Source organism: Paenactinomyces guangxiensis (assembly GCF_016055185.1).
GTDB lineage: Bacteria > Bacillota > Bacilli > Thermoactinomycetales > Thermoactinomycetaceae > Paenactinomyces > Paenactinomyces guangxiensis.
In genome coordinates this window covers 1-57,671 of the sequence record NZ_JAECVR010000012.1, presented here as the reverse complement: position 1 = coordinate 57,671, position 57,671 = coordinate 1, and the positions used below count along the sequence as shown (strand labels likewise).

Genomic DNA, 57,671 nt, shown 5'->3' with positions numbered 1-57,671 from the left:
CCATGAGATGATTGATGGCGACCGCTCCATTTCCCTTTAGCCACTCTTCAATGTATTGAATCCCCACTCGGACATTTGTGCGTAACCCTTCTTCGGTGATCGTACCGGTTGGCACTTCCAGCAGATCTTCAGCTGTCACACGGACATCGTTCCGCTGCAATTGCACCTGGTTCTGACCCGGCATCTTCTCATCAAAGACAGACATAGCAACCGGAACCAGTCCCGGGTGTGCTACCCAAGTGCCATCATGCCCGTCAGTAACCTCCCGCTCTTTGTCAGCCCTCACCTTCCTTAGAGCTTCTTCGTTGGCTGCCGGGTCGTTTTTGATGGGAATCTGTGCAGCCATGCCCCCGATAGCATGAGCTCCTCTCTTATGACACGTTTGGATGGTGAGCAAGGTATATGCGCGCATCATCGGTACAGTCATGGTCACCTGTTGCCGGTCGGGCAGGATAGTGCCGGGTTGGTTACGGAACACTTTTAGATAACTGAAAATATAATCCCATCGTCCACAATTAAGACCTGCGGAGTGACGGCGAAGTTCATACAGAATTTCATCCATTTCAAAGGCGGCGAGAATCGTCTCAATCAACACGGTGGCTTTGATCGTCCCCTGGGGGATATGCAGAGTATCTTGTGCGTAGACGAAAACATCGTTCCAGAGTCTTGCCTCCAGGTGACTTTCTAACTTCGGCAAGTAGAAGTATGGGCCGGAGCCTTTTTCCAGCAAAGTTTGAGCGTTGTGGAAAAAGTAGAGACCAAAGTCAAACAACCCAGCGGGAACCGGTTTGCCGTCTACTTTCATATGCTTTTCTTCAAGGTGCCAGCCACGGGGACGAACAACCAGAGTGGCAACCTTATCCTTTAACACATACCGTTTGCCTTCAGGAGTGGTGAAATCGATCTTGCGTCGAATAGCATCCCGCAGGTTTACCTGGCCTCCAACCGAGTTTTCCCAGGTGGGAGAGTTGGCGTCTTCAAAATCAGCCATGAATACTTTAGCACCGGAGTTGAGGGCGTTGACGACCATCTTGCGGTTACCTGCAGGTCCTGTGATCTCAACCCTCCGATCCTGCAGATTTTCGGGGACCGGATCAATTTTCCAATCCCCTTGGCGGATCGACTCCGTTTCCGGCAAAAATCCGGGCAGGTTTCCGGCGTCGATATCTCGTTGACGCTCGGAGCGTTTTTTCAATAAAGATTCACGGGTACGGGAGAATTTGCGAGACAGCCGGGCAACAAAGCCCAGCGCTTCCGGGGTCAGAATTTCAGCAAACTCTGCAGGAACAGATGCGGTCAGTTCAATTCCTTTCAAATCAACTTTGTTTTCCATAGTATGGTAACTCCTTTCGGTTACATAAAATCCATGCCTTAGTTAATCGTAAGGCAGGTTGCCATTACTTGGAGACTTGTTTGATATGCCTTTTCACTTCGGCACAACGAGCCGGAGAGGGGAACATTTTGCCGGGATTACATAGACCCCCGGGATTGAAAATATCACGGACGGCCATTTGGACAGCAATTTCTTCATCAGTAAAGAGGTAATACATCTCGTCACGCTTTTCCAATCCGACTCCGTGCTCACCGGTGATGCTTCCGCCTGCGTCGGCACACACTTTAAGAATGGCAGATCCCGCCAGAACAGCCCGTTCCTCCTCCCCCGGAACACGGGAATCAAACATGATCAGCGGATGCAGATTTCCATCTCCGGCGTGAAATACATTAGCGATACGCACCCTTTGCTGCCGGCTGATTTCAGCCACACGGGCAAGCACCTCCGGCAGACGGCTGCGCGGAATAACTCCGTCTTGAACCAGGTAATCAGGGGAGAGGGTTCCCACCGCGCCGAATGCAGTTTTTCGGTTGGCCCACCATCTTTTCCGCTCTTCTTCGGAGTCTGCCAGGCGGACTTCACGAACCCGGTGCTTCCGGCAAACATCGACAATCTGTTTAATCTGGTCATCTAGTCCCGCTTCCACACCATCTACTTCTACCAGTAATACAGCACCAATATCCTCCGGATAACCGACGGGAAACGTTCCTTTTTCCACCGCTTTAATCGCCAGCGTATCCATCATTTCCAAAGCAGCAGGCAAAATCCCGGCGGCAATGATATCTGATACGGCTTCGCTGGCATCGGCCGCCTCATCAAACAGTGCAAGCACCGTACGGACACTTTCGGGCTGTTTCATCAGACGGACCGTAATTTCGGTAACGATTCCCAACGTTCCCTCTGAACCGATGATTAATCCGACCAGGTCATATCCCGGCGTATCTGTTAACCCGCCCAGTTCCACAATTTCTCCGTTGGGCAACACCAACTTGACTCCAATCACATGGTTAGTGGTTACCCCATACTTCAGGCAATGGGCTCCACCGGCATTTTCCCCCACGTTTCCGCCAATCGTACAAGCCTGTTGACTTGAAGGATCAGGAGCATAGTAATATCCTTGATCCGCAACAGCCTGTGTCAAATGCAAGTTAATATACCCCGGTTGCACAACGGCCCGCCGATTCGGCAAATCGACCTGCAAAAGCTGGTTCATCCGCACCAGACTGATCACCACCTCCCCGCCAGTTGGTGTGGCTCCTCCACTCAAGCCAGTACCCGACCCGCGCGGAATAAAAGGAATCTTCCGTTCATTCAGCAAACGGACGACCCGGGCCACTTCTTCAGTGTTTTTCGGAAAAACCACCGCACGGGGAATCGCTTTTTGCAACGTATATGCGTCACACTCGTATGATACTAACTCCTCATAACGGTGTAATACCGAATTTTCACCGACGCAGCGCACCAGTTGGCGAATCAATTCGCTGTCGGTATCTACTTGTGTCCCTCCTATCCGTTTCTGATCATCTCCCCTGCGATAAGCCTCGTCCAACAACTGAACCGTATGGACAACTTGTTCGTGACCGTTGTGTTGATACACACCCATCGATATTTGCAGCATGCAGCCGGGATTGCCCATGGCGATCCAGTCAACACCTCTGGGAACATCATTCATTTTCCGTTCCAGCAGGCGCCCGGCCATATCAGGGTAAACTAAATTGTATACTCCTGCACTGCCGCAACAGCGGTCTGCACCGGGCATCTCCACTAACGTTAGCCCAGGGATACTTTTCAATAATTCACGGGGCTGAATTTGAACTTTTTGACCATGGACCAGATGACAGGCATCATGGTAACTTACCTTGCCTTCCAGTCTCCCCTTGGGTACTTCCCAGCCAATCTCCGACAGAAATGCCGTGACATCTTGCACCCGGCTGACAAACTCGGCCGCTTTTTCCCGGTAATCCGGATCATTTTTCAAGAGTTCGTCGTATTCTTTCATCGCAGAGCCACACCCGGCTGCATTCACAATAATCCGGTCCGCTCCTGCATTCATAAAGGCATCGATATTACACCGCGCTAATTTTTTTGCTGTTTCACGATCACCTGCATGGACTTGGAGAGCACCGCAGCAGCGTTGATCCTTTGGTACCACCACTTCGCATCCATTACGGGCCAACACGCGAACGGTCGCTTCGTTGATTTCAGGGTAGATTACATCCATCACACAGCCGGTCAATACGGCAACACGATAGTGTTTCGTGCTCTGGGATTGCGTTACCCCGGGGATCCTTTTAAGAGAGGGATACATTGGGATCTCGGGCAAAACTGCCTCCATGCTGCGCAAGTGAATGGGCATCCATTTAAGTACCCCTGTTTTTTTCAGGAGCAAACGCAGGCCTGACCGTTGATAAATGCGGATCAACTTTCCAAGGGCATGCAGACGTTTGGGGTAGGGAAACAGATGACGCAAAAAGAGATGACTAACCATCCCTTTCCAGCCTTTTGACGGCATCGCCTGGTATAGCTGACCACGCGCTTCCTCAATCAGGGATCCAACCTGCACACCGGACGGACAAGCTGTTTCACATGCCCGGCAATCCAGGCATTGGAATACCGGATCATACAATCCTTGACCCAGTTCAATACGCCCTTCACCTGCTGCTTGGATCAGATGGACCCGGCCTCGCGGTGAATGGTGCTCCAGCCCCTCTTCCTGGTAAGTGGGACAGGCATCCAAACACATCCCGCAATGAATGCACATTGACCACTTGTCCTGATCAGGCGGATCCGGAAACGGATAACCTTTGGACGGGTTTGTTTTAAAGGAGCCAGCCATGTTATATCCCTCCTACAAATCGTCCGGGATTTAGCAGATCACCAGGGTCCAGACGCTCCTTCAACTGACGCATCAAATTCAGTCCTCCCGGGGGCCGTCCCCAGACAGAGATGCGCTCTTTAAATGATAAAGGGGCATGTTCAACCACCAAGTGGCCAGACCGTTCCTCAACCCAGGACCTTATTCGGCTCGCGGAATCACACACCGCCTGTAGCCGCTCTGCCGGGGCATACATGATCACGCGGATGATTCCCGTCCCGATCCCCCCGTGCACAATCGCCTCAATCCCTTGTTGCTCCGCCAATCGGCCAGCCACTTGGATGCTCTCTGCAACCTGCTCGGGAAGAATCACTCCTTTCAAAGAAACTTCAATACGGGAGTCATCCATATCTAAAACATTCGGGGTCAATCTGCGTAGTCGCTCCCAAACTTGTGCTGCCCGGTCCTTCTCCAGGGCGGTGCAAATGGAGAGCCCCTCTTCCTTTGCCCATTTGGCAACCAAACTTTGCTCTGCACTTACCGCTTTTGCCTCATCCTCAAACCCGATCACCAACCCGCAGCCCGAATCGCTACTTCCAAGAAGAGCCTTCATGGCGAAGGTGTTAACCATCTCCAGCGCAGTCGGTTCCAGTGAGGAATTAAATACGCGATAACAAAAGCCTCGAATAACATCCGTGTTGGGGGCTTCTAGTATCAAAGCTGCCTCAGCAGGAGGAACAGGGCGTAATTTAAATGTGCACTCAGTAATGATCCCCAGCGTTCCCATCGACCCGACAAATAATTTATTCATGTCATATCCCGCCACATTTTTGACCACTTTTCCACCGGTACGGATCGTTCGTCCATCTGCCAGGACCATTCTCATCCCGATTACCCAGTCACGCGGAAGCCCGTATTTCAGCCGTTTAGGCCCCGTAAATCCTGTTGCCACAATACCTCCCACAGTGGCATGTTCAGGCCAACCGGGATCCAATGGAAGCATTTGTCTTTTTTCTTTCAGGTGTTTTTGCAAAGATGCCAGTTCGGTGCCGGGTTGAACAGTCACCGTCAGGTCACCGGCGGAATGTTCGACAATCCCGTTCATACGTATGAGCGATATAATAATCGACCGTCGGAAAACCGGATTTCCATATGTAGCCCATGCTCCTTTTCCCTGGGGAATGACTGCTACACCTTCTGTGGAAGCCCAGCGCATAACGGTGCGAATTTGGTCTTCCGTCTCAACATAGACGGTTGCTTCAGCCTGCAACTCATAATCCGATTTTTTGCAGCGAGATAATTCCACCCTGCCGGGGCCCAACTGTTCAATTAGTCTGCCTATTCCGCTCTTCGTCAAATCGGTTTCGCTCACAGGCATACTCCTCTCCCCATTTATCAGTGGCTGGCTGAAATTTTAGGATCAGAGACACTTAGTCATAAGCCGGAATGTAAAAGTCAATTTTTAGTCTGATTTTCCGTAAAGGTGGATAAAAGACTGTTTTTGTTTCTCCAAATGTTGCGCCATTTCTTTTTCCGCTGTTCCGTTTTTTAGTCCGTCAATAATCTGTTGATGTTCAGCAATAACTTCCTCTCTTCTCGATTCACGATGTAAAACACGCATACCGATTCGGCAAATAATGTCAGAAGTTTGTTCAAAAACAGCGATCAATTTTTGATTATTGGTTAACTTAAACAGCACATGATGAAAATCTTTATCTAATAACATGAATTCGTAATCACCTTGCTGTAAATGATTTGTGTTCATTGATTTGGTGATCACTTCTAGTTGATTCAAGCTTTCTTGACTCATATTTGATTGAATTTTCTTGACTACGGAAGTTTCCAGCATTAATCGCAGTTCAAAGATATCATGAATATCCTTAATGGTAATCGGGTTGATAAAAGTTCCTTTATAAGGAATACTGGTAACCCATCCTTTAGCTTCAAGGCTTTGAACGGCCTCACGAAACGGCGTTCTACTAATATGAAATTGTTCAAGGGCACGCCGTTCTGTAATCATTTCACCGTCGTGTAAAATGCCCCGAATAATCGCCTCCTTTAAAATGCTAAAAGCCTGGTCCTTGAGTGTTTTTGTGTTTGGTAGCAAAAGATCCACCGTTAACCTCCTTTCTTGCAAATATTTTATACAAGTGTGATAAATCATATATAATATATTATACATAATATTACGTTATTTTAAAGAAACAACTGAGACTTTTACCTTGATTCTGTATAGATCGCTCCTTTTAGAATCAAACTATTTTATATGATTACAAAAGGAGGCGTATCTATGAACCGTATTGCGGTTGAACCAAACCTTTCACCCATCCGGGAATTCTTATCTCAGCAAGGGTACCAAGTTGAACCTTTGGATGCTTCCAACATACAAAATGCGCAAAACAATTACTCTGCCATTGTCATTTCAGGAATGGATGTGAATCTGATGGGAATGCAGGATATTGTTCAAAATTGCCCTGTCATTAATGCCCATGGTCTGACTCCGGAGCAGGTTCATGAACGTTTGCAACAACTGCCTCAATAAATAGGACATCAATCTCTACAAATGTGAAACCGTAAAACAAAAACCCATCACCTGAATCCTTAACAGGCGATGGGTTTTTGATATGAAAGAATCAGCTTTGTTTCACAAACCGTTCAATCCGGTCCAGAGCTTTTTCCAATTGTTCCATCGAGGTGGCATAGGAAATGCGGATGTGATCATTGGAACCAAATCCTGAACCGGGGACAACGGCAACAAGTTCTTTTTCCAGCAACGCTTCAGCCCATTCATCAGGAGTTTTATATTTCCCATTTAAGGCTCCGCGAATGTTAACAAATGCGTAGAAGGCACCCGGCGGGATTTGGCAATGAAATCCCGGGATAGCATTCACGCGCTTGATCACATAATCGCGGCGCTTCTTAAACGCTTCTTTCATTTTCCCTACAGGTTCCTGTGTTCCTGTGAGAGCTGCAATTGCAGCATATTGGGCAACCGATGTCGGGTTGGAGGTACTATGGCTGGATAAGTCTGTCATGGCTTTGATGATTTCCGCCGGCCCGGCCGCAAATCCAATGCGCCAGCCCGTCATAGAGTAGGTTTTGGAAACTCCGTTAATAACCACGGTTCTCTTATAAAACTCGGGTCCCAAACTGGCGATGCTGACATGCTCCTCACCGCCATAGATCAGATGCTCATAAATTTCATCAGAGATGATCAGAAGATCTTTTTGAATACAGATCTCTCCCAGGGCACGTAATTCCTCCCTATTGTACAACATTCCGGTCGGATTGGAAGGGCTGTTGATCAAGATCGCTTTGGTCCGTTCAGTAATGGCATCTTTTAACTGGGCAGGCGTGATTTTAAACTGCTGTTCCTCTTTCCCGTCAATAACCACAGGCACACCGCCGGCTAATTTTACTTGTTCAATATAACTGACCCAATAAGGTGCGGGGATAATCACTTCATCCCCTTCATCGAGCAAAACCTGGAACAGATTATATAAACCGTGTTTGGCACCAACGGTAACAATAATCTGGCCGGGTTGATAACTCAGTCCGTTGTCACGTTCCAACTTTTGGATAATCGCTTGTTTTAACTCGGGAATCCCGCCGGAAGCCGTATACTTCGTATGACCTTCATCCATCGCTTCCCTTGCCGCATGCAAAATATGTTCAGGCGTATTAAAGTCTGGTTCTCCGGCACCTAACCCGATCACATCCTGACCTTTTTGCCTTAATGCTTTCGCTTTAGCTGTAATCGCCAGGGTTGGTGATGGAGATAACTGCTGCACTCGTTTCGATAACTTCAATATTCGCCCCTCCCCCATCGGATATGGATATTTTCTCTCATCTTAACACTGTCATCAAGATTCGACCAGAGATTTTGTTTCCCTGGCAATCATTAATTCCTCGTTGGTGGGGATAACTAAGACTTCAATTTTGGATTTCGCTGTGCTGATTCGCCGCTCCTCTTTACTTCGTTCAGCATTGATCTCCTCATCCAGTTCAACCCCAAAGAACGTCAGTCCCTCGCAAACCCGCTGGCGAATGAGGGATGCATTTTCTCCGACACCGGCAGTAAAAATGATTACGTCCGCTCCGTTCATGGCAGCGATATACGAGCCAATCATTTTTCTCAATTTATACACATACATATCAACCGCCAGCTTAGCTGCTGGATTGCCGTCAAACATCGCTTCGGTCACTTCACGCATATCCCCGGAGAGCCCGGAAACTCCTAATAAACCGCTATGTTTATTCATCATGGACTTTACTTCACCCAGGGTTAACTCTTCTTTGGCGATGACAAAGGGGACGATGGCCGGGTCGATATCCCCGCAGCGGGTTCCCATCATTAAACCTTCCAACGGTGTCATTCCCATACTGGTATCGATGGACTTTCCATTTTGGACAGCGGCAATACTAGCTCCGTTTCCAATATGACAGGAAACCATTTTTAGTGTTTCCAACGGCTTTTGCAAAAACTCTGCCGCCCGGATCGTCACATATTTATGAGAGGTACCGTGAAATCCATAGCGGCGGATTTTATGCTTATGGTACAAAACACGGGGCAGCGGATACATATAAGCGTGTTCCGGCATGGTCTGGTGGAAAGCTGTATCAAACACAGCTACATGTGCGGCATGAGGAAGCTGGTGTTGCGCTGCGTCGATACCGAGTAAATTCGGCGGGTTATGTAGAGGGGCCAGGTCAATCGTCTTGCGGATTGCCTGACGCACCTCGCTGGTGATGATTGCAGAGCTGGAAAAATACTCCCCGCCGTGAACCACACGATGTCCCACTGCTTCAACCTCTTCCGCGCTCCGGATGACACCGTCTTCTTTGCTCATCAATAAAGAGAGCACACGATTCAGACCAGCACGGTGATCTAAAATCTCACCTGTTACCACTTTTTCATCTTTGCCCGGTATCTCGTGTTTAATAATCGCACTTTCCGTTCCAATCTTCTCAACCAGTCCTGAAGCCAAAACGGACTCATCAGCCATTTCAAATAATTGATATTTAATTGAAGAGCTCCCGCAATTAATCACTAAAATTTTCATGAGCGACCCACCTCGTTGTCAATCCTGTCTCCGTCTTCATCATAACGGAAAAATCCTTCCCCTGTTTTGACACCTAAATGACCGGCTCGTACCATTTTCTTTAACAGCGATGCAGGTCTGAATTTCGTATCGCCAAACTCCCGGAACAGGCGTTCAGATGCCGCCAGGACTGAATCCAGCCCAAAGCGGTCTGCCATCTCCAATGGCCCTGCATGGAATTGATAACCAATTTTCATCGCCCGGTCAATGTCTTCGGCACTGGCGACACCTTCCATCAGCGTGTAGAGAGCTTCATTGATCAAAAGGATTATAAGCCGGGTCGTTACAAAACCCGGTGATTCATAAACTTCGACACCTTCCAGCTCAAGTTCAGAAAGCAGGCTGATCACGGTATCAACTGTCTGCTGGGAAGTTTTTAACCCTCGGACAACTTCTACCAAAGGAATTCGGGGTACCGGATGGACAAAGTGGAGACCAATGACTTTATCCGGCCGTCGGGTAGTTGCCGCTATTTCCGTTAAACTGAGGGTAGAGGTGTTGCTCGCCAATACCACTTCCTGACGGCACAGTTGGTCGCATAAATCAAAAATCTGCTTTTTTGCTTCAAGATCTTCATAGACTGATTCGATCACAAAATCTGCATCTCGAAGAACCTCTCTGTCAATGGTCGCGTGAAGGCGGGACAGAGTCGACTTTTTTTCGGCAGCCGTAATTCCCCACTTGGACAGCTTTTTATCTAAGCTCATTTCAATATGATGATATGCTTGCTGGGCGAGTTCATTTGTTTGTTCGAGTAAGGTGGTTTCTAACCCTTTGGAAGAGAGCAGTTCTGCAATTCCCTGCCCCATGGTTCCCCCACCTATGACTACGATATGTTGAATATTTGCCACTGGTTGGTACTCCTTTCGCTCAATTAACCCTGTCTATTTTAGCAGTTTCATGAGCATATTGCTTTAACAAATTTCGGAACTCATCGCCGGACAATACTTCTTCTTTTAAAAGAATGTGCAAGCAGTTCTGGAATAAAGTGTGGAATTGACGTATATGCTGAAAGGTCCGTTCAAAACATTGCCGGATAATTTTGGTTGTTTCCTCATGCATTTTTTCTTTGCTGATCAGTTCCGGGTCAATAATTCCCAATTGAGACAAACCTGCTTCAATGAGTATTCGTGCATATCTGTTGGCCTGCTCATAATCGTTGCGGGCCCCGGTGCTTTTGTTTCTGTATATATACTGTTCAGCAGCAGCACCAGCCAAACAGACCTTGATCTGATCTTCCAAATTTTGTCTTGTGTAAAGATAGCGATCCTGTTCAGGATGATGGCGGACATACCCCAATGCTTGTCCCCGGGGAGCCAGAGACACTTGCGATACCGATCCGGGCCTAACCAATTCCGAGATAATCGCATGACCCAGTTCATGGATCGCCACTCGCTCTTTCTCCTCCTGAGTGGCCTCACGGTCAGTTTTCTCGCCCATCATTATTTTATCGATGGCAAGGGAGAGATGTTTTTGCTGAATCTGTTCCTGTTTTTCCCGCATTGCATAAATTGCGGCTTCATTGGTTAAGCTTTCTAATTGAGCACCGGAAAAACCAAAGGTCTCACTGGCAACCTGTTCCAAATCAACATCGGGACACAAAGGCTTATTGCGTGTGTGCAAATTTAGAATTTGCAGACGTGCTTTTTTGTCAGGGAGATCCACCGTGATATGCCTGTCAAATCGTCCCGGCCGGAGCAAAGCAGCATCCAGCATATCTTTGCGATTGGTAGCAGCTATAACCAGGATGCGAATATCCTGGTTACTTATAATCCCGTCCATTTCCGTCAACAGTTGATTCAGCGTTTGGTCATACTCCCGATGTTGCGATCCTTCCCTTTTTCCGCCGATGACATCAATCTCATCAATAAAAATAATTGCGCTAGTCTTGCGTTTTTTCCTGGCAAGAGTCCGTGCATCCCGGAACAGATCCCGGATGCGTTGAGCACCTACCCCCACATACATTTCCACAAATTCACTGCCGGAAGAACTCACAAACACAGAATTTGTATAGTGGGCAGCAGCCTTGGCCATCAGAGTTTTCCCTGTCCCCGGCGGACCAGATAACAAAATTCCTTTAATAGGCCGAATTCCGTACGTAACTATCTGATCATGAAAGATTAAGAAGTCCAGTGCCTCCATTAATTCCTTTTTTGCCCGCTCTTGCCCCCCGATATCATCAAAGGCGACGGTAGGGATTGAGTCTTTGCGGCTGTTTCTTTTTTTATTGGCACCAAAACCCCGCTGATTTACACCGGTTCCGGACACGAAGACGAGAGCAGCTATAATTCCGGCAAAAATCAAAAGAGGCAATGGATTAACCCCCAGGTAAATCAAAAAAACAACAATCCCCAAACCTGTTCCAATCGCAATCGCTTTAACCATTAGTCTTCACCCCTCCTTCGATTTTATGCAAAGGGAGTACCTGGTACATAAAACGATCTTTCTTATACAGTTCAATATAAATAAAATCATCATCCATTTTAGTTTTGTATCCAATTTGTCTATCCTTAGCCACTTTAGCGACTGTTTGGGGTATTTTTGTATACTGTTTTCCCGCGATTCCTTCCTCTACTCCAAATACCATCTCGTTCCAGGCGTTTTTCAGTTCCGGACCCGGATCATCCATCACCTGCAATTCAAGGTTTCGGTTACCGCTGATCTGCTTTAATTTTTTCCTGAGCGGATCGTAATCAGAAACAAGCTTAAACTCCGGGTCTGCCTTTAAAACAATTTTTACTTCTGCTGGTTGAACCTTCATCTGTTTCAGAGTCACATGAGGGGAAGACTTAATCACAGATTCTAATGGTTTTTTGACAAACCACCATTGGTATCCGAAAAAACTTCCAAACAAAACAAACAGCGTGACAAACAGACTGATTACTGTAACATTTGCTTGAGCTTTCACTGATGTCACGCCTCCTTTCTTACCTGTATAATAAAAAATACATAAAAAGTATATCATAATATATATACGTTAATTGAAAGGAAAGATTGGAAATCACATAGCAGGCAACACGACTGATACTATTGCATAAAAAAAGCCATGTTCGGCTACATGGCTTCCATTTGGAAAGGTTTAAATAATTACGCAAAGGTCAGCTTGATGAAGCAAAATCATACGTAATTTCCTGATATTGCAGAGAATCTGGAGAGTTAATTTTCACACGCAATCTCAGTAACTCTTTCGAGGCGGGTATATAGGAAAGCAGGTAAATCACTTTGACTTTATTGGAAATACCCGAGAATGCATTAAGTTCATGCGGTGACGAAATACGACCCTTCAATCGCTGAGCCAGTTTTTCTTCATTTATCTTCACTTCCGCAAGTACGGCTTTTTTGCCATGAACCCTAATCGCAGAAAGCTCGCGAATATTTTGAGCCATATCTCTGATCAAAATCAAATGATCTCTTGGTGACACAAGACCCGCCTGAGTTAATGATAACGTCTCTTTTTGATTGGAATAATAAATAAACACTTGTCTATTCTTTTTCTCCAGGCGAATTTGATTCGTATGCCTGTTCTGTAATGACCAGTCTTCATAAAATTGTCTGCCCTCCAATTCACTGACTTTACCATCTTTTTTAACCCGTACCTTAAAGGGATAACTGCTCTGATCGAGCTTTTGGGAAAACACCAACCGGACTTCCCGGTTCAATTGTTTTTCTTTCATGGCAAGTACATTTTCTTTAGCCGATTGCAAATGGGTCTCCGACGACGATTGAAGTGAACAGGAAGTCAGAAAAAGGAAACAAATAAGACCTGCAAAAAGACGCATACACTTCCCCTCCTTTCGTGTTTTGCATTCATCTTACGAACTATTTGATTTTTTTAGCACTAAAACAAAGAAAAAAGCCCATATAAATGGGCATAGGTGTAAAATGTGTAACTCATATCGGTTTGTCGTTAGGTGATAATAAAAATACGCAACAAGGGAGGTGAGTTGAATGTCGTTTTCCCCTTCTCCCGGTTGGATTTATGATTTGTTGCAGGCTCATTTGACGCAAGAAGAACTGAAACAAGTGGAATCATTTATCTATGCAGAGTCCTGGGCGTCCCCCTCAGCCCGGCAGCGCGACTGGTTTAATCAGGAAGAAGAACTTCCGCTTCGCTTCCGCTTGGAGATAGATATGAAAGTATAACCTGACTTTAGTATAACTTTGAATCTCCTGCCTATACCTTCCGCCTTTATTTACCACCTGCCAGTTAATTGGCGGGTTTTTTTATTTGGCAATTGCTTGAAAAGCCTGAATGGCTTCATAACGAATTTTCTCTTCATCTAATGTAAGACATTCGCGGTTACGCATGATGGGTTTTCCATCAATGTAAACATCGATGACATCACTGCGGGAAGCGGAATAAACAATGTGTGATATGACATCATGAAGGGGCTGCATATGGGGACCCGTCAGATCAATGGTAATGAAGTCCGCTTTTTTCCCTGTTTCCAGTGTACCGATTTGCCCCTCTAAAAAAAGTGATTCCGCTCCATAGATGGTTCCCATCCGCAACGCTGTTTGGGCCGGGACTGCTTCAGGGTCTTCATTAACTCCTTTATGAATCAGCGCAGCCAGATGTATTTCCTCCAACAAATCAAGATTGTTGTTGCTTGCTGCTCCATCTGTTGCCAGGGAGGGGCGGATCCCTTTTTGAATCATTTTGGGGATCGGAGCGACTCCGCTTCCCAACTTGAGATTACTGCCCGGGTTGTGAGCGATTTTAACATCATATTCAAACAGGATATCTATCTCTTCATCAGTTAAATGAACAGCATGAGCCACTAAAGAAGGGAGGTCAAAAAATCCGAGTCTGCGTAAATGTTCTACCGGACGCACTCCGTAATCATCCACGTTTTGTTGCACCTCGGCGGCCGTTTCTGACATATGCGTATGAAGAGGCAGATTCAGCTCCGCCGCTTTTTCCACAAACTGACGGATATATTCCGGTGAGCAGGTATAGGGGGCGTGCGGGGACAACATCGTTGTGATCCGTCCGTTGGCCTGCCCATGCCACTCTGTTGCAAACTGTACGGCTTCTTTGAACTTATGCTCTCTTAATTCATCACTTCCGAACCCGATCACCCCGCGGCAAAGACAGGCGCGAATCCCTGCTTCGGTGACGACTTCCCCTACGGTATCCATATGATCATACATATCAAGAAAACAAGTGGTTCCCGATTTTATCATTTCCAGTACAGATAAAGAGGTCCCGGCATGTACCTGCCGCTGTGTAAAACGTGCTTCTAACGGCCACATTTCTTCTTCTAACCATTTTTTTAATGGCAAGTCATCTGCATAGCCGCGTAGCAAAGACATCGCCGCATGACAATGAGTATTGATAAAACCGGGCAGGATTGCTTTACCGTTAAAGTCAATCACTTCATCATAAGTCTCCAGCTGTTCTGCTGGCGGAACAGGCCCCATATATGTAATCCGATCTCCTTCTATGCCCATAGCACCCTGAAAAACAGGGGAGTCCTCCTCTGACATAGGGAGCAAAAGTGCATTGGTGAAGATTCGTTTCAAAAACATTTCCTCCTCTTCATTTATGTTTTGACTAACATAACGTAAATAGAACCAAAAGACAAGGGAATTAAAGCTTGTGTCTTTCAATAAATTTCAAAATGGGTTCCAGGACATACCGCGGCCCACGGTAAACAGGCTGAAATAAATCTCCCAATTGCTCGAGTCGTTGAAAAACGGTTGCAAGGGTCCACTGTTTTGGAGAGAGCGCAGGAGTTAACTCCTCCCATTTCAAAGGCGTGGATACGGTCGCTTCGGGTTTGCCGCGAGGTGAATAGGGGGCAATGAGCGTTTTGTTTTTCCAATGCTGCAGATAGTCAAAATAAACTTTATCCCCACGATGTTGCACCCGCCGTTCAATCGTGATTAAGTCAGGATACTGTTCAGCCAGATAATAAGCAATAAACCGGTTCACCTTGCGTGTATCTTCATAACAATACTCTGGCTCAATCGGAACATAAACCTGTAATCCGCTGGCTCCCGAGGTCTTAACCACTCCGTCCAGATCCATCTGGTGCAAAATTTCCCGCGTATAGAGAGCGACTTCAACAACCCGTGAAAAGTCATCCGTACTGGGGTCCAGATCAAAAACGACTTCACTTGGCCGATTCGGATTGTTTGCCACGTTAAAGGAAACATGGAATTCCAGACAAGCCAAGTTAGCCAGCCATATTAACGTAGGAGTATTGTTTAACAAGATATATTCAATATCCCCTTCGGTTTTCGTCATCACCCATTCGGGACGATGAGCAGGAGCATTTTTTTGAAAAAATGATTCATTATTCACCCCATCAGGGTAGCGTATGGTTGTCAGATGCCGATCCTTACAGTAAGGAAGAAGAAACGGAGCCAGGCGGGTACAGGACAGCACATAGTCCCATTTGGATATATTTGCCTGGGGAAACAGAAGTTTATCCGGATTGGAGATTTTGATCTCAACTCCATCAATTTGAACCAAACGGTATTGACTCATATTTTCTCCTTGTGTTTTAGCCCAATTCAACCAGGACATATGACCAAACAGACTGCTATGACATAAAGTAACGTATGAAAGAGATTACGCTTAAGAGGGTTCATGATGTCCCATGATTACAAACAACCGGAATATGAACAAATACAACCGGTTGTGAGACCGAACCATTTTACCATGATCCAAACCTTTATCCTGTTGAATTCAACCAGGCTTCGTTGAACTCACCGGAAGTAAGACAATGGGCTCCGTTTTTCCCGGTGTTCCCCATTGTACCCTTCTTCCGACCCTTTCCGTTTTTCGGGTTTTTTCGATTTGGTCCGTTTGTACCGTGGTAATCATAGCGGAAAAAGGAGGTTTTTATCTTGTATCCAAATAACCCTTCTTATGGTTACGAAACAGATATTTCAATCATGACTGAAGTTAATCAGCCGGAAATCCAGCAACAGTTCTATCCGCCCTACTATCCACCAGTATACCCGCCCTACTATCCGCCATACTTTTACCCACCATTTCCCATTTTCCCCATTATTCCTTCCCCCCCACCGCGCAGGCGCCGCAGACGTTATTAAAGTGCTCATTCACACCAAAAGACATCTCTTGCCATTAGAGATGTCTTTGTTCATGTTTTTTGGGGAGTTGTGTTTGAAATGAATCAGTCCGGGTGATACTTTTTTTAAAAAATGAAAGGACTCTATTTTCATGAAACATGTAACTGCTCTATTGATAAAATTTGTCATGAGCACTGCCATTCTTTATCTTATCTTGGGATTCAGATTTGCAGTGCCTTTTACGGCAGTAGCCCTAACCGGTTTGGCTGTAACACTGATTGGATATTTAGGTGATATTCTCCTTATGCCGCGGATTGGAAATACACTTGCGACACTTGGTGACCTTGTACTCAGCTTTATTGTTATATGGTCCATGGTCACTCTGTATCATACGGACGATTTGATCTTTCCTGCCTTTCAAGCCTCGGCCCTCTCAGCAGCAGGTATAGCTATTGGCGAATGGTTCTTTCATAAGTATCTCTTCCGTGTTTTCAATGATGGGGCAAGAGAATCTTAAGTAATACAATCAATCCCATTGCAACCTGTAAGTGCTTTATCATTGGAACTTCTTTTTTTAGTTGGTTTTTTGGGAAAGAATATAGGGAAAAAGGGCTGGCAACGATGCAATTGAAACCGGTTATTCCTTTCGAGCCAATTAATACGGATCCATTACCTGATGGCCCACAATGGGTGGCCCAAGTCAAATGGGACGGTGTTCGGGTATTGACCTATTATGACGGAGACGAAGTGAGATTATTTAATCGTAAGTTAAACGAGCGAACTGTTCATTACCCCGAACTGGTAAAAGTTTCAGAGTATTGCTCAGCAAGATCTGTAATATTAGACGGTGAGATTATTGCATTAAAAGATGGAAAACCCTCTTTTTATAAGGTAATGAAGAGAGACGGAATAACGAAACTAAGCAATGTGATAACCGTAATGAAAAATATCCCGATTACCTACATGATATTCGACGTTCTATACTTTAATGATCAATGGGTGATCTCTCATTCACTTGCTGAGAGACAAAAAATCCTCTCTGAAATAATTAAACCAAAGGATTATGTGCAGTTAGTGGAAAATTTTGATGATGCAAAGGCTTTGTATGAAGTAATCAAGGCACAAGAAATGGAAGGCCTTGTAGTAAAAGACCTTTCAAGCAGCTATTTAATTAATGGGAAAGATCAACGCTGGAGAAAGAAAAAATTTTATAAAGACTTGATTGCCGTGGTCGGAGGCGTCACCCTAAGAGATACGATTGTGAATTCTCTCCTTCTTGGACTCTTTGATCATGATGGCCGACTCTGGTATATTGGTCACGCCGGAACAGGACGCTTAACCCAAAAGGATTGGTATGAACTAACCAAAAGCATAAAGCCCCTGATTGAATCGACCATGCCATTTGTAAACAAACCACCAAGGTCAAAACAAACGATATGGTTAAAACCTGAAATCACGGTGAAAGTGAACTTTACCGAATGGATCGATGGTCATACTTTAAGGCAACCCAGTATTCAAGCTTTTGTTGATATTCCCCCGCAGGAATGCCTTTTGCCTTAGGTACGTTTGGAATACCTTTCGCCAAAAGGTTACCAACTCTTAACCCTCCCCTGACAAATCAAGAAGCTTTTTTAATAAGGGCTCAGCAAACTCTCGGCCACGCAAATTTTCCATCCATTTTTCCGGAATAGCAGTAAGCCCGTCCCTGACACCGGCCAAACCGCCCGCGATTGCTGCATTTGTATCCGTGTCGTTCCCCAGTGCGACAGCTGCTTTGATTACCTCTTCATAAGAACCCTGAGAAATGGTGAGCCTTACGCTCCTTAAACTATCCACGACATATCCGCTTCCCTCACTGTGTGGTTCTTCATCCGGCCGGATCTCCCATTCAAGCTCCTGCAAATACGTTGAATGGCCCGAATATATATCACGCAGAGTCGATACTGCATCAAGGTAGGCATCCTCTGCTTGCATACCGGACAGAACCCGTCTGACCCAAATACAATAGAGTGCACAACAAACTTGATTACAAGGATGACCATGCGTGACCGTCGATTGCAAATGAGCATCCTCTATCAAGTCTGCATCCGTCCCCTGATGCCACAATGCCAGAGGGAGGACCCGCATCAGTGAACCGTTTCCCTTCCCGTTTGGGCGTACAAAGCCTGCTTTGGTTGAGGGTGTTCCGGCCCGGAAAGCACGAATCGCCTCCGAGGTCTGATTACCTACATCAAATACATAACCATCTACTGCCCATTTGCCTTTTTCATACCATTCCAGCAGACGATTCGCAAAATCATCCGGATTCATATCACCGCAGGTAAGCAATGAATCCAACAAACATAGAGCTTGAGCCCCATCATCTGACCAGGTACCGGGCGGAACACTTGCATGTGCCCGATGAAACCCGGCAGGAGGGGTAAAATCGATATCAGACTGCGGCGGGATTTCATTAGCCGGATGAAATTCATAGGGAACTCCAAGGGCATCTCCAACAAGAAGGCCCCAGAAACCTCCTTGTATGCGGTCGGATTTAGTAAGTTTCATTTGATATTCTCCTTTTTTGAAGGGTCCGAATATATAGATCTCCTTCATCATATCGGGTAGTCCCATAAGGTAACAACCCCTTTAGAGACAAATCTCTGCTTCGATCTTTGTCACAGAATATGAAGGAAATCAAGCCCCCCATGGCGGGGAGCTTGCCTGTTATCTTATAAGTCACCAAAATCAAGTGAACTTGCTTTTGTATAGTTGGTTACTTTCTGTTCAAAAAAATCGGTTTTGGTTGCATTGAGATTTGAAAAACTTTCAACCCATCTCATCGGGTGGCTTGTAATCTCAGGGTACAAGATGTCAAAGCCAAGCCTTCCCAGCCGCTCATTAGCCAGAAACTTGATATACTTCTCAATGATCTCATTGTTTAATCCCTGGATGCTATTGTTGGTGATGTATTGCCCCCAACGCACCTCGTGATCGACAGCTGTCCTGGTCATGTCGCGCAGTTCTTCAATAAATTCATGAGTAAAGAGGTCCTGATTTTCCTTGCGTAACTCTTTGATCATATTTTGAAACAGGACAACATGGGTGAGCTCGTCACGTTGGATGTACTTGATAATCGTTGCGGTTGCCGTCATCTTGCCGAGTCGTGCCAGTGCATAGAAGAAAGAAAAACCACTGTAGAAATAGAGAGACTCCAGCAGAAAATTGGCCATACAAGTACGTACAAAGTTTTTATCATTTTGATCATCGACAAACTTCTGGTAAAGATCGGCGATGAAGCGGTTACGGCGCATCAAGTGTTCGTCATTCCGCCACTCATCGTATATGTTCTCCCTTGTTTCCGGAGAACAGACACTGTCGAGGATATAGCTGTACGATTGAGCGTGGATCTCTTCCTGGAAAGCTTGAATATTAAGAAGTGACGAAACCTCCGGAGCGGTGACATATTCGTTAATATTGGGCAAGTTCTCCCCCTGGATCGAATCCAGGAAATTCAAGAAGGAAATCGTCTTATCAAACGCCCGCCGTTCATCCGGGGTTAATTCATTAAATTGTTTCGCATCACTGGCAAGCGGAATCTCCTCAGGGATCCAGAAGTTGTTCAGCATGGTGCGATACAGCTTATGGGCCCAGTCGTACTTGATGCGGTTCCACTCACGCAGGTTGGTGGTGTTCCCGTTGATGAGGCGTTGTGTGCCCCTCTGCCCTTTTTCATTAAAGATTTTCTTTCTCTGCAACTTTTCCATCAGAATCCCCTTTCTAATCCATGTATCCGGTTAGGAAGAACAGCTGACACACTCTTCCACTTCGACTGATTGGTTACGTACATAGTAAATCGTTTTTAAACCATGTTCCCATGCCTGAATATACAAATCTAGAAACTCTCGCGCACTGGTATCCGGAGTAATATATAGATTGAGAGACTGTGATTGGTCAATGTGATGTTGGCGTTTTCCAGCCGCCCGAATGCTCCATAACTGGTCAATGTGATGAGCTTCTTTATAATACCAGGTGGTTTCCCGGGTAAGATTCGGCGCGGTTTGCGGTATTACTGCCCCGCGTTTTTCCTCGACGAAATACTTGGCGTACACAGGATCAATCCCTGCGGTGGAGCCAGCAATAAGCGAAGTTGAACCGGTTGGTGCAACTGCAAACACCCAGGCATTTCTCATCCCGTATCTGGCCACCTCTTTCCGCAATTTTTGCCAACGTTCGCTGGTATAGCCTCTGCGCTCAAAATAGGCACCTGTTTGCCATTCGCTCCCTTCAAAAACCGGATAGCTTCCTTTTTCTTTGGCAATCTCCATCGAAGAACGAATCGCCTGGTAAGCAATCTCTTCAAATAAGCGATCCGCCTCTTCTACGTGCTCATCAGATTCCCAGGTGATTTTGCGCTGAGCCAGATATTGATGGTAACCGCTGGTTCCCAGCCCCACTGCACGGTATTTCTTGTTTGTTTTTTCTGCCTGTTTAACCGGATAGATATTAAGGTCAATCACGTTATCCAGCATACGCATCTGAACCGAGACCACCCGTTTGATATCCTCATCCCCCTTTACCCGGCCCAGGTTAATGGAGGACAGATTGCAAACGACAAAATCCCCTGGCTTTTGTCTTGTAACAATCACTCCATCTTCCATTTCCTCGCTGATCAATTCGGTTGGAGACATATTTTGGCAAATTTCGGTACAGAGATTGGAGGAATAGATCATTCCCTGATGCTTGTTCGGATTGGCCCGATTTACTGTATCACGGAAGAAAATAAACGGCGTTCCTGTTTCAAATGCGCTTACCATGATCCGCTTCATAATATCGATTGCCGGCAGTTCCACTTTTCTTAGTTCGGGGTGTTCCACACATGCTTGATACCGGCGCTCAAATTCTTCGCCCCATGAATCTTCCAGGGAGAATCCCATCACCTCACGAACTTCGTGCGGATCAAAAAGATACCAGCTATCGCGCTCTTTCACTTTTCTCATAAATAAGTCCGGGATACAGACACCTGGAAAAATGTCGTGCGCTTTAAGGCGGTCATCCCCATTGTTCGTTTTCAAGTTGAGGAAATCCAAAATATCCGCATGCCACACATCCAGATATATCGCAAATGCTCCCCGGCGTACTCCCAGCTGGTCAACAGCCACTGCGGTGTTGTTATAGTTGCGGACCCAGGGAATCACTCCCCCGGACGCTCCTTTATGTCCTCGAATCTTTGAGCCTTTGGAGCGAACCTTCCCCAGATAAATACCTACTCCGCCACCATGTTTGGAAACCTGGGCCGTTGAGGTGTTGGTATTGTAGATGGACCACAATGAATCATCTACCGTGTCAATAAAGCAAGACGATAGTTGGTGCAGCGGCTTACCGGCATTTGACAGCGTCGGCGTAGCAACAGTCAACTCCAGCTTAGATAAAACATCGTAAAATTGCTTTGCCCAGCCCACTTTATCCTTTTCTTTCTGCGCCATATGCATCGCAATCACCATGAAACGCTCTTGCGGAAGTTCCATCACCCTTCCCTCATAATCGCGTACAATATAGCGATCAGCAAGGACTTTAAGTCCGATGTAATTAAAGAGATTATCTCTTTCAGGTACAATATAGGATTCCAATTCAACAATTTCAGTTTGATCATAGGTTTCTAAAAGGTACTCTCCGTACAAGCCTTGTTTTGTCAACGTATGTAGCAGGGCATACAGACTCCCGTACTTCCGGGAAACATCATAATTGCGGTTTTGCGCCGCCTGCAGATAAAGGCTGTGTGCAAGTAATCGGGAAGCTACAAACTGCCAGTCGGGTTCCTCGACACTTGTTTTTTCAACTGCAACCTGGATAATGGTTTCCAGAATCTCTTTCTCTTTCATGTTTTCACGTAATTGCCAGGCAGCTTCAGCAATCAGCTGCTCTTTGTCCAGATGGCTATAGGCAGCACATGCTTCATCGAGCAGATCCGTAAAGGGTGCCAGTGTTCTACAATCAGTGGTATCCAGCATCTGTCATCACGTCCGATCTATATATAGTTGCTCTTGTAGTATAAACAATACAAGATATTGTGCAAAATACAAAAAAAGCAGGATAATTGACCTATCGAGAGCAAAGTTGGAATTAGCCGCTTTTTTGTTTCCCTCTTCTCTACCAATCTACTCTTTTTGAGTTTGACTAGACGAAAGATATATTTGCTGATGAAGAAAGCGTGGAATTTATAAATAAGAACGAATGGTTTATGTTAATCGGGTATAGAATAAATCATGTCTGGATTGTTTTTAATAAAAAATGCCCCGGCATTGGAAATATGAATGAAAGCGTGGTGAATCCTGGTCGGATCTATAAAACCATGGTTTATATAGATTTTTAATCAGGGAATAAATTGATGATTAAGGTACTAACCTTTAATATTCACCATGGGAGAGGAACAGACAGACAAAAAAATATAGATCGAACCCTGCAAGTCTTAAAAGAAAGTGATGCAGATCTGATCGGACTTAATGAAGTAGATAAACATTTTTCAAAAAGAAGCTATCATGAGGATCAAATATCGTGGTTGGCGCATCATTTGCAAATGTATCACGCCTTTGGACCGACCCTTACCTTAAAATCAAGAAGATACAACCGGATAAGACAGTTTGGGAATGCCTTTTTATCCCGCTATCCAATCGTTTCCCAAACAAACCATCGGCTTCATTTTTATGGCGGAAAAATCGGGGGCAGGGGACTACTGGAAATGAGCGTACACGTTCATCACCAGCCTGTGCAAGTATATGTAACCCATCTTAGTCTGAATCCGTTTCTGCATCATAAACAAACGAATTTTATTATCGGTCAATTGATGAACCATCATCAACCCGTGATCCTTTTGGGAGACTGGAATATGAAGCCGCACTCCAGAGGCTGGAAAAAGCTGACCCAATATCTTACTGATGCAAGTACAGTGTCAGAGCGGAAACGCAGCTATACCTTTCCCTCATTCCATCCTAAAACCCAGTTGGATTATATTTTCACCAGCCATCATTTTCAAGTTGCTTCGACAAAAGTTATTAAAAAAATTCCCGCCGCATCTGATCATTTGCCATTAATGGCCACCCTGGTACTCAATTGGAACTGATGATATATCTTTCATAATATCCTTGTTTTCGAGACATACTGGAATTATGAAATAAAATAAAGGGTCAGATGGCATGAAAAAAGTAATTTTACTCCTCGTCGATTCATTAATGCCAGATATATTGGAAAAGTGCATGCGACACAAAACCGTTCCCGCACTTCAGTTTTTAAAGGACCGGGGAAGATATTGGCCTGATTGTGTCACCTCTTTTCCTACCATGACAGCTTCCGTTGACAGTTCGTTAGTAACAGGTGTGTACCCAAACCTTCATCGCATTCCGGGGTTGATTTGGTATCATCCCGAAGAAAAGGAGATCATCAACTACGTCAACGGATGGAGATGTGTCTGGAAACTTGGTATTAATAAATGTACCCAAAATGTTCTATATAACCTTAACGAGAAACATTTGAGCAAACAAGTAACCACTGTATTTGAGGAATTGGCTGACCGGGGAAAAACGTCTGCTTCCATCAACACCATTATTCACAGGGGAAATCGTAAATACCGGGTTAAACCTCCTTTTTTAGTCAGACTAGCAACAGGGTCCCGTTTTCACGGGAAAATTTCCGGACCGGATGTATTGACACTGGGTGCAATGGTTCCCTCAGCGCTAACTCAAAAAATTCCCCGCCGGATTCAAGCGTTCCGGCATTTTTACGGGATTAACGACATCTATGCCGTTTACGTGGCGAAATTCCTTATTCAATCCGAAGAGCAACCGGATTTTATGTTAGTTTATCTCCCTGATAATGACCATGAAGTACATAAAAAAAATCCTGCTCACGCCGAAGGTGCTTTAATCCGGGTGGATCAGCACATACAAGAGATTTTGAACGTATATGATTCATGGGATGAGGCGTTAAATCAATGTATCTTTATTATCACAAGCGATCACGGCCAAACGCGAATCGGAAAAGGAAAAGAATATGCTATTGATCTTGACAAGACACTGGAACCATTTCAGGTACTCCAACTTGGAGAAGACCCGGGCAATCATGACCTTGTTGTCTGTAACAATGAACGGATGGCTTATATCTATCCCTTAAAACCCGGCATAGAGAAAAAAATCTTACAGCGGTTGCTTCGCGAATCGAGGATTGATATCATTGCCTGGAAACAGAACGAAGGAGTTTTGGCCAAAGAAGGCGGTTCGGGTAGAGAGATTTTTTTTAAACCAGGGGGGCCGTATAGAGATCTCTATGGGTGTCCATGGATAATTTCCGGGGAGTGGGCCACATTAAGCTTGCGATTAGAACGGGGAATAGTCCAATACGATGATTACCCCGATGTACTTTCAAGATTATATGGAGCCCTGTATTCCCAGGATATCCCCATGTTTGTTATAACTGCCCGGCCAAGATATGAATTTTTGACGCGTTACTATCCCAAACATTTAAACGGGGGTTGTCATGGTTCTTTACACAAATATGATTCCCTGATTCCGCTCATTGTGGCGGGAACAGATCTTTCTTTTGATAAACCGCCGCGCTTGATCGATTTGAAAAAATTTATTATTGACCTTTTTGAAGCCTGAATGAACAAACAGTCTGAAAAGCCGGCACATCTGCCGGCTTTTTTTTATCCCTTCATTTACCGGATAATGAACGATAAACTCCCTCTCTCTCCCATAATTCTTCCATATTGGACAGGTGTTGCGATATATTCTTTTTATTTAGCCCGGCTACAGCTGTTAACAGAGCATTTATGATACTCAACGGAGCCACAAACGAGTCTAGAAAGGAAGGCAAGCCGCTGGCGGCAAGAAGATATTGGTCAGCCACATTTGCCAGCGGAGAAGAATGGGTGTCAGTAATAGCTAAGGTGCCTACTCCCCTTCCCCGTACATAATTCATCGCCTGAATGGTTCGTGAAGTATATCTGGAAAAACTGATTCCGACAACCAGGTCACCGGAATCCAATGGAGCCAGCTTTTCAAACATCGTATCGGAATCGGAAACAAGCTGGGTATTTTTAAGCAGAAGATGTAAATAAAAGGCAAAAAAATAACCCAGCGCATAGGAACTTCGCAAAGCAACCACTGTGACTGATTTGGCCTCATGGATCCGCTTGACAGCTTCATGAAAAGAATCGATATCCAGTGTTTGAATCGTCTGTTGGATATTGGCCATATCATCGGTTAATATTTCATAAGCCAACCGTTGTTGTTCGGGATACCTGTCTTCTACAAGATTTAACCTTTCAACTGTTGTCAGGCGTTTGCGGATTTGTGCCTGTAAACTCTGTTGCATTTCCGTATAGCCCGAAAAGCCTAGAAAATTGGCAAAACGAACAACTGTAGCTTCTCCCACTCCCACTTCCTTTGCAATGTTCGCCACTGTTAAAAATGGAGCCGTATCGGCATGGGACTCTAAAAAATTAGCTATTTTTCGTTGCGATTTACTCATTGCGCTGCTTTTTTTGCGAATTAATTGAAACACATCACTGGTTTCTGCCATGTGTGATCACCTGCTTTTTGCTGACCTTTTTCACCCCGTTTTCAAACCTTTCCAGTGTCTCCATAATCACATCGGGAGTATGGGCAACAGATAACGAGAAGCGGTTCAGCGGTTTCATATAGATCCCCTCATTGATAAGGGAAAAGTCAAGTTTTTTCCTCATAACAACATCAGAGCGCAATACGTCTTGCACTTGGTGAACAGGATGGTCAGTCATAACCATATTAAATATACTCCCTACTCCTACGGTCTGTCCTGCAACTCCGTAACGATCTAATATTTCTTCGATCCCGCTGCGCAATTTCCTTGTATGTTCTTCTAATTGATGATAAGCCCCGGGCTCTTGTAATGCTTGAATCGTAGCCAGCCCTGCTGAAAGAGCTGTCGGATGCCCGTTATAGGTTCCGCTGTGAAATAAGATATTAGTATACCCCGGTGAAGGCCGTAAAGAGCCCGGGGTCAGAATATCTGCTCCACCGCTTGGCGAACACATCTCCATGATTTCCTTCTTCCCCCCTACGGCACCCACCGGAAAACCTCCGCCTAATACTTTACCAAGCGCAGTGATATCAGGGGTTACACCATACCTTCCCTGCGCTCCGGACAGTCCGACCCGAAAACCTGTCTTCACCTCATCAAAGATAAGAAGAATTCTGTATTGCTGCGTTAGTTCACGTAAGCCCCGCAAAAAAGAAAGATCCGGTGGAATGTAACCTCCTTGAATCGGCTCCATCATGACAGCTGCAATCTCATTACGATATTTCTTTAAAATAGCTGCTGTTTGCTCCAGATCATTAAAGGGCAGCACAATCGTATTTTCAGCGTAGTAATCAGGAATTCCCCGTGAATCCAACTGTGGGGCCGGAGGGTCTTCCGGATTACGGAGTGAAGGGTTTACACTAATCAAGACTTGATCATATCCCCCGTGATAATGCCCCTCAAATTTAGCTAATTTTTTTCTTCCCGTCCAGGCCGTGGCCAGCCGAATCGCTAACAATGTTGATTCAAGTCCTGAATTGCAAAAGCGGACGGTTTCAATCCCCGGATACAAATCGACCAGAACTCTGGCCATCTCCGTTTCCAGCTGATGTGGAGTTCCAAAAATAGTTGTTCCCATTTGGGCAAGCTGTTCCTGAATCGCGGTTGTGACCCGTGGATGGCCATGCCCCATGATAAGTGCCCCATAGCAAAGATTGTAGTCAATATATTGATTGTGATCTACATCGGTAAGATAGGCTCCACTTGCCGACTTCATCACAATTGGATGGGGATCAAAATATTTAATGTTAGCGGTCACTCCTCCCGGAATCCATTTGCTCGCTTCCAAATGAAGCTGGGCAGATTTTGTTGTCTTCTCTGCATATAAACCATCAGTTCCCATTGAGTCCACCTCTTCTGAAATATTTACTTCTAATAATAATAAAAACGAAATATATATTTCATTATAATCGCTTTTTCAATAAACGCAACAAAATCGATTATAATGAGAGAAATTATTTTTAAAAAAGGGTGATCTGTATATACATACCAAAACATTTCCAAGAGCAAGACCTTACTCAAATCTGTGCATTTATAAAAGAGTACTCTTTTGGGATCTTAACCAGTGTGAAAGATTGCAAACCAATCGCGTCTCATTTGCCTTTTGTTGTGGAGCAGGAAGAAAAATCAATTCGCCTTTTCGGACATATGGCAGTTGGAAATCCACTCTGGAAAACATTTGAAGGACAGGAAGTGCTGGTTATTTTCCACGGCCCTCATGCCTATGTCTCCCCTTCCTATTACAATAGTAAGTTAAGTGTACCTACCTGGAATTACATAGCCGTTCATGCCTACGGACAGGCCCGTATCATCACTGATAATCATGAATCCAGGAAAACTCTTCTTAAAATGATTCACAAGTATGAACCTGTTTATGAAAAACAGTGGGAGCAATTACCTGAGGAATACGTGCAAAAAATGCTTAAGGGAATTGTTTCTTTTGAGATTAATGTCACCCGTTTTGAAAGCCAGTTTAAGCTTAGCCAAAACAAAACAGAAGATGAACGTATGCTCATTATTCAAGGCCTAAAAAAGAGTGGTAATCGTACCATTTCCGAAATCGCTGCCTGGATGGAAAAGAAATAAAAAAAGAATAAGTTTATCTGCAATCTTCCGCTGAACCTTATCATAAAGTCTATACAATTTATTTCCTTCCACATAGTTCCTCTCCATTTTTGACCTTGCCGCCGTTCAATTTCCCTTCCAAGATGTTTTGGTTCACTTTTTTGCTTTTCCCCAGGGATACCACCAAACGAAAATTATGGTAAGATCAACAGTGGAAATGTAAAATAATAAAGGTTACAACAATGAAAATAAAATGGAGGCTTAACTTAAAATGAGTAAAATGCCGGATTTACATAAAGATGCGATGGATATGCTGCTTGAAACCAGCCGGACTTTCTTCATCCCAATCAATGGTTTGCCAGCAGGCTTAAAAGAGGCTGTTACGGCCGCCTACCTATGTATGAGGGCGATCGATGAAATAGAAGATCATCCCCAACTCCCTTCTGAGGATAAAGGTAACCTGTTGCGTTCGGTCAGTAGGATCTTGCAGAAACCTTTTAGTGACTTTGAGTTGACTGCCGTATTTGAACCGTATAAGTCTCTCCTTCCCGAAGTCACCCTGAGAATGAGTGATTGGGCAAAGCTCATTCCCACAGAGATTCAATCGGAAATTTATCGTTCAACAGCAACGATGGCCGATGGAATGGCTGAATGGGTTTCTAAAAAGTGGATAGTTAAAACAGAAGAGGATTTGGATCAATACACATTCTACGTTGCCGGCTTGGTTGGACTATTACTCACTGACCTTTGGGAATGGTATGACGGCAGTAAATTGAATCGGGACCTTGCTGTTGGGTATGGCCGTGGTCTTCAGGCAGTTAATATTATCCGCAATCGGGACGAGGACTTATCCCGTGGTGTAGACTTTTTCCCGGATGGTTGGACAATGGAAGAGATGTTTTTGTATGCCCGGCGCAATCTGGCTCTGGCAGATGTCTATACGAAAAGTATTCAATCAAAGCCAATTCTTGATTTTTGCAAGATACCTCTTGTCCTTGCTTACGGAACACTCAATGCGATTACTGCGGGCGAAACCAAACTCAGCCGGGCCGATGTTACTAAATTGGTGAGAGAAGCAACTGAAAAGTAACACATTATATCAAGTGCTTTACGGGATTCCCTGAAGATGAGGAACAATAAAAAAGAACCAGCTTTCCTGCGAAATGTAAAGAATGTAAAGCTGGTTCTTTTTTAGAGTTACCGTACATACCCATCTTTTCATACTCTCAGCAGGAATCACCTTATAAGGTGGCGAAGGAAAATGCAAGCAAACGGTATGGTCTAATCTATTTCGCCGCATAAGTTAAGTCACTTCCTTTTAACGTGGCTCAAGAAACTTTGTCTTTTTACAATTATCTTAATTATCTTTAGGTTCTCGTTCCAATAACGAGTAAAAACTTTTCCTGTCATTCCACAAAAGGTACCCTTCAAGAAAAGTAACCAATATGGCTAAAGGAAGCATGGAGAGATCGACAAAGAGGTGGAATAATAGAATGTTAACAACAAAAGGTGCCAGCATAGCAATGGCTAAGGTTGTATAGCGATTAAAGATTAGCAGAAGTCCACATATCACCTCTAGAGATTTTTCTGTAAACAAAAGATATTTGAACCGGAAAAGTTCCATCGCTTCCGGGCTGGTGGGTAACGGGGGAGTTAAACCGAAGAATACAATTAACCCGTTAATTCCCGCCAACAAAAAGATCAGACCAAGAAGCAACCGACCGATATAAATCAAACGGAACCACCTATCCCTTAATTTTTAAGTCAGAAATTACTGGAACCCAATTCTATTTTATAGAAATCGGGATGATCATTCATTCAATTTTTCGAAAAGCCCGTGAAATGGCGGGAGGTAACAGTCAAATCGACCTCCTCATGTAAAATACTCAACAACTGCGTTTGGGAAAAATTGTTCAATATACTGTTCAATTGTCATTTGTAACTCTTTTGCTTGGTCTGTCTCATACACATATTTCCCTATTCCATATCTCCCCCATTTGTATTTTCGCTTCTCTTCATTCATTTCCAGCTTTGTTTTAGGATAGTTTTTTTGGATAACTCGTTTGGCCGGCTTTGTAAAGCGGTGCTGAATTAATTCAAACGTAATATCTTCAGTTAATTCTTTACGAATCTCTCTTTTAAGTATTTGAAAAAGTTCCAGATATCCCTTCTCCCAGTTTTCGTGTAAGTATAGAGGAGCCACTACAAAACCAATAGGATAGCCAGCTTTGGCAACTTTAATTGCGGCCTCAATCCTTTCTTCAAGAGTGGATGTCTTCAATTCAAAGTTTTTGATGACGTACTTGGAGTTAACACTAAAGCGAAAGCGTGTTTTTCCGTTATGTTTAGCATCAAGCAGATGATCCACATGAGGAAACTTGGTTGTAAAACGTAATCTGCCATATTCGGTTTCTCCTATAAGTTCAATGGCTTTTTTTAAGGAATGGGTCAAATGATCGATTCCTACAATATCGGAAGTGCAAGAGGCTTCAAAGCGAGTGATATCAGGTTTTCTCTCGTTGATGTATTTCTGAGCTTGTGCAAAAATCTCATCGAGGTTTACATACGTTCTGATATATGGCTTACTCCCAAGAGTTGTTTGCAAATAACAATAATGGCAATGCCCCATACATCCTGTCGCTAAGGGAATTGCGTACTCTGCCGACGGTTTGGATGTGTCAAACTTCAATGTCTTTCGAATCCCCACAACAAGTGTAGATTTTGCGATCCGATACTTTTGTAATTCATTTTCACCTGGTAAGTCGCGAATTTGGTTATGTGAAGTCGTTTGCCGAATTTCTAAATTCATCTTTTTGAATTTTTGATATAGTTCTCGTCCTAATGGGTATTCTAACGCTTTTGGTTCAAAGTAAACTAATTGCGGAATAAATGGCTTCATCCCTTCATTACCTCCTTCGTATTTTTTAATATGTGCAAATATGTTGAGGTTACTTCAAAAGGATAAAGAAGGTATCATTTTCCGATCTCGCCTACGACGGAAATCAACCTTTTATTCTCGTTTATGTTAACTTGGATAAAATCTTCGACAGAGCAAAAAGAAAATTTCCAGGGGCGAGCCCCCAAAATCACACGAATTGAATTTTCTCTGACATGAAACGAGGTTGTCATCATGATACCTACTGACTCAATACTGACTGAAGGATTCCAAACCACCTATCAGAAAGCACAATCTCCTGAAGGATTTGTGCTTGGGGTTGGCTGGACGTATGATCACGGTTATTTTGACCATCCTTCCAGAATGCTCCTCTTCGGAAACAAAAATAAAAACTTAAAATTCACAACACTAAGACTTTAAAAACCTAACACCATTGTTCTATGATCATGTTTTAGGTTGTTTTCCTGATTAATGGAAAAATGACTTGAGATACCACTTAGGGAACTCAAATCATTTCGTGTTTATAAAATTTATTTAATTGCTCTATACCTTTTTCCCATTGTAGTGGTTGGCGAGTGTTTAGAGCATATAACAGCCTGTGAAGTGGAGCAATTTTGACATAAAAGTTTGCTCTACGAAAGAAATGATCATCAATTTCGACTGTATATTGAGTTATTACGTGTTTCATCCATTCTTCGCCAAATTCATAACTTAACGCAGCTAAATCAAAAGCTGGATCACCAATGCCTACATCTCCCCAATCAATAATTCCGGTCACTATTCGATCATTAATAAGAATGTGATTTGCACTTAAGTCACCATGAATCCAAACTGGCCGAAAGTCAAACTGTCCTTCATCTTGCAAAAATCTATTCCATCGTTGTTTAACCCAGTCTCTCAAATCTTTTTCTAATTGATCTAACACATATGTTTGTACTTGGATATAGAATTTTTCATATTTCTGTTTCCAGTTTCGACGATGAATTTCTAGTGAAGGGAAAGAAATGGGAATTTTATGTAAAGCAGATAGAAATGATCCGAGCTCACTTGATAATGTACCAATGTTTTTAGAGAGATATTGAGAATCTAGGGGATAACCTGGCAGTTTAGGATAAGCAGCAAAAGAAGGGGTGTTTTCAAAGTAAATCCATTTATAACAAGGAACAGACAACGGGAGCTGATTAGACCATTTTGTTAGAAAATGAATTTCTCTTTATCGTTGTAAGATATTGATTTATCTCCATGACACTCCCAGCTCCGCTTATTAGTTTTACAATTCATAGCCTTTTGTTTATTTAAGGAAAGTTCCCTTGCCTAGAAAATCAGCGCTCGTCTCTGCTTCAAAATTGCCTGGTCTATATCAACACTATCAAAATCCAGAACATCATCAAGGAAAAAGACTGGCTGAACAAGCTGACGACCGAAGATTTACGCGCACTCAGCCCGCTGATTTATAACCATATAACGCCATATGGTAAATTTAATGTGGACTTGAATATTAGGTTATTATTGGAGAAGTTTAAATGCTAGTAACTTTCTCTTCAAAAGAGCATGACAAAAATCTAGTTAAACAAATCCTAGTTGACGCCCCAATCCCTGCCGTATTTGAAATTAGGCATATTGCCACACATAAAAGTAACCATCATTTAGGAATAGGATTGATCACCTATATAACTCCATTTGCCCATATGTGGTAGTTGTACATTTTTAATGCGGGATAGTCATTTCAAAATTCTCCTCTTTTTTCCACTATCCTTTCGTATTGATCCATTAACACCTAAAGGATAAATAACTTACTTACAAATGTTTCAAAACAAGCTTTTTCTTTTTGTTCGGTTATCAAGATTATTAGTATCATGTTGATCAAACATTAATTTAAAGTAACAACAGCACAGTAATGGATTTTTATACAGCATATTACGTATAAAGTCGCTTGGTTTGACTTCGTTTAACTCTGGCTCAAATCGCTCGGGATTGGTAACATGATCACCAATCTCCCTGAGTGATTTTTTTTAGCCCGCCAGGTCCACCCACCCATGTTTCTAGCGAGTGGTTTTTGCACCAGAGTCATCCTTCAATCCTTCAATGAAAATCCGATATACGCCTTGAAGAATTCGTTCAGTCAAAAAGCCTTGATTTTTCATATGAAAGTCAATATTATGGAGCGTTGCCATTAAAGCTTCAACGGTATACGGAACGTCCACCTTTGAAACTTCTCCTCGTTCAACGGCCTCGTTTAACAGATCTCTGCATGTATTGCGCATCCATTGATAAAGCGGCGATTGAAGAGGACGATGCCCGGACGATGCCCGACTGACGGCACAAAGCCAGGGAATTTTCGCCTCTAAAAAAGCAACGAATCTAACGATCACTTGATATAATCGGTCCAAAGGAGCAACTTCTGGAGATTGATCAAGATACGCTTGCACTTCGTCAAATAAGGGCTGACACTCTTCGCGGACGATCTCTATACAGATGTCGCCAATTTCCGTATACCGGCGGTATAAACTTGCCTGTCCGACTCCCGCTGTCTTCGCAATCTGATGCATGTTGACGCCCTCAACGCCGCCGTGTTCGATGAAAAGCTTCCTTGCCGAATCCAAAATTCGTCTTCGGTTTACCTCTTCCCTAGAAATCTTCGAAGAGCTAGATTTTGGTTTTTTATTCATATAAACATTCTCCTTAGAATGAGAAATTTGTTTATTCTTATTTGACATCCGGACAATTTGTCCGTTATGATTAATTCAGATCGGACAAATTGTCCTTTCTTCATTATAAATCGTTTTGTATGTAAGAGCAAATCAATCGAGGAGGCCGACGAGATGAGAAAATTGGATTCCGAGCTGTCGTGGTCAAGCTATACGAGGCCGGAATCGTCTTACTTGGCAAAGTGCAGACACATGAGTTCGCTTCAGGAATGACGACAAACAGCCAGCACTTCGGTCCCTGCCTCAACCCATGGAATCTCGACCATGTTCCGGGAGGTTCAAGCGGCGGCTCCGCTTCCGCTGTGGCAGCGGGACTTGCTTATATGGGTACCGGCTCGGATACTGGCGGCTCGATCCGTATTCCTGCCGCCTGTTGCGGTATCGCTGGGATGAAGCCAACGTATGGTCGGGTCAGCCGGTACGGCATTATTCCGATGGCCTGGTCACTCGACCATCCTGGTCCGTTGACCCGCAGCGTCATGGATGCCTCACTGTGTCTGGATGCGATGTCCGGCGATGGACGAATCAACGGTTGATCTGCCCGTACCTGGCATCCGGATCTATCAGAATAATCTTAAGGGTGTGCGTATTGGCCTGCCGATGAACCATTTTTACGAGGATTTGGAACCCGAGGTGAATGTTGCGATGCAGGCGGCAATCCGCACGTTCCAAGAGTTAGGAGCAGAAATCGTGGAAGTTGGCTTGCCACTGCTCAAGCATGCACAGGGGGCGACGATGGCCATCATGCAAGGGGAAATGTTCGCCATCCACGAGCACTGGATTGATACGCGTGCGGAAGATTACGGTCCAGACGTGCGAATGATGTTAGAAGGTGGCAGACAAGTCCCAGCGTCGACTTACCTGCAGGCTCAGCGTGCCCGGCACCTGATTGTCAACGACTTTCTGAACGCATTGTCCGGGGTCGATGTTTTGCTGACGCCAGCGACACCGCTAACCCCGCCGCGCGCCGACGATGTGGAACTGTACGAGAAATCACTCCGTCTGACAAATTTTACAGCACCGGCCAATCTAACCGGAATGCCTAGTCTATCCATGCCGTGCGGCTTCTCGCCTTCCGGCATGCCGATCAACTTGCAGCTGATCGGCCGCCCCTTTGATGAAGCGACTGTACTGGGCATTGGTTACGCCTATGAGTCGAACACTGACTGGCACACAAGGCACCCGAAGCTGTTAACAAAGTCAGACGCATGACGAAGCGGCACGGCGTCCGCGCTGAATCATTTAATGGAGGGATAAACCGATGAAACAGAAGCAGCCCAACTCAAAAGTGAATACGAAACCATTGACAGGAGCTGGAGCCGATACGGCGACAGACACAACCAAAGCGGCTTTAGAGCAGTTTATGGCCATAAGCCGAAGCTTGATGGAACTAAATTTAACCAACATTGAGCCAGTGCTGCCCCCCCACTTACAAGAAAGAACGATACTTGAGGAAATAAGCGGGATCGTTTGCTTCAGATGGACTTGTACGGGCGGGCAAAGAGATCTGGGTATTCTCTTTTGACATTCGCGCACTTTGTCCTATGCAAGTCATAATTAGTTTGTATGTAAAACAAATACATTCAATTTCATGAAGGGTGTTGACCTATGACTGTTAAGAAACTATATTTTTTACCTGCCGGCCATTGTTATCTCGATCATTCGGCAATCAACCGAAACTTCACACCTGGCCAATTAGTTGAACTTCCGGTTTGGTCTTTTTTGTTGGAAACAACCGACGGACCGATATTAATCGACACCGGAATGCCAGACGCCTTTGTCAACAATCCTCATTATTATAAAGGGACCAGAAGGGAAGATCTGGTCGTCCCAAACATGACGGAGAATGACACCATTGTAAGTGTTTTGAAACGTGTCGGTTATCATGCTGACGATATTCAGATGGTGATCTGTTCCCATTTGCATCTTGATCATGCAGGGGGCAACAGCCATTTCCGCAATACCCCGATCCTTATTCAGCGGGACGAGTATGACGCTGCAATGGAGGATGACGATTATTCGCCGCCAGAATGTAGGCTTCCTGAATTACAATATCAAATCATTGAGGGTGACCATGAAGTGGCACCTGGGATTAACATTCTATTTACACCGGGTCACTCGCCGGGCCATCAATCGGTGCTCGTCACAACGGAAAAATCAGGTCCCGTATTACTGACGATTGATGTGGCCTACACCAGAGAGAACTTTGAGAATGGCGTACCGTTCCTGTCATTTGATTCCGAATTGACCTCAAAATCGATTCAGCTCACGCAGGAACTGATTAAAGATATTCAGCCCTCGATTGTTTTCTTCGGACATGATAGAGATCAGGCGAAAGAATGTCGCACATTCCCCGACTTCCTGTAACAGGACTACAATCCACCTTTGAAATGGATATTATTTCCCATTTTTTTGGGCAAATTGCACTTCGTCGTCCCAGTTGCCGCTACCATCGAGCTGGCTACCTCTATCCCAAAATGAAACGAACACAGTCCAACATAGGACTGTGTTCGTTTCATTTGAACTCTTACAAGCTTTTACTCCAATCGTGGGTAGCACTGCCTTCTAAAAACCGCTCACAATCAAGCGCCGCCATACAACCTGTTCCGGCTGCGGTGATCGCCTGACGGTATACATGGTCCTGAACATCCCCACATGCAAAAACTCCCGGAACACTGGTTCTCGTGGTACCTGGCTCAACTACAATATAACCCAGCTCATCTGTTTTTACTTGTCCTTCCAGAAAATCGGTATTTGGTTTGTGTCCAATGGCGATGAAAACACCGTCGGTTTCAATAATTTCTTCTGCACCGGTTTCGTTATTCTTCACTTTGATTCCAGTTACCCCTTTGTCACCCGCCAGGATTTCAAGAGGAGTTCTGTTCATACACCACTTGATTTTATCATTGGCTCGGGCACGATCCTGCATAATCTTAGAAGCACGCAGTTCATTGCGGCGGTGTATGACAGTCACTTCCGTGGCAAACTTGGTTAAAAACGTAGCCTCTTCCATAGCTGAGTCCCCGCCACCAACGACTACGATTTTTTTGCCTCTAAAGAAAAACCCGTCGCATGTCGCGCAAGTGCTTACTCCCCTGCCGATGTTTTCTTTCTCTCCCGGGATCTGCAACAATTTTGCTGATGCACCTGTAGACAGGATCAGACCCTCAGTTTCCAATACCTCTGAATCACCGATAAATATTTGAAAAGGGCTTTTTGAAAGATCCACTTTCTTCACCCAGCCCCGTTTGAACGTGGCACCAAATCGCTCTGCTTGCTTGCGCATTTGATCCATTAAATCGGGGCCTAAGATTCCATCCGGGAAACCCGGGAAGTTTTCGACGTCAGTGGTGGTTGTCAGTTGCCCACCCGGTTCCGGCCCCTCAATTACCAGCGGCTCCATGTTTGCACGCGCCAGATAGATAGCTGCAGTTAATCCTGCCGGTCCTGTACCTAAAACGATGACTTTGTTCATATCTAAAGACCTCCTGTGAATATAGAGAAGCGATCAATCCCTATGTAAAAAATAGTTGCCTAGGACCTACTCTCTATTGTATATAACTTTTCCTGATCAGCAACCTTTTTCACACCTATTGTTCACTTCCAACTCTGCCGGGATACTATCTTACCCTTTTGATCCATCACTCAAACAAAATATTGATGATTAATTTCTTGATGACGGCATGTCCATATTTATCCTGGTGAAAATTAATGCGAAGGAACCAGACTTTATTCCATATTCGTTCCAAACCAGGAAATATCATAGCCTTTTAATGACTTTATCTAACCATCGCTCATACCAATCCAGAAAGTGATATTCATAAGTAAAGAATGGTTTGCTCAAATCCTGATTAGTATAAACAAGACGAGCATTATTAGCTCCACTCACAACTAACTCATTTCATAACTACATCTATTTGAGCGTATATAGACATCGTGTACTCTTTCTTATAGTAGTTTTTTTGGATTTTGTTTTTTGTTTGTGTTGCAAACTAGTTTTTAATTATCGGACAAAGAGGTCCCACGTTAAGAGCCAGCAACAATTCGGAGATCTCTTCGACCAAATCATGGCAGGTACGTGGAACGGCCCCCGCTCTTAGCTCAAAGTGAATGGTTTTTAACATGATGTAAAGCATTCATTTATTTATTTGTATTCATAAAAGTTTCGTGCACATCTAATTCAAATGGGTAGTCAAGTGATTTATCATCATTGTGGAACCTGGGCCATTGAGAATAGGCAACACGTCGCTGCTTGTTGATACCAAAAAGGAATAAAGTTGTATGGGTTGATTCCCCAAATTTGAGGATATAAAATAGTCCATATCAGAAGTGAACGGAGGTATTCTAATCATGATGATGGCAGTGTTCTTGACAGTTATTCAATAATCACAAATTGAATAATGTTTGATGCTTGAAAGGAAAAAACTCCTTGTTTGAAGGAGGTTTAGTTTGTTGTGCATTTTTTCAAGTGTCAACAGTCAATGAACTCGATCATCATAATGCCATTTTAAATAAATAAGTTTCACAGGAGGCCGTGATGAATCAAGCGGGTGGTTCATTTGCGGCTTTTTTGTGTTCTTTAAACGGTGTTCAATATGCGGAGGCGTTAATATGACTCTTTATTTTGCGAGTGTATTGCCCGGATTAGAATACGTTTTATCAAATGAAATCAGGCATAAGATGTGTGATGCTGAAATAACACAAATAAAGAGAGGAAAAGTTTTCTTTACTACATCAAAATCATTTGCATGCTTGAGTTCTTTAAGGTCAGCAGATAATTTGTTTCGATTTATTGATCAATTTCAGATTGGACCACATAAACAGCATTTATCTCAGTTGAGAGAGCGGATGTCTCAATTGGATTTGTATTTTCTAGATAAAAAGAAATCATTTCGAGTGAACGCAAGCCGCAAAGGCAAACAAACATATAGCCGTTTTGAAGCCGCTGAAGTGGCGATGGAGGGGATTCAAAAAAGGTATCCCAGTTGGAGAGTTGGAACAGCCAAAAATCATCAAATAGAACTCCGGCTTGATATTGAACATAATGAAGTAACTTTCTCACTTCGCCTCACTGATGCTGCATTTCGTTATCGTAAGAAGAAAAGGGAGTTCTCTCATCATTGTTACCTACTGTAGCTCATGCGATGGTGTGGCTGTCAGATCCTCAACCAACAGATACTTTCGTAGACCTCTGCTGTGGATCAGGCACCATTTTATCAGAACGAGTCGTATACCCTGCAAATCAAATTATTGGCGGCGATATTTCAAGCACAATTACGATGTTAGCCAAAGAGAATCTCTATTATGCTAATGTTCAGGTTAATGTTTGGGATGCACGAAAAACCCCTCTTAACTCTAATTCTGTCAATAAAGTTGTTACAAACCTACCGTTTGGAAGACAGATTTCAATTGATGAGGATATAAGATCATTCAAACATCACGTGATGAAAGAGATATCCAGAATTTTGATTCCAAACGGAACAGCTGTTATTTTATCTGAGAGTACTCATCAAATTCTGGAGGAAGCAGAACGATTTGGATTCTCTTGCCTAAAGTCCTATCCACTGAGTTTGAAGGGTTTGCACCCAGCGCTGTTTGTGCTTGAAAAAAGGAACACCCTATAGTGGGGTCCCGACAGAAAAACGCGGATTTCATCGGCACCAAATTTGAACTTCGCTACCTCCTCAAAGAAGTTGACTTTTGATCCATTTTATCCCCAGTTCTCTCTACGAGGGAGGAATATCATATAATTATTAAATGGAAAATGACTTGAGATACTCTCTAGTGAAACTCAAGTCATTTCGTATTTATACAGGAAATTTAGAGATTCTCGCTATTACTCCTTTTTTCACTTGGTCTTACCAATTATTTCACCATGTAATTGCAAATTACATCACAAAAAAACAGACGATAGTTTCATTTGAATATGTTCATATCACAAACTCTTCAGTCAGAGTATACACTCTTGGCACTTTTGAACCTATTGAACAGAGAATTTCTGTGTTTATTGTCTTAGCTAAATCAGAAAGCGTATTTACAGAAATTCTTTTATTTCCCATCCGTCCAAATAAAACTACTTCATCCCAAACAGTTATATTTGGAATATCTGTAACATCCACCATAATATGATGCATACTAATCATTCCTACAATAGGGGCATATGCTTCACGTATCAATACATATCCCTGATTGGATAAAGAACGGGAATAACCATAAGCAAATCCAACAGAAATGGTAGCGATTTGACTTTTACGCCTGGTAATAAAGCTTCTCCCATATCCAATGGAAACACCTTTATCAACACTTTTCAAAAAGATCACCCGCGATTTCAAGGTCATTGCTTCTTTTAATTGTAAGTAGTCAGCCTTTATTTTCGAAGACGGAAGTAAACCATACAATAATATGCCTGGTCGAACCATATTTAAATGCGTCTCTGGAAATTGGATAATGGAGGGGCTATTGGCGGCATGGCGAATCGGAATGTGAATATTTTCTTCTTCTAAACGATGAATAAAGGAAGCAAAAATATGATATTGGTGAGAAACAGAACCCTTATCCTCATCACTCGCAGATGAAAAGTGAGTATAGATTCCTTCAATTTGGATACCAGATAAACCTTGTATCTTTTTTATCCACTCAATAGACAAATGATTTGGGAGAAAGCCAACTCTGCCTAATCCTGTATCAATTTTAATATGAATTTTTGTCTTCCGATGGGCTGCCTCTGATAAAGCCTGTGCCATATCCAGAGAAAAAACAGACTGCATCAAATCATATTGAACAATCTCTTTAGCTTGAGCAGAGTGGGTATAACCCAATACGAGGATCGGCAAGGTAATTCCTGCCTGGCGTAACTGTACTCCTTCCTGAATGCTGGCAACAGCTAATTGATCTACACCTTGAGCAGCTAAAGTTTTAGCTACCTGAACCAATCCGTGTCCATATGCATCCCCTTTAACTACCCCCATGATTTTAGCTTGAGGATTGATCATGTGACGAACTTCACGATAATTAAAAGCAATTGCACTCAAATTAACTTCTGCTACCAACTGTTCACTATTAACCCCCATTACACAAAAAAATATTTTTTATTTGAAATATTTTGGTGATATACTTTTTAAATAGCGACTAGGGAGCCCTGTTTTTCACTTCGTTATACCTTAAGTGTATCCTTCAACAATGCAGCTACATCATTAACATGGGGTGGGAACAAACAGGTAAAATGGTTACCCGGCACTCTAAAAACAGTAAGGTCAGAAAGTGTTTCCTCCCAGCCGAGCATTTCCTTATCTTTCATCTCTTTCAACAACTGTTCCTCTGCACGAATTAAGATCACTTTTCCATGATAAGGTTTTGAATGATACTGATTAAAAGCTAGCGTATTGAACTTTAAAACTTGGTAATAGCGCCAGAGTTGCTGATATCCTATATCCGGCTTCAACACATTCGCTTCAATCAGTTCTCTCCGCATCCGCTCAATAGCCTGTTCCGGTGTGTCTGTTCCCAATTTTTCTACCCATTTTCGCTTTAACGTTTTGCCTGCCCGAATCATTAATTCCTTAGCAAATTCATTTAACAACACTTCTTCACTTAAATATGTCTTTTTATTTGCGATAACACTTGGACAAATAGCATCAATGAGAACCAAAAGCGTTTCTAAACCTCGGTGTCTTAATTCTCTAGCCATTTCCAGAGCTACAATACCGCCAAACGAATACCCGCCCAACACATATGGCGGCTCTTCCTGCTTGCCAAGAAGATATTTCATATAATGTAGAGCCATTGTCTGAACATCTTCAATGGGGGGGACATCATCTTCCAGCCCCTGGGCCTGTAAACAATAAAAAGGTTGATCCATTCCCAGCGCATCGGCTAGATGAATATAAGAGAAGGCATTTCCCCCAACCGGGTGAACGCAAAAAAAAGGCACTTTTTCCCCTTTGGTCTGTAAAGGCAACAAAGGAGAACAGTAAAATCACGACCCTGTTCTCGTGTTAGTTTAGCGATCGTTTGTTTTTCAAATAACATAGATAATGGGAATTCTGGTTGAAATTCCTCTCTTAACCAAGCAATAAATTGAACAGCCGTTAAGAGTCGCCACCTAAGTAAAAGAAGTTATCATTTACACCAACCGATTTGACTCCCAACAACTCCTCCCACTTAAGTGCCATTTTCAGCTCAACCCAATCACGAGGCAAAATAAGACCTGCTTCTTCCTCCGCCATTTCCTGACTCATTTGCAAAAGTGCTTTTCGATCAATTTTACCGTTTAACGTTAGGGGAAAAGAATCCAATAAGATGAAGGAACTCGGTACCATAAAACCGGGAAGTTTTTCTAACAGATAGCTGCGAATTTCTTTTATAGTGGGGACCGGCTGTTTACCTGTCAGGAAAGCAATTAATCGCTTATTTCCATCCGGACCCTCCTTCACCATAACAACACTTTCTTTGACCGCACTATGTTGTTTTAAAACCACCTCCACTTCTTTTGTTTCAATACGATACCCTCGAATTTTGACCTGGTAATCTTGCCTTCCTAAATATTCAATATTCCCATCTGACAAAAAGCGCGCTAAATCACCTGTTTTATATAACTTTTCTCCTTGATGACTACGAAAAGGATGGGCAATAAATTTTTCAGCAGTCAACTCAGGCTGATTCAAGTATCCTTGTGACAAGCCTGCACCACCGATAAATATCTCGCCAGGAACCCCAATCGGAACAATCTGATGTTCAGAATCTAAAATATAGATTTGAGTGTTGGCAATGGGTTTTCCAATATGAACTTTTAATTCCGGATCTCTGGGAATAAGCGCATAAGTTGAGTAAGTCGTTGTTTCGGACGGCCCATATAAATTATTTACTTTCTCAATCCACTCTTTTTGATAGATCTGTTGCACCAGTTTTTCATCTAATGCTTCACCGGCCAAATTTACCACTTTTACAGATCGAGGAATCCCCTCAACCTTTAGCAATTCGGCAATCGCTGTCGGCACAGTGTTGATCAATGTCACTTCTTGTGCGTTAGGCAACTCTGCCAAATATAAGGCATTTTCCGCCAGGATCACTTTTTTCCCCCGGCATAAAGGGACAAAAATCTCAAAGATTGAAAGATCAAAACAAATCGATGTGGATGCCAGCACTCCCGCAAGTTCTTCATCAGAAAACACGTTTTTGGCCCAGGAAATCATTGCGACTGCTTGTTTATGTTGAATCATTACCCCTTTGGGCTGCCCAGTGGAACCGGAAGTATAAATAACATACGCCAGCTGGTCCGCATTTGTTTTTCTATTTATAACACCATGCTTGTCTGTGTTTCTCTGCCCGGTAACCAAAAAATTCATTTTCGTATCATTTATGATATAAGCCAAACGCTCTTTGGGGTAATCGGGATCCAGTGGAACATACGATCCTCCGGCTTTAAGTATTCCCAGTAGTCCCACAATCATATCAAACGTGCGATCCATGCATATACCCACAAATACATTGGGGCCAACTCCCTTTTGTTGCAAAAAATAAGCCAGTTTGTTAGCACGCTTATTCAATTCCAAATAACTGTATCTCATCTCCCTATCAATTACAGCGATCGCATGGGGATTTATGTCTACTTGTTCTTCAAATAACTCATGAATGCATTTCTTATTTGGAAACCAGGTATCTGTTCCGTTCCATTCCGTCAGCAGTTTCCTTTTCTCCATTTCCGTCAATAAGGGAATGGATGAAATCTTTTGCTTCGGATTTGCTGCGATTGCTTTAAGCAAGGTTTCATAATGCCCCATCATTCGTTCCACCGTATCGGAATCGAATAATTCTGTAACTATATTCAAGTACACAGGACAAGCCATCTTCCAATTCCGTAATGGATAAAAACAAATCAAACTTAGCCGTATCGTTGTAAACTTCTACTGGTTCAAATACCAAACCAGGCAATTCAAGCGGAGGCAGGGGTGCATTTTGCAAGGCAAACATGACACGGAACAGGGGAGATTGACTTACATCACGTTCCGGTTTTAATTCCGCTACCAGCTTTTCAAAGGGAATATCTTGGTGCATATATGCTTCCGCAAACATTTCTTTTACTTTTTTAACCAATTGCTGAAAGCTCGGGTTACCGGATAAATTTGTCCGCAAAGCAAGCGTATTCACAAAAAAGCCAATTAACCCTTCTATTTCGCTGCGATTGCGATTCGACACAGGTGTGCCCACAATAATATCTTCTTGGCCCGAATAGCGATAAAGTAACACAATAAATGCTGTAAACAAGGTGACAAAAAGAGTGACTTGTTCCTGGATGCTCCAATGCTTTAATTCGTCCAATAATTTTTGAATTTAAGGGTAACAATATCTCCCTTAAAGACCGACCGAGTAGGTCTCGGTCGGTCCGCAGGCAATTGCAACACCGGAAGCTCATTCGTAAATAAACGTTTCCAAAACGATAGCTGTCTGTCCCAAACTTCTCCCTGCAAATACTCTCGTTGCCACTGGGTATAATCCGTATATTGGACAGGAAGCTGCGAAAGAGGAGAGGGCGCTTGATCCAAAAAAAGAGGGATACAATGAAACAAGCTCTTTGATAAAAACTCCCATCGATCACCCGTCCGTGATAATATGGTGCATATTCACAATAAAGAAATATTCTTGTTACTTAGTTGAACCAAATTCACGCGAATCAACGGCCCTGTTTCAAGATTAAACGAATGATGCGCTTCCTTTTTTGCCAGCTCATACGCTTGATCATATCGTGTATCTCTGGGTTTTTCCTCAAGGTGAACCACTGAAAAAGGCAATGCCAATGATGGTAGAATTTTTTGCACAGGTCCTTCAGAGCCATCCACAAAAATTGTGCGCAAAGAACCATGGCGACGCACAATCTCATCCAAGCAATCTTTCAACACCACTATGTTTAATTCACCAGTTACCTTCCAGACCGATATCATATTGAGTTGACATTCCGGCAGCTCCTGTAATGCTTTTCTCACATGTGGGACGGACAGCACATCTCCACCTGCAATCAAGTAACGAACCTGGCATAAACTTGACAGATTATAGTCAACCATTTGATTAAATAAACCGGATGTTAACCATAAAACCGTAATTTGCTGTTCTTGAATAAATGCCCCCAATTCCTCCAGAGACGGGAGATATGGCGGAAACACAACAAGTTCCGCACCGTTCAGCAAGCTTCCCCAAATCTCAAATGTCGCCGCATCAAAGGAAACCGGCGCAAACTGCAACCATGTTTCATGAGGGGAAAAAGGGATGAACTCCGTCTCTTTTACTAAACTGACAACGCCCCGATGTGTTACACATACTCCCTTTGGCTGACCTGTCGAGCCAGAGGTATACATAATGTAAGCCAATGATGATCTGGGCGTTGAGTCTGACAAATTTCTTTTATCTTCAACTTTAAGTTCTTCCGCCAATGTTTCATCATAAACAATGGGTTCGGCCTGATGTGAGGGAATATGATTTAAAAACTTTTCTCGCGTGATCCATAAAGCGGGATCGGCATCTTCAACCATATAAGTCAAACGCTCTTTTGGATAGTGAGGATCAAGCGGGACATAAACACCACCCGCTTTTAAGATGGCCAACAGTGTCACAACCATTTCTGCGGAACGTTCCAGACAAACAGCGATCCTTGCTCCATCCGTCATCCCTTTTTTCCGCAAATAATGAGCCAACTGATTCGCTTGTTCATTTAACTGCTCATAAGTTAAACTCTTTCCTTCAAATGTTAAAGTCTTTCTGTGCGGCGTATCTTGAGCCTGTTTCTCAAACACATGATGAATGGCCTCCTCTGACTCTCCCCAGTCCAAGCTTCCGTTTTGCCCGCAGAGATCCAGCAATTCTCTTTTTTGCTCATCAGTTAAGATCGGTATATCGGAAATGGTTTGCTTGGGGTTTTGCACAATCTGCTCCAGTAAAGTACAAAAATTCAAACCAAATCTTTCAATGGTTTCTTTATCGAACAAATCAACATTATATTCCAGCGCTATCGTTAACCCATCTTCCTCTTCAGTTACTTCCACGTTCATATCAAATTTTGCGGTTTCACTCTCTAGATCCATTGCAGTAATAGTTAAATTGGGCAGTTCCCACTTATGCTGCGGCGTATTGTGCAGAGAAAACATCACTTTAAATAAAGGTGAATGTGAAGCATCCCGGTCTGGGCACAATTCTTCCACCAATTTTTCAAATGGCAGATCCTGATGGGCGTAAGCCTGCAAAGCCATTTTGCGTACACGCTTCAATAGTTCACGAAAAGAAGGATTTCCGGACAAATCCGTCCTCATTACCAACGTGTTTACAAAAAAGCCGATCAATTTCTCCAGCTCTGGATGATTTCGATTGGCAATCGCAGTTCCTACCAGAATATCCTCTTGTTGCGTATATCGGTATAACAAAGTATTATAAGCCGCCAACAGCGTCATGAACAAAGTTGATCCTTCTCTGGCGCTCAGTTCTTGTAATCTTTCCGTTAAGTCTAATGATATTTTCACAGTATGAATGGCCCCATTGAAGGTTTGCCCTACCGTTCTTGGTCTGTCTGTCGGTAAAAGAAGCTGGGGTAACTCTCCATCCAAACAGGACCGCCAATAATTTAACTGCTTGTCTAATACTTCATCGCGCAGCCACTGCCGTTGCCAGACGGAATAATCCGGATATTGGACAGGCAAATCTTCCAGAGGAGAAGGTCTTCCTTCAGTAAATACTTGATATAACGTCGTCAGTTCACTTATGAAAACACCTCTTGACCATCCATCGTAGACAATATGATGAATATTGAATATAAACAAATGGTCGTTATCCTGGAGTTGGACCAGTGTCGCTCGAATTAAGGGGCCTTGTTCCAAGTTAAAAGGTTTTTTCGCCTCTTGTTTAGCTAAACGGCAGGCTTTTGCTTCACGCTCACTCTCAGAATACCGGCGCAAATCCACAACGGGCAACTTTATGTTGGATGGGTGATGAATTTTTTGTACTGCCTCACCATCCACTTCTAAAAATGTTGTCCTTAAAGCTTTATGCCGTAAAATGATTTCACTTAATGCTTTTTCCAACATCTTCCTATCTAAGATCCCTTTGATCCGGATGGCAAACGGCATATTATAGATCGGGCTGTTCGGTTCTAATTGGTCTAAAAACCATAAACGCTGTTGTGCGAAGGATAACGGGACAGTTTCTGCGTCATTGGATAAGGCCTTTAACGGTGGAACAGCTTGTATCTCATCTTTCGCCAACAGCTTTGCAATCGTATCAGATAAAACCGCCACAGTGGAAGATTCAAAAATGCTTACTAAAGGAATATCCACTTCAAACGCATTTCGTAAACGGGCGATCAACTGCGTCGCAACAAGCGAATGGCCCCCTGATTCAAAGAAATCTTCATCCCTGCCAACTATTTTTTTGTGCAATACTTCCGAAAATAAGCTGGCGACGATTCGTTCGATTTCGTTTTGTGGAAGAGCCATGCTTGTATTGATGTCATTTTTTTCTTGATTGGGTATGGGCAAAGCTTTCCGATCTGTTTTGCCATTTGCCGTTAATGGCAATTTAGGCAGAAACACAAACAGATTAGGAATCATATATTCAGGAAGAATCTCTTTTAAAAAAGATCGAAACTCTTTTTCTTGTTCCTGCTCTCTTTCTTTTGCTTTTACCAGATAAGCCACCAGATTTTGGTTTGTTTGTTCATCTTCTCTCACCACAACCACTGCATCATTGACAGCCGGATGCTTTTTAAGAATCCTTTCTATCTCTTCCAACTCAATGCGAAACGGAGTTTTACCTGGTTGTCTTTTCGCCCGACAAACACAATCTCACCACCGGGCAAATAACGGGCAATATCGCCTGTTTTATATAAACGCATCCCTAATGCATCACTAAAGATAAAGCGCTCCGCTGTTAAATCTGGCCGGTTTAAATAACCCTTGGCCAGGCCGTATCCACCAATATACAATTCGCCTGAAACCCCGATGGGGACGGGTTGCAATTGTTCATCTAAAATGAATAGTTTCGCATTGTTGATCGGTCGTCCAATAGGGATACACTGTTCCTTGCTGTTTCTGTCACATATCCAATAGGCAGCATCAATACAAGCCTCCGTTGGCCCATAAAGATTGATCAACTCGCTTGGCAAAGTAGAAAAAAAGCGTTCCTGCAAATCGGCTGTCAATACTTCTCCACCACTAAATACACGTTTTAACACACTGAGCAAATCCCTCTTGCTCAAGAAGAATTCGCTACTGCGTAGGAACAACTTGGAGAACGGTAATTTGTTTCTGTTGAATTGTTTCAATCAAGTACTCCGGGTCCAATTGTCCTTTCGGTTTAGCAATGACCAATGCAGCTCCTGCCAAAAGTGGCGCAAATATTTCCCAAATGGAAGCATCGAAGCTAAATGAAGTTTTATGCAGTACTTTATCATCCACCCCCAGAGGAAATTTATCCTGCATCCACAACATATGGTTGCATAACGCCCGATGCGGGATAATCACACCTTTTGGCAAACCTGTAGAGCCTGATGTGTAGATCACATATGCACTTTGGTTTTCTGATACGGGTCGCTGAATATCTGTTTTGTCCTCAAGCAGGATGGATTTCTGTTCCTCCAAATAGAGAATGTGAACCTCTGGCTCCAGATCCAGGTCATTTGGTAAACATTCTCTGGTTGTAATCAATAACGAAAGCCGGGCATCTTTGATGATAAATGCCAGCCGTGCCTCAGGATAATCCTTATCAAGCGGAAGATATGCCCCACCAGCTTTCAGCACCGCCAACATAGTAATCACCATTTCAAGTGAACGTTCAAGGCAAATGCCTACTACCGTCTCCGGACCTACCCCTTCTCTCTCCAGATAGCGGGCATACTGGTTCGCCTGATGATTTAATTCAGCATAAGTTAAATGCTGATCTTCAAATTGAACGGCAATGTTGTTCGGCGTCTTTTTGACCTGCTCTTCAAATATTTGATGCAAACCAGCCTCGAGCCGGAAGTTTGCTTCTGTTTGATTAAATACTTGCAAACTCTTCTTTTTCTCCACCTCATTCAATATGTCTAACTGGTCAACAGGTAGTTTTGGATTAGATAAAGCTTTTTCCAGAAGGGTCATGTAGTAGTCAGCCAATTGAGTGACAGCAGCTTGATCGAACCATTGTGCATCATAATGAAACTCTAACGTAAATCCATGATGGTCTCTGACACCAGACAATTTAATCTTAAAATAATCCAGCCAGTGATATTGGTTCAGCAAAGAAAAAGTAATCTCTGAACCACTGGCCCATTGAGTTCGATCTTGAAAATCAAAACCAAAAGAAAAACAGCGTTCTTCCGTTTCCATATGATCCCACGAGAAACATTCATGATATTCAGTCATTTCACATAAACGTCTGTTTAACTTGAGCAGCAAATCTTGAAAAGACTCATGTTGTAAGGTGTGGGTGAATGGAACATATCTGGCTAACGGTCCAATCACTCCCCTTAATTCTTCATCCTCCCGCGGATCACAAAGCGTTCCCACTGTCACTAGCCCTTGCTCTGTTATTCGATGAAGAAGTGTATACCAACAAGTCAGAAACAGCGCTTGCTCACTCACTTTCTTCTCCCGAGCAATATTTTCTAACTTTCGCAACTGCGACTCATCCAAAGACAGGAAAATATGCTCCGGATGACATGATTGCCAAGGATCATTACATATGAATGTTTTTTCAAAAGATTGCAAGTTTAATTTAGAAATTTCTTTATCTTCCCAATACTCCCGTCCCATATCCGCTTCGGGATCCACAAGCAAATCATTAAACCACTCAGATATCATGACATATTGCAATGGTTCATGGTCACTCTCGATCTGATCATAACTATCACGAAGCTGCGTTAATAAGGATGAATAATCATTATCCAAATACATCGAGGAGGACCCTAGAATTAAAATCTGTTCCGTAGCAGACAATTTCAGCCAAACCGCCTGGATTGACGGCATTTCTGCCAAGGAGTAAGGCTTGTTCAACATTTCTTCAAATAGTGAACGGGTGTATCTTTGTTGCTCAGCTTGACTTTCCTTTGTTAAATCGTGACAGGTGATGGATACTTCTCCCGGCTCCTGAATGACTTGTACCGGAAAATTCATACCGGGCATTTGCACAAAGCTGGTTCGCAAAATATGATTCTGTTGAATCATTCGTTTCAATGCCTTCTCCAATCGCTGGTGGTCAACCGTCCCCTGCATAAGAATTGAATATTGAACTTTGTAAGGAGAAGACGAATGATTTTTTCCCAAAAACCATAAATGCTTTTGCTGCGGGGACAAACGGAAGCCCTCAGTCATGTGATTTTCCATGATTTCTTCACTCTCCTTGGCGATGAACTGGCTCTCCCATCGAAACTAAAACTTTACGCTCCCCTTCAAATGGATTTCTCCCATGCGCAACCAGCATGTTATCCAGCATTAATACGTCCCCTTCCTCCCATTTAAAGGTGATGGTTGCTTGTCGATACGCTTTTTTTATTTCGTCAATCACTTCATCTTCAATGGGGGTTCCGTCACCATAATAAGTACTAAAAGGTAACCCGTCTTTACCAAATTCATTATGAAACATGGTTCTTAACCGTGGCTCTAAACTGGACTCATGCCAAAAGACAATATGGTTAAACCATAGAGATTCTTTGGTGTCCGGATGTATGGCAATAGCCGGGCGAACCTGTGTTGTACGCAAACGGTTTTCATCTTTCCACTCACGTGAAATTCCATTTTCTTTACCATAAGCATCTACTTCATGTTGCAAATCAGTGTGAAAAACACGCTGCCACGGAAGTCCAAACCCATCACCAAAATTTCTGACTAACATCCATCCTTTTTCTTTAAATGTATCAATAATTTTTTTATTGATAAGTTGATATACTTTACGTACATCTGCAATTGGCGTTTCCCCTCCTTTGTCTGCATTTTTGATACAACAAAACCAGATTTTTTTTGGCCATGTATTTACATAGGATAGTTCGTTATGCAAATCAATCCTTTGTGTAGCTGGAAATTCCGTAGAGGTGTACACTTTTTCGCTTATTTTTGTACGCGGTGTAGCCCCTTCTTTATAAGTCATTGGCTGTGAACAAATAGCGTCGACTAATTGATGAAAATCTACTTGTTTTTTTACTTGAAACCCTCTAAACAAAATTCCGCCACACTGTAATAACTGCTTTTCTACCCACTCAGATTGCTGCTTCAACCATTCAGTTAAATTCATATCAGGATAAGTAGGTTCTATGATTAAAGGCAATGCTTGTCCGTCAGAAAAACGGCGTTGACGGACCATTTCTTGTATATCCAACGGAATCGCCTTCATCTCTCGTTGTTTCCTGTTTTTATGCTAGGCCTTTTTCATTTACATCTCCCTCTTTTAATTTTTTTTACCTCTCTTATACATCTCTTTTTTCTTTGTCAACCATTGCTTGCGATTATCTTGATTTAAATGTTCCACGATTTCATGTAACCTTAGTTCAGGATTGTTTATAATCAGCAGGATAATTTTTAAAAAACGAGAAGCTAAAACTTTCATTGTCGATGCATAAAACAAATCTTTGTTATAAGTAAATGACGCCTGTATTTTCTGTCTAACAAAAGCAATGGAGAGCGAAAGATCAAAGTTTGTCGTTTCTGGGGCCACTGGAACCTGCTCAAAAGCAAGATTTTCTTTGAGGTATATGTTGAAAAACAAGCCATGCTTGAATCAAAAGCGGATACCGCATATCCCTTTCCGGCTTCACCTCCTCAACTAAACGATCAAAAGGAAAATCTTGATATCTATAAGCATCCATTGATATTTGCTTCACATGTTTCAATAGTTCTTTAAAAGTCAATTTTTCAGACAGTTTTGTTCTTAAAACAATGGTATTTACAAAAAACCCGATAAGATCCTTCACCTCCTCTTGTTTTCTGTTCGCAATCGGGGAACCAATCAAAATATCTTCCTGTCCTGTATAAACATGCAATAAAATACTATACGCAGCAAGGATCACCATGAACAAAGTTGCTTCTTCTTGTTGCCCCAACGATAATAATTGATCCGCCGTCTCTCTGCTGATCGTCAATGTCTCTGTAGCACCTCGATACGTAAAACGTTCTGGTCTGACTTGATCCGCAGGCAATTGTAAAACAGGTAAGTCACCTTGAAGTTGTTGTTTCCAGTATTCTGCTTGCTCCTTATGCCGGGAGCTGTTTAAGCTTTTTCTCTGCCATATGGCAAAGTCGGCATATTGAATCGACAATTCCGGTAAGGATAGGGACTGGTTCATAAGAAAACTCTCATAAATGACGGCCAATTCTTTGATAAAAACTTCCATTGACCAGTCATCCGAAATAATATGGTGCATACATAAAGCAAATACAGATTCTGCATCAGCCAGGCAAAACAACTGTGCCCTAAGTAGCGGTCCTTTCTCTAAATCAAAGCGTTGTTCGGTCATTTTCCTTGCAGTCTGAACAACTTGATCCATTTGTTGATTTTCAGATATATGATTCAAATCGGTTTTTAGAAGGGGTACTTGTAAGGAAGGTAAGATGTTTTGAAATGGTTGGCCTTCTTTTTCAATGAAAGTGGTTCTAAGAGACTGATGCCTGCTTACAATATGGTTTATGCTTTTTTCCAATATGATTGGATCACAATAACCTTTTAATTTCCAAACAGTTAACACATTGTAGGATGTTGACAGACCTTCTTCTAACCGGTCGAGAAACCAGAGCCGTTGTTGAAAAGAGGATAAGGGAATTTCATATGCATGATCTGCTTTATTTATCCCCACCTGTTGTTTTGTCTTAGATTTTAGTGTGTATTGAATCAGTCCGGCCAACTTTCTAACAGTTAGAGCTTTAAACAAATCAGAAATCGATAAGTCCACCTGAAAACAATCCTGCAGCTTCATTAAAACCTTTGTTGCCAACAAAGATTGTCCACCCAAGGCAAAAAAATGATCATCGATACCAAACTGCCTCGCATCCAACACTGAGGTCCATATATTGTAGATTTTTTCTTCAGTAGAATCACGGGGGGAAATTTCGGAATGATTGTAGGAGAGATGGGTTTGCTTCATGTAAAGCACTGCTTTTCGGTCTTTTTTTCCATTTGGAGTGAGCGGCATTTTCTCCAATAAAATATATCGGGAAGGAATCATATAATGAGGCAATCGATCGCTTAAAAACGTTCGTAATTCTGTTACATGTAAATGGTGCAAAGCCTTTACATACGCGGTTAACAATTTCTCGCCCTGTTTATTTTCCTCTACCAGCACGACTGCATCCTCAATTTTTGCAAATTGGGTTAAATGGTTTTCAATCTCTTCCAATTCCACACGATATCCATGAATTCACTTGATTATCCACTCTGCCAATATATTCATAATCGCCATCTGGAAGCTTTCTTACCAAGTCACCAGTTTTATATAAGCGCTTGTCCGGGAATAGCGGATGAGAAATAAAATGCCTTTCAGTTCGTTCCTGATTGTTTAAGTATCCACGAGCCAATGTCTTTCCACCAATATAAAGCTCACCCGTTTCGTTTATATCACACAATTGAAGTTGTTCATTTAAAATGTAAAATGTGACACCCGAAATCGGATGACCAATCGTAATGTGATTTGCGTTCGTCACATCATGAGCAGTGATGGAAATGGTCGTTTCTGTGGGCCCATACATATTGTACAGGGCAGCAGATGTCACTTTCCTCGTTTGTTGCAATAACTTTTCCGGCAAACTTTCTCCGGCAAAAAAGATTTTCTTTACTTTATGTAAACCTTTTGTTCTTGTGCATGATATAATTTGTTGCATTCGGGTAGGGGTAATATTGATAATATCCACATCATATCTAACCAGTAACTCATTCAGTAACACAGGATCTAACTGTTCCGTTTCATCAGCCAAAACCACAGTCAAACCAAAAGCAAGCGAAATCAATATTTCAAAAATCGACGCATCAAAAGAAATGGTTGCCAGTGCCAGGAACGAACGGTCCTTTGATAAATCTACCGCCTGTGAAAAACTTTTCACCCAATGGAACAAAGCCTGATGCTCAATCATGATTCCTTTCGGTTTGCCTGTTGACCCGGATGTATAGATAACATATGCAACACCATGAGGCACCGCACGAGAAGGAACATATTTATTTACTTTTTCGTCGTGATTCCAATTCATATGGGTACAACGTTCCGGCATAACCTCTTTAATGAAAGCCGAATTTGATCATCGGTAATGATTAAGCTGAGATTTGCGTCATCCACTATGCTCTTGATCCTTTCCTTCGGCAACTTCGGATCAATCGGCACATAGGTAGATCCTGATTTTAATATTCCCAGCATAGCAACGGCCAGATCGATGGATCGGTTCATGATCAAACCAACAAACGATTCTCTTTGACACTTCAGTTTCTGAAGCAAAGAATAAGCCTTCTGGTTTGCTTTCCTGTTTAATTCTTCATAAGTAATAATAACTTCACCAAATTTAACCGCTGCCTGATGCGGCTTTTTTATCGCTTGCTTTTCAATCATGTCAACAATGGTGTGAATATTTTCATCAAAAATAACTATCACCTTCCCGATCACTTACTAAAAGTTTTTACTACTAAAATCATCATAAGATTCACGGTAATTTTTATCAAATGTTGTTTTAATTAGAAATAGTATGATAAAAGTTATACAATGAGAAATCATCATTTATTATGTAATTTTCGTTGTTGATTATAAATTTTGAAAGTTGCACATACAGAAAGGATGTCATTCATGTGGATCTTTACAATCAATTAACCAAAGAAACTTTTCCGTCTCTTCTTAAAAACAAAAAATTTATTTTACTGCTTTCATCCAGCCTTTTGTCTGGCTTTTCAGTCTCGATTTATCTTTTATTTGAACAACTGTATGTGCTACAACAACTCCGCTTAAACGCTTCCCTTCTTGGGATCGCAATGATTGCAACGACAACTCCCCGTGTCCTGTTTATGGCCGTTGGCGGAGTGATAGCTGATCGATTTTCACGCTCTGTTATTATGTTTCTTTCCTTATCTTTTCGTTGCCTTCTGGTTTTTGCCATGCTGCTGCTCCTGCTAAACGGTCAATTACAGATCTGGTACCTCATAGCCATTGCTTTCTGCTTTGGTTCATTGGATGCTTTTTTTTGGCCCGCAAGAGACTCACTGGTTCCTTTGCTTGTAAATAAAAACCAAATCACGAGAGCAAATTCCTTTATGCAAACAGTCAGTCAGTTATCTTTATTGGCTGGACCTATAGTAGGAGGGGTTATTCTGACCCGCCTTGGATTTAACGGAGCGTTAACCTGTATTTTACTGATCCTTTTGCTTGGCAGCTGTTTACTTTATTTGATCAAGGCCCCTGCAAAACAAGTAACCCGCTCGTCTACTTTTTTGAAAGACTTACATGAAGGATTTGTTTATGTTATCCAGTCCCCATTGCTTTTTTCAATGACTAGCCTGTTTGTTACCGTCAATTTCTTTTTTCTAGGCCCTCTCATGATTGGCATTCCGATTATCGCCAGCCATGTTCTAAAAGGAACCGCATTTGAGTTTAGTGTTTTGCAAAGCGCACTGGGAGCAGGTATGTTATTGGGCGCCTTAGTTACCAGCTATATGAATCTTCGCAAAAAAAGAGGGTTAATTACCCTCTGTCTGCTGTTGCTAGAAGGGGCTTTACTTGTTTTAATGAGTCAGTTGACTATCTTTTTCTATTTGATCCTGGTCCTTGTTATTTTAGGCATGTGTATATCAACTATTAACATTTATTCCTTCAGTCTTATTCAGGAGAATACAGAACAGAGCAAATTAGGCAGAGTCATCAGCTTGAGTACAACTGTGTCCATTGGGTTAATCCCGATAGGGTATGGGGCTGTATCAGGAGCACTGTCTCTCCATATTCCTATTGACCAAATCCAGCTTGTAAGTGGAACTATTCTCATGGCCATTTGCATGTTTATGATTCTGAAGTCAAAAGCAATCCGTTCTGCAAATTAACTCATTCTTTTATTAATTATTTGCCACTCTGAAGAGTTTTTACAGGTCATACTTATCAGAAAAAAACTTGGCACCGCTTTTTTACAAAATTCCAGTGGTACTTCAGACAATTGAGTAGGAGGAGGTGACTAACCCCCGTCCTCTCAGTCGAGTAGCACAGGGGAATCTCACCCCTATGCTCTCACAGATCCGGACATGAGCCTCTCGGCTCATCCGGCTCCTATCGTTCAGCCGTTACCTTCAAGAATCGCCAATGAGTAAACAAGTATGGCTCTTTTTCGGAAATACGCCGAAGCCATTGTCTTGCTCGCTGGCGCCGTCCTTTGAGTCGTTTAAATTTTCGTATCGCCCATCGGACAATAATTCGGTCTAAGTAATGCAATGTTGGATAAAAAGCAGATTTATAGTAGCTGCTATAATAGTTCATCCACCCTTGTATGACAGGATTGAGCATACAGGCTAGATCATCAAGAGATTTGTCGCTTCGCAGTTGTAAGCGCCAGCTTCTCATAGTTTGCCTTATCTTACGGGCTGCTTTATTGCTAATCGCTGGAGTAAAGTTAATAAAACACTTTCCCCAACGATTCTTTGAGAGTCGAGGTCGAAAAGTAAACCCAAGAAAGTCAAACGTCTCATTTGGATAGTTTCCTTTTCGATCATCATCTTTGCAGTAAACTACTTTTGTTTTCTGAGGATGTAAGTCTAGTCCACATTCTGCAAACCGTTGCTTAAGTTGAGTAAGTAGCTTCTGCGCTTGCTCTTCACTTTTACAGTGACAAATTACATCATCAGCATACCTCTCAAAAGGAATATTGGGTTGATGGATTTGCATCCACCGATCAAATGTATAGTGAAGAAAAAGATTTGCCAGTAGAGGACTAATGACACCGCCTTGCGGTGTCCCTTTTTCCCTTTTGACAAGGATTCCATCTGCTTCTTGAACTGGTGCCTTAAGCCACCTTTCAATGTATAGAATGACCCATTTACAATCTGTGTGCTTGTGAACTGCTTTCATTAAAAGCACATGATCTATGTTGTCAAAGAAGCCTTTAATATCCAAGTCAAGAACCCAATTGTACTGCCAGCATCTTTTCCTCGCTACTCCCACCGCTTCTATTGCCGACTTCTTTGGTCGATATCCATAAGAGTCGGGATGGAAATGAACTTCTAGCTCAGGTTCTAAGTGTCGTTTCACAACAGTCTGTGCAATTCGATCCATCACCGTTGGGATCCCCAACGGTCTTATCCCTCCGTCACTCTTCGGAATGTTTACTCGGCGAACAGGTGGAGGAAAGTAGCTTCCAGAAGACATTCGATTCCAGAGTTTGTAAAGGTTATTCCTCAAATCACGTTCAAACTCCTCAATGGATTGCCCATCAACACCCGCAGCTCCTCGATTTTCTTTTACTTGTTTGTATGCCTCCCAGACCTCTTTCTTACTAATTTGAAACGGCTTTGCTTTATTCACAAGAATCCTTCCAAATTTGGTTGTTCTTTGTTATAAAGCTGAACGATGTCGCTCCTTCGCTCCAGTCTTATTACAGACCTTCTTCACTACTACAAGCGACTCCGCCCCTGTGTCCCGCATTGGTACTCTCACACTTATGGGGCCTCCACTTGTGTTTCTCCCTTCACATCGGAACGACAGGTTCCCACGTTCCACACAAAAGCCTAAGCCAAGTTCACGCCGCCTTTATGCCGGACGCCATCTAGGCAGTAAGCAGGTTTCCCCTAGACTGATCCTAAGGCAGTGGTGCTCCTTAGTTTTGACGTCATCCATACGTTTTCGACACGTCTTCAGCAGTTCGTCTACACTCGTCTCCTTGGCTCACACCTGACAAGATCAAGTCCTGCCTTTTCCTCAACGCTCACCACAAAAGCTCTTTACCTTTGCAGCTTGAGGTGGTTTGAAGTCTGCTCCTGCAAACCGACTTCGAGGGGCCTACCCTCATCTTCTGTGCAGCACCGCACACTTTCAGTGTGCGTTCGTGGCACACCACCACCGTACGTACCGTTCGGTATACGGCGGTTCACTTAAGTCTGACGAATTAGGTCATATCTTGCCTTTATGCTCTTTAAACCTTGACTCTGCCAGTAGGCAGAGTTTAGT

50 protein-coding genes and 3 pseudogenes (1 of these 53 running past the window's edge) are annotated in these 57,671 nt (G+C 43.1%); 17 read left to right on the top strand and 36 right to left on the bottom strand.

Translation table 11 applies throughout. The features are described from left to right. The 5 genes and pseudogenes from aceB to I8U27_RS12130 form a co-directional block, all read right to left on the bottom strand. Window positions 1–1,333, bottom strand: partial view of a malate synthase A gene (gene aceB / locus I8U27_RS12145; protein ID WP_181752377.1) — the 5' portion only. 269 nt of this gene lie to the left of the window's left edge; the window shows 1,333 of its 1,602 coding nt (coding positions 1–1,333); it begins with the start codon at window positions 1,331–1,333; the stop codon falls past the left edge of the window. A gap of 64 nt (window positions 1,334–1,397) precedes the next feature. Next, on the bottom strand, window positions 1,398–2,882 hold the full coding sequence (locus I8U27_RS12140) for an FAD-linked oxidase C-terminal domain-containing protein (protein ID WP_374057930.1): 1,485 nt from the start codon (window positions 2,880–2,882) through the stop codon (window positions 1,398–1,400). Window positions 2,883–2,951: 69 nt separating this feature from the next. Continuing rightward, window positions 2,952–4,169 (bottom strand): annotated as a pseudogene (locus I8U27_RS20655) ((Fe-S)-binding protein); the annotation flags it as partial. A gap of 1 nt (window position 4,170) precedes the next feature. Then, complete coding sequence (locus I8U27_RS12135; protein ID WP_181752378.1) at window positions 4,171–5,520, bottom strand: FAD-binding oxidoreductase; 1,350 nt, start codon at window positions 5,518–5,520, stop codon at window positions 4,171–4,173. Between the two features lie 90 nt (window positions 5,521–5,610). Then, entirely contained in the window at window positions 5,611–6,264 is a 654-nt protein-coding gene (locus I8U27_RS12130; protein WP_181752379.1) for a GntR family transcriptional regulator, read from the bottom strand. 174 nt (window positions 6,265–6,438) lie between these two features. Here I8U27_RS12130 and I8U27_RS12125 point away from each other — a divergent pair, with 174 nt between their 5' ends. Continuing rightward, the gene (locus I8U27_RS12125; protein WP_181752380.1) at window positions 6,439–6,690 is read left to right on the top strand and encodes a YkuS family protein; all 252 of its coding nucleotides are present in this window, start codon (window positions 6,439–6,441) and stop codon (window positions 6,688–6,690) included. A gap of 91 nt (window positions 6,691–6,781) precedes the next feature. On the opposite strand, the gene I8U27_RS12120 is transcribed toward I8U27_RS12125, so the two are convergent. The 6 genes from I8U27_RS12120 to I8U27_RS12095 all read right to left on the bottom strand — a co-directional run bounded on the left by I8U27_RS12120 (window position 6,782) and on the right by I8U27_RS12095 (window position 13,029). After that, the gene (locus I8U27_RS12120; protein WP_181752381.1) at window positions 6,782–7,957 is read right to left on the bottom strand and encodes a pyridoxal phosphate-dependent aminotransferase; all 1,176 of its coding nucleotides are present in this window, start codon (window positions 7,955–7,957) and stop codon (window positions 6,782–6,784) included. A 54-nt stretch (window positions 7,958–8,011) separates the two neighbouring features. Then, complete coding sequence (locus tag I8U27_RS12115) at window positions 8,012–9,211, bottom strand: acetate/propionate family kinase (protein WP_181752382.1); 1,200 nt, start codon at window positions 9,209–9,211, stop codon at window positions 8,012–8,014. Next, on the bottom strand, window positions 9,208–10,101 hold the full coding sequence (locus I8U27_RS12110; protein WP_309506147.1) for a 3-hydroxyacyl-CoA dehydrogenase family protein: 894 nt from the start codon (window positions 10,099–10,101) through the stop codon (window positions 9,208–9,210). Before I8U27_RS12110 ends, I8U27_RS12115 begins: the two co-directional genes overlap by 4 nt. Window positions 10,102–10,120: 19 nt before the next feature. Then, on the bottom strand, window positions 10,121–11,635 hold the full coding sequence (locus I8U27_RS12105) for an AAA family ATPase (RefSeq protein WP_181752383.1): 1,515 nt from the start codon (window positions 11,633–11,635) through the stop codon (window positions 10,121–10,123). Then, window positions 11,628–12,158, bottom strand: a complete 531-nt coding sequence (locus tag I8U27_RS12100) for a hypothetical protein (RefSeq protein ID WP_181752384.1) — start codon at window positions 12,156–12,158, stop codon at window positions 11,628–11,630. The genes I8U27_RS12105 and I8U27_RS12100 overlap by 8 nt, the downstream gene beginning before the upstream one ends. Before the next feature lie 190 nt (window positions 12,159–12,348). Then, window positions 12,349–13,029, bottom strand: coding sequence for a hypothetical protein (locus I8U27_RS12095; protein ID WP_181752385.1), 681 nt, complete (start codon window positions 13,027–13,029; stop codon window positions 12,349–12,351). Window positions 13,030–13,198: 169 nt separating this feature from the next. Between I8U27_RS12095 and I8U27_RS12090 the strand changes: the two genes are divergently transcribed. Further along, window positions 13,199–13,393 carry a hypothetical protein gene (locus I8U27_RS12090; protein WP_181752386.1) on the top strand — a complete coding sequence of 65 codons (195 nt, stop codon included), beginning with the start codon at window positions 13,199–13,201 and terminating at the stop codon, window positions 13,391–13,393. Window positions 13,394–13,474: 81 nt separating this feature from the next. Here I8U27_RS12090 and I8U27_RS12085 read toward each other — a convergent pair whose 3' ends face one another. Then, window positions 13,475–14,782: an amidohydrolase family protein gene (locus I8U27_RS12085; RefSeq protein ID WP_181752387.1), complete on the bottom strand. Its 1,308-nt coding sequence runs from the start codon at window positions 14,780–14,782 to the stop codon at window positions 13,475–13,477. Between the two features lie 61 nt (window positions 14,783–14,843). After that, entirely contained in the window at window positions 14,844–15,746 is a 903-nt protein-coding gene (gene ligD, locus I8U27_RS12080) for a non-homologous end-joining DNA ligase (RefSeq protein WP_181752388.1), read from the bottom strand. A 362-nt stretch (window positions 15,747–16,108) separates the two neighbouring features. Here ligD and I8U27_RS12075 point away from each other — a divergent pair, with 362 nt between their 5' ends. From I8U27_RS12075 to I8U27_RS12065, 3 genes are all read left to right on the top strand, one after another. After that, window positions 16,109–16,315 carry a hypothetical protein gene (locus I8U27_RS12075; RefSeq protein ID WP_181752389.1) on the top strand — a complete coding sequence of 69 codons (207 nt, stop codon included), beginning with the start codon at window positions 16,109–16,111 and terminating at the stop codon, window positions 16,313–16,315. Between the two features lie 130 nt (window positions 16,316–16,445). Continuing rightward, complete coding sequence (locus I8U27_RS12070) at window positions 16,446–16,811, top strand: DUF2512 family protein (RefSeq protein ID WP_181752390.1); 366 nt, start codon at window positions 16,446–16,448, stop codon at window positions 16,809–16,811. Between the two features lie 104 nt (window positions 16,812–16,915). Then, window positions 16,916–17,854, top strand: a complete 939-nt coding sequence (locus tag I8U27_RS12065; protein ID WP_181752391.1) for an ATP-dependent DNA ligase — start codon at window positions 16,916–16,918, stop codon at window positions 17,852–17,854. 39 nt (window positions 17,855–17,893) lie between these two features. On the opposite strand, the gene I8U27_RS12060 is transcribed toward I8U27_RS12065, so the two are convergent. The 3 genes from I8U27_RS12060 to I8U27_RS12050 form a co-directional block, all read right to left on the bottom strand. Further along, window positions 17,894–18,841 (bottom strand): ADP-ribosylglycohydrolase family protein, encoded by a 948-nt coding sequence (locus I8U27_RS12060; RefSeq protein WP_181752392.1) that lies wholly within the window; start codon window positions 18,839–18,841, stop codon window positions 17,894–17,896. Between the two features lie 164 nt (window positions 18,842–19,005). Then, window positions 19,006–20,040: a ribonucleotide-diphosphate reductase subunit beta gene (locus I8U27_RS12055; protein ID WP_198065874.1), complete on the bottom strand. Its 1,035-nt coding sequence runs from the start codon at window positions 20,038–20,040 to the stop codon at window positions 19,006–19,008. A 30-nt stretch (window positions 20,041–20,070) separates the two neighbouring features. Continuing rightward, window positions 20,071–22,284 carry a ribonucleoside-diphosphate reductase subunit alpha gene (locus tag I8U27_RS12050; RefSeq protein WP_181752393.1) on the bottom strand — a complete coding sequence of 738 codons (2,214 nt, stop codon included), beginning with the start codon at window positions 22,282–22,284 and terminating at the stop codon, window positions 20,071–20,073. A gap of 377 nt (window positions 22,285–22,661) precedes the next feature. Between I8U27_RS12050 and I8U27_RS12045 the strand changes: the two genes are divergently transcribed. Both I8U27_RS12045 and I8U27_RS12040 read left to right on the top strand, forming a co-directional pair. Beyond that, window positions 22,662–23,393, top strand: coding sequence for an endonuclease/exonuclease/phosphatase family protein (locus I8U27_RS12045; RefSeq protein WP_232345446.1), 732 nt, complete (start codon window positions 22,662–22,664; stop codon window positions 23,391–23,393). A gap of 73 nt (window positions 23,394–23,466) precedes the next feature. After that, window positions 23,467–24,927: an alkaline phosphatase family protein gene (locus I8U27_RS12040; RefSeq protein WP_181752395.1), complete on the top strand. Its 1,461-nt coding sequence runs from the start codon at window positions 23,467–23,469 to the stop codon at window positions 24,925–24,927. Window positions 24,928–24,979: 52 nt separating this feature from the next. Here the strand turns inward: I8U27_RS12040 and I8U27_RS12035 are convergent, their stop codons facing one another. Beyond that, entirely contained in the window at window positions 24,980–25,849 is an 870-nt protein-coding gene (locus tag I8U27_RS12035; RefSeq protein WP_181752396.1) for a MurR/RpiR family transcriptional regulator, read from the bottom strand. Further along, on the bottom strand, window positions 25,833–27,230 hold the full coding sequence (locus I8U27_RS12030) for an aspartate aminotransferase family protein (protein WP_181752397.1): 1,398 nt from the start codon (window positions 27,228–27,230) through the stop codon (window positions 25,833–25,835). Before I8U27_RS12030 ends, I8U27_RS12035 begins: the two co-directional genes overlap by 17 nt. A gap of 128 nt (window positions 27,231–27,358) precedes the next feature. Here I8U27_RS12030 and I8U27_RS12025 point away from each other — a divergent pair, with 128 nt between their 5' ends. Together I8U27_RS12025 and I8U27_RS12020 are read left to right on the top strand one after the other, a co-directional pair. Continuing rightward, window positions 27,359–27,973, top strand: a complete 615-nt coding sequence (locus tag I8U27_RS12025) for an FMN-binding negative transcriptional regulator (protein WP_181752398.1) — start codon at window positions 27,359–27,361, stop codon at window positions 27,971–27,973. Between the two features lie 250 nt (window positions 27,974–28,223). After that, a complete protein-coding gene (locus tag I8U27_RS12020) occupies window positions 28,224–29,042 on the top strand; it encodes a squalene/phytoene synthase family protein (RefSeq protein WP_181752399.1) in 819 nt (272 codons plus the stop codon). 267 nt (window positions 29,043–29,309) lie between these two features. On the opposite strand, the gene I8U27_RS12015 is transcribed toward I8U27_RS12020, so the two are convergent. The 3 genes from I8U27_RS12015 to I8U27_RS12005 form a co-directional block, all read right to left on the bottom strand. After that, window positions 29,310–29,687: a hypothetical protein gene (locus tag I8U27_RS12015; protein ID WP_181752400.1), complete on the bottom strand. Its 378-nt coding sequence runs from the start codon at window positions 29,685–29,687 to the stop codon at window positions 29,310–29,312. A 138-nt stretch (window positions 29,688–29,825) separates the two neighbouring features. Then, complete coding sequence (gene splB / locus I8U27_RS12010; protein ID WP_181752401.1) at window positions 29,826–30,851, bottom strand: spore photoproduct lyase; 1,026 nt, start codon at window positions 30,849–30,851, stop codon at window positions 29,826–29,828. A 502-nt stretch (window positions 30,852–31,353) separates the two neighbouring features. Then, window positions 31,354–32,055 (bottom strand): phosphotransferase, encoded by a 702-nt coding sequence (locus I8U27_RS12005; protein ID WP_332310907.1) that lies wholly within the window; start codon window positions 32,053–32,055, stop codon window positions 31,354–31,356. A gap of 125 nt (window positions 32,056–32,180) precedes the next feature. Between I8U27_RS12005 and I8U27_RS12000 the strand changes: the two are divergent. After that, window positions 32,181–32,378, top strand: a pseudogene (locus tag I8U27_RS12000) (Tn3 family transposase); the annotation flags it as partial. A 512-nt stretch (window positions 32,379–32,890) separates the two neighbouring features. Here the strand turns inward: I8U27_RS12000 and I8U27_RS11995 are convergent. Continuing rightward, window positions 32,891–33,517, bottom strand: coding sequence for a TetR/AcrR family transcriptional regulator (locus tag I8U27_RS11995; RefSeq protein WP_181752403.1), 627 nt, complete (start codon window positions 33,515–33,517; stop codon window positions 32,891–32,893). Window positions 33,518–33,696: 179 nt separating this feature from the next. On the opposite strand from I8U27_RS11995, the gene I8U27_RS21025 reads away from it, so the two are divergent. From I8U27_RS21025 to aiiA, 4 genes are all read left to right on the top strand, one after another. Further along, on the top strand, window positions 33,697–34,092 hold the full coding sequence (locus I8U27_RS21025) for an amidase (protein WP_332310905.1): 396 nt from the start codon (window positions 33,697–33,699) through the stop codon (window positions 34,090–34,092). After that, on the top strand, window positions 34,073–34,768 hold the full coding sequence (locus I8U27_RS11990) for an amidase (protein ID WP_232345444.1): 696 nt from the start codon (window positions 34,073–34,075) through the stop codon (window positions 34,766–34,768). Before I8U27_RS21025 ends, I8U27_RS11990 begins: the two co-directional genes overlap by 20 nt. Window positions 34,769–34,817: 49 nt before the next feature. Beyond that, complete coding sequence (locus tag I8U27_RS11985) at window positions 34,818–35,081, top strand: hypothetical protein (RefSeq protein WP_181752404.1); 264 nt, start codon at window positions 34,818–34,820, stop codon at window positions 35,079–35,081. Window positions 35,082–35,164: 83 nt separating this feature from the next. Then, window positions 35,165–35,923 (top strand): quorum-quenching N-acyl homoserine lactonase AiiA, encoded by a 759-nt coding sequence (gene aiiA, locus I8U27_RS11980; RefSeq protein ID WP_181752405.1) that lies wholly within the window; start codon window positions 35,165–35,167, stop codon window positions 35,921–35,923. Between the two features lie 160 nt (window positions 35,924–36,083). On the opposite strand, the gene trxB is transcribed toward aiiA, so the two are convergent. Next, on the bottom strand, window positions 36,084–37,031 hold the full coding sequence (gene trxB / locus I8U27_RS11975) for a thioredoxin-disulfide reductase (protein WP_181752406.1): 948 nt from the start codon (window positions 37,029–37,031) through the stop codon (window positions 36,084–36,086). A gap of 1,136 nt (window positions 37,032–38,167) precedes the next feature. Between trxB and I8U27_RS11970 the strand changes: the two genes are divergently transcribed. Next, on the top strand, window positions 38,168–38,692 hold the full coding sequence (locus I8U27_RS11970; protein ID WP_181752407.1) for a THUMP domain-containing protein: 525 nt from the start codon (window positions 38,168–38,170) through the stop codon (window positions 38,690–38,692). Continuing rightward, window positions 38,677–39,180 carry a TRM11 family SAM-dependent methyltransferase gene (locus tag I8U27_RS11965; RefSeq protein WP_181752408.1) on the top strand — a complete coding sequence of 168 codons (504 nt, stop codon included), beginning with the start codon at window positions 38,677–38,679 and terminating at the stop codon, window positions 39,178–39,180. Before I8U27_RS11970 ends, I8U27_RS11965 begins: the two co-directional genes overlap by 16 nt. A gap of 306 nt (window positions 39,181–39,486) precedes the next feature. Here the strand turns inward: I8U27_RS11965 and alr are convergent, their stop codons facing one another. The 12 genes and pseudogenes from alr to I8U27_RS21010 all read right to left on the bottom strand — a co-directional run bounded on the left by alr (window position 39,487) and on the right by I8U27_RS21010 (window position 54,131). Beyond that, window positions 39,487–40,605, bottom strand: a complete 1,119-nt coding sequence (gene alr, locus I8U27_RS11960) for an alanine racemase (RefSeq protein WP_220185967.1) — start codon at window positions 40,603–40,605, stop codon at window positions 39,487–39,489. 104 nt (window positions 40,606–40,709) lie between these two features. Next, window positions 40,710–41,486, bottom strand: coding sequence for a thioesterase domain-containing protein (locus I8U27_RS11955; RefSeq protein ID WP_181752410.1), 777 nt, complete (start codon window positions 41,484–41,486; stop codon window positions 40,710–40,712). Next, window positions 41,429–41,629 (bottom strand): hypothetical protein, encoded by a 201-nt coding sequence (locus tag I8U27_RS21380; protein WP_181752432.1) that lies wholly within the window; start codon window positions 41,627–41,629, stop codon window positions 41,429–41,431. Before I8U27_RS21380 ends, I8U27_RS11955 begins: the two co-directional genes overlap by 58 nt. Before the next feature lie 14 nt (window positions 41,630–41,643). Then, on the bottom strand, window positions 41,644–43,335 hold the full coding sequence (locus tag I8U27_RS11945; protein WP_181752411.1) for a non-ribosomal peptide synthetase: 1,692 nt from the start codon (window positions 43,333–43,335) through the stop codon (window positions 41,644–41,646). After that, window positions 43,322–47,262, bottom strand: a pseudogene (locus I8U27_RS11930) (condensation domain-containing protein). Before I8U27_RS11930 ends, I8U27_RS11945 begins: the two are co-directional and overlap by 14 nt. Before the next feature lie 47 nt (window positions 47,263–47,309). After that, window positions 47,310–47,789 (bottom strand): AMP-binding protein, encoded by a 480-nt coding sequence (locus I8U27_RS21020; protein WP_258567782.1) that lies wholly within the window; start codon window positions 47,787–47,789, stop codon window positions 47,310–47,312. Between the two features lie 10 nt (window positions 47,790–47,799). Next, entirely contained in the window at window positions 47,800–49,893 is a 2,094-nt protein-coding gene (locus I8U27_RS11920) for an AMP-binding protein (RefSeq protein WP_181752416.1), read from the bottom strand. A 7-nt stretch (window positions 49,894–49,900) separates the two neighbouring features. Next, window positions 49,901–50,896 (bottom strand): TauD/TfdA family dioxygenase, encoded by a 996-nt coding sequence (locus tag I8U27_RS11915; RefSeq protein ID WP_181752417.1) that lies wholly within the window; start codon window positions 50,894–50,896, stop codon window positions 49,901–49,903. Window positions 50,897–50,950: 54 nt separating this feature from the next. Further along, window positions 50,951–51,217, bottom strand: a complete 267-nt coding sequence (locus I8U27_RS21015) for a condensation domain-containing protein (RefSeq protein ID WP_181752418.1) — start codon at window positions 51,215–51,217, stop codon at window positions 50,951–50,953. 10 nt (window positions 51,218–51,227) lie between these two features. Next, entirely contained in the window at window positions 51,228–52,892 is a 1,665-nt protein-coding gene (locus tag I8U27_RS11905) for a condensation domain-containing protein (RefSeq protein WP_181752419.1), read from the bottom strand. Continuing rightward, window positions 52,879–53,757: an AMP-binding protein gene (locus I8U27_RS11900; RefSeq protein ID WP_181752420.1), complete on the bottom strand. Its 879-nt coding sequence runs from the start codon at window positions 53,755–53,757 to the stop codon at window positions 52,879–52,881. Before I8U27_RS11900 ends, I8U27_RS11905 begins: the two co-directional genes overlap by 14 nt. After that, complete coding sequence (locus I8U27_RS21010) at window positions 53,733–54,131, bottom strand: AMP-binding protein (RefSeq protein WP_181752421.1); 399 nt, start codon at window positions 54,129–54,131, stop codon at window positions 53,733–53,735. Before I8U27_RS21010 ends, I8U27_RS11900 begins: the two co-directional genes overlap by 25 nt. Before the next feature lie 191 nt (window positions 54,132–54,322). Between I8U27_RS21010 and I8U27_RS11890 the strand changes: the two genes are divergently transcribed. Further along, window positions 54,323–55,561 (top strand): MFS transporter, encoded by a 1,239-nt coding sequence (locus I8U27_RS11890; protein ID WP_181752422.1) that lies wholly within the window; start codon window positions 54,323–54,325, stop codon window positions 55,559–55,561. 220 nt (window positions 55,562–55,781) lie between these two features. Here I8U27_RS11890 and ltrA read toward each other — a convergent pair whose 3' ends face one another. Beyond that, the gene (gene ltrA / locus I8U27_RS11885; protein ID WP_181752423.1) at window positions 55,782–57,029 is read right to left on the bottom strand and encodes a group II intron reverse transcriptase/maturase; all 1,248 of its coding nucleotides are present in this window, start codon (window positions 57,027–57,029) and stop codon (window positions 55,782–55,784) included. Window positions 57,030–57,671: the final 642 nt, after the last annotated feature.

Excerpts from the sequence above, each read along its gene's own strand:
- I8U27_RS12125 (WP_181752380.1), top strand. The coding sequence starts at position 6,439 with ATGAACCGTATTGCGGTTGAACCAAACCTTTCACCCATCCGGGAATTC.
- I8U27_RS12115 (WP_181752382.1), bottom strand. The coding sequence starts at position 9,211 with ATGAAAATTTTAGTGATTAATTGCGGGAGCTCTTCAATTAAATATCAA.
- I8U27_RS12105 (WP_181752383.1), bottom strand. The coding sequence starts at position 11,635 with ATGGTTAAAGCGATTGCGATTGGAACAGGTTTGGGGATTGTTGTTTTT.
- I8U27_RS12095 (WP_181752385.1), bottom strand. The coding sequence starts at position 13,029 with ATGCGTCTTTTTGCAGGTCTTATTTGTTTCCTTTTTCTGACTTCCTGT.
- I8U27_RS12090 (WP_181752386.1), top strand. The coding sequence starts at position 13,199 with ATGTCGTTTTCCCCTTCTCCCGGTTGGATTTATGATTTGTTGCAGGCT.
- I8U27_RS12085 (WP_181752387.1), bottom strand. The coding sequence starts at position 14,782 with ATGTTTTTGAAACGAATCTTCACCAATGCACTTTTGCTCCCTATGTCA.
- ligD (WP_181752388.1), bottom strand. The coding sequence starts at position 15,746 with ATGAGTCAATACCGTTTGGTTCAAATTGATGGAGTTGAGATCAAAATC.
- I8U27_RS12070 (WP_181752390.1), top strand. The coding sequence starts at position 16,446 with ATGAAACATGTAACTGCTCTATTGATAAAATTTGTCATGAGCACTGCC.
- I8U27_RS12065 (WP_181752391.1), top strand. The coding sequence starts at position 16,916 with ATGCAATTGAAACCGGTTATTCCTTTCGAGCCAATTAATACGGATCCA.
- I8U27_RS12060 (WP_181752392.1), bottom strand. The coding sequence starts at position 18,841 with ATGAAACTTACTAAATCCGACCGCATACAAGGAGGTTTCTGGGGCCTT.
- I8U27_RS12055 (WP_198065874.1), bottom strand. The coding sequence starts at position 20,040 with ATGGAAAAGTTGCAGAGAAAGAAAATCTTTAATGAAAAAGGGCAGAGG.
- I8U27_RS12050 (WP_181752393.1), bottom strand. The coding sequence starts at position 22,284 with ATGCTGGATACCACTGATTGTAGAACACTGGCACCCTTTACGGATCTG.
- I8U27_RS12045 (WP_232345446.1), top strand. The coding sequence starts at position 22,662 with ATGATTAAGGTACTAACCTTTAATATTCACCATGGGAGAGGAACAGAC.
- I8U27_RS12040 (WP_181752395.1), top strand. The coding sequence starts at position 23,467 with ATGAAAAAAGTAATTTTACTCCTCGTCGATTCATTAATGCCAGATATA.
- I8U27_RS12035 (WP_181752396.1), bottom strand. The coding sequence starts at position 25,849 with ATGGCAGAAACCAGTGATGTGTTTCAATTAATTCGCAAAAAAAGCAGC.
- I8U27_RS12030 (WP_181752397.1), bottom strand. The coding sequence starts at position 27,230 with ATGGGAACTGATGGTTTATATGCAGAGAAGACAACAAAATCTGCCCAG.
- I8U27_RS12020 (WP_181752399.1), top strand. The coding sequence starts at position 28,224 with ATGAGTAAAATGCCGGATTTACATAAAGATGCGATGGATATGCTGCTT.
- splB (WP_181752401.1), bottom strand. The coding sequence starts at position 30,851 with ATGAAGCCATTTATTCCGCAATTAGTTTACTTTGAACCAAAAGCGTTA.
- I8U27_RS11995 (WP_181752403.1), bottom strand. The coding sequence starts at position 33,517 with ATGAATAAAAAACCAAAATCTAGCTCTTCGAAGATTTCTAGGGAAGAG.
- I8U27_RS11990 (WP_232345444.1), top strand. The coding sequence starts at position 34,073 with ATGGACGAATCAACGGTTGATCTGCCCGTACCTGGCATCCGGATCTAT.
- I8U27_RS11985 (WP_181752404.1), top strand. The coding sequence starts at position 34,818 with ATGAAACAGAAGCAGCCCAACTCAAAAGTGAATACGAAACCATTGACA.
- aiiA (WP_181752405.1), top strand. The coding sequence starts at position 35,165 with ATGACTGTTAAGAAACTATATTTTTTACCTGCCGGCCATTGTTATCTC.
- trxB (WP_181752406.1), bottom strand. The coding sequence starts at position 37,031 with ATGAACAAAGTCATCGTTTTAGGTACAGGACCGGCAGGATTAACTGCA.
- I8U27_RS11970 (WP_181752407.1), top strand. The coding sequence starts at position 38,168 with ATGACTCTTTATTTTGCGAGTGTATTGCCCGGATTAGAATACGTTTTA.
- I8U27_RS11945 (WP_181752411.1), bottom strand. The coding sequence starts at position 43,335 with ATGGGGCATTATGAAACCTTGCTTAAAGCAATCGCAGCAAATCCGAAG.
- I8U27_RS11920 (WP_181752416.1), bottom strand. The coding sequence starts at position 49,893 with ATGGAAAATCACATGACTGAGGGCTTCCGTTTGTCCCCGCAGCAAAAG.
- I8U27_RS11915 (WP_181752417.1), bottom strand. The coding sequence starts at position 50,896 with ATGAAGGCGATTCCGTTGGATATACAAGAAATGGTCCGTCAACGCCGT.
- I8U27_RS11900 (WP_181752420.1), bottom strand. The coding sequence starts at position 53,757 with ATGCCGGAACGTTGTACCCATATGAATTGGAATCACGACGAAAAAGTA.